Genomic DNA, 42,761 nt, shown 5'->3' with positions numbered 1-42,761 from the left:
AATCAGTGCTTGACGGCAGATTCAGGRTGTCTATAATTCGCCCCACTTCCGGCGCAGTCGAAACGGAAAACTCCTTGGTAAACAAAGAGTTACGCAGTTTTCGGCAGTGAGTGGCTTCAGTTCATCGAAGTCCGAAAGGAGTTGAAAAAGAGGTGTTGACAGCAGCGTGTAACGCTGTAGAATTCGCCTCCCGCTACCGAGTGATCGGAAGCGCAAGTGGTTGAAGTTGTTAAAGATTTCCAAGCGAAACTTTGAAAACTTCTGAAAATAACCACTTGACAGCAACAGAGGCTGCTGTAGAATGCGCGCCTCGGTTGAGACGAAAGATCTTAACCAACCGCTCTTTAACAACTGAATCAAGCAATTCGTGTGGGTGCTTGTGGAGTCAGACTGATAGTCAACAAGATTATCAGCATCACAAGTTACTCCGCGAGAAATCAAAGATGTAACCAACGATTGCTGAGCCAAGTTTAGGGTTTCTTAAAAACCCAAAGATGTTTGAACTGAAGAGTTTGATCATGGCTCAGATTGAACGCTGGCGGCAGGCCTAACACATGCAAGTCGAGCGGTAGAGAGAAGCTTGCTTCTCTTGAGAGCGGCGGACGGGTGAGTAATKCCTAGGAATCTGCCTGGTAGTGGGGGATAACGTTCGGAAACGGACGCTAATACCGCATACGTCCTACGGGAGAAAGCAGGGGACCTTCGGGCCTTGCGCTATCAGATGAGCCTAGGTCGGATTAGCTAGTTGGTGAGGTAATGGCTCACCAAGGCGACGATCCGTAACTGGTCTGAGAGGATGATCAGTCACACTGGAACTGAGACACGGTCCAGACTCCTACGGGAGGCAGCAGTGGGGAATATTGGACAATGGGCGAAAGCCTGATCCAGCCATGCCGCGTGTGTGAAGAAGGTCTTCGGATTGTAAAGCACTTTAAGTTGGGAGGAAGGGTTGTAACCTAATACGTTGCAATTTTGACGTTACCGACAGAATAAGCACCGGCTAACTCTGTGCCAGCAGCCGCGGTAATACAGAGGGTGCAAGCGTTAATCGGAATTACTGGGCGTAAAGCGCGCGTAGGTGGTTCGTTAAGTTGGATGTGAAATCCCCGGGCTCAACCTGGGAACTGCATTCAAAACTGTCGAGCTAGAGTATGGTAGAGGGTGGTGGAATTTCCTGTGTAGCGGTGAAATGCGTAGATATAGGAAGGAACACCAGTGGCGAAGGCGACCACCTGGACTGATACTGACACTGAGGTGCGAAAGCGTGGGGAGCAAACAGGATTAGATACCCTGGTAGTCCACGCCGTAAACGATGTCAACTAGCCGTTGGGAGCCTTGAGCTCTTAGTGGCGCAGCTAACGCATTAAGTTGACCGCCTGGGGAGTACGGCCGCAAGGTTAAAACTCAAATGAATTGACGGGGGCCCGCACAAGCGGTGGAGCATGTGGTTTAATTCGAAGCAACGCGAAGAACCTTACCAGGCCTTGACATCCAATGAACTTTCCAGAGATGGATCGGTGCCTTCGGGAACATTGAGACAGGTGCTGCATGGCTGTCGTCAGCTCGTGTCGTGAGATGTTGGGTTAAGTCCCGTAACGAGCGCAACCCTTGTCCTTAGTTACCAGCACGTWATGGTGGGCACTCTAAGGAGACTGCCGGTGACAAACCGGAGGAAGGTGGGGATGACGTCAAGTCATCATGGCCCTTACGGCCTGGGCTACACACGTGCTACAATGGTCGGTACAGAGGGTTGCCAAGCCGCGAGGTGGAGCTAATCCCATAAAACCGATCGTAGTCCGGATCGCAGTCTGCAACTCGACTGCGTGAAGTCGGAATCGCTAGTAATCGCGAATCAGAATGTCGCGGTGAATACGTTCCCGGGCCTTGTACACACCGCCCGTCACACCATGGGAGTGGGTTGCACCAGAAGTAGCTAGTCTAACCTTCGGGAGGACGGTTACCACGGTGTGATTCATGACTGGGGTGAAGTCGTAACAAGGTAGCCGTAGGGGAACCTGCGGCTGGATCACCTCCTTAATCGACGACATCAGCTGCTCCATAAGTTCCCACACGAATTGCTTGATTCATTGAAGAAGACGAAAGAAGCAGCCCGAAATTGGGTCTGTAGCTCAGTTGGTTAGAGCGCACCCCTGATAAGGGTGAGGTCGGCAGTTCGAATCTGCCCAGACCCACCAATTTTGTGTGGGAAACGCCTGTAGAAATACGGGGCCATAGCTCAGCTGGGAGAGCGCCTGCCTTGCACGCAGGAGGTCAACGGTTCGATCCCGTTTGGCTCCACCACTACTGCTTCTGAAGTTTGAAAGCTTAGAAATGAGCATTCCATCGAGAGATGGTGAATGTTGATTTCTAGTCTTTGACTAGTTCGTTCTTTAAAAATTTGGGTATGTGATAGAAAGATAGACTGARCGTTACTTTCACTGGTAACGGATCAGGCTAAGGTAAAATTTGTGAGTTGCTCTTAATTGAGTATTATCGAATTTTCGGCGAATGTCGTCTTCACAGTATAACCAGATTGCTTGGGGTTATATGGTCAAGTGAAGAAGCGCATACGGTGGATGCCTTGGCAGTCAGAGGCGATGAAAGACGTGGTAGCCTGCGAAAAGCTTCGGGGAGTCGGCAAACAGACTTTGATCCGGAGATGTCTGAATGGGGGAACCCAGCCATCATAAGATGGTTATCTTGTACTGAATACATAGGTGCAAGAGGCGAACCAGGGGAACTGAAACATCTAAGTACCCTGAGGAAAAGAAATCAACCGAGATTCCCTTAGTAGTGGCGAGCGAACGGGGACTAGCCCTTAAGTGGCTTTGAGATTAGCGGAACGCTCTGGAAAGTGCGGCCATAGTGGGTGATAGCCCTGTACGCGAAAATCTCTTGGTCATGAAATCGAGTAGGACGGAGCACGAGAAACTTTGTCTGAATATGGGGGGACCATCCTCCAAGGCTAAATACTACTGACTGACCGATAGTGAACTAGTACCGTGAGGGAAAGGCGAAAAGAACCCCGGAGAGGGGAGTGAAATAGATCCTGAAACCGTATGCGTACAAGCAGTGGGAGCCCACTTTGTTGGGTGACTGCGTACCTTTTGTATAATGGGTCAGCGACTTATTTTCAGTGGCGAGCTTAACCGAATAGGGGAGGCGTAGCGAAAGCGAGTCTTAATAGGGCGTCTAGTCGCTGGGAATAGACCCGAAACCGGGCGATCTATCCATGGGCAGGTTGAAGGTTGGGTAACACTAACTGGAGGACCGAACCGACTACCGTTGAAAAGTTAGCGGATGACCTGTGGATCGGAGTGAAAGGCTAATCAAGCTCGGAGATAGCTGGTTCTCCTCGAAAGCTATTTAGGTAGCGCCTCATGTATCACTGTAGGGGGTAGAGCACTGTTTCGGCTAGGGGGTCATCCCGACTTACCAAACCGATGCAAACTCCGAATACCTACAAGTGCCGAGCATGGGAGACACACGGCGGGTGCTAACGTCCGTCGTGAAAAGGGAAACAACCCAGACCGTCAGCTAAGGTCCCAAAGTTATGGTTAAGTGGGAAACGATGTGGGAAGGCTTAGACAGCTAGGAGGTTGGCTTAGAAGCAGCCACCCTTTAAAGAAAGCGTAATAGCTCACTAGTCGAGTCGGCCTGCGCGGAAGATGTAACGGGGCTCAAACCATACACCGAAGCTACGGGTATCACTTAGGTGATGCGGTAGAGGAGCGTTCTGTAAGCCTGTGAAGGTGAGTTGAGAAGCTTGCTGGAGGTATCAGAAGTGCGAATGCTGACATGAGTAACGACAATGGGTGTGAAAAACACCCACGCCGAAAGACCAAGGTTTCCTGCGCAACGTTAATCGACGCAGGGTTAGTCGGTCCCTAAGGCGAGGCTGAAAAGCGTAGTCGATGGAAAACAGGTTAATATTCCTGTACTTCTGGTTATTGCGATGGAGGGACGGAGAAGGCTAGGCCAGCTTGGCGTTGGTTGTCCAAGTTTAAGGTGGTAGGCTGGAATCTTAGGTAAATCCGGGATTCTAAGGCCGAGAGCTGATGACGAGTGTACTTTTAGTACACGAAGTGGTTGATGCCATGCTTCCAAGAAAAGCTTCTAAGCTTCAGGTAACCAGGAACCGTACCCCAAACCGACACAGGTGGTTGGGTAGAGAATACCAAGGCGCTTGAGAGAACTCGGGTGAAGGAACTAGGCAAAATGGCACCGTAACTTCGGGAGAAGGTGCGCCGGTGAGGGTGAAGCATTTACTGCGTAAGCCCATGCCGGTCGAAGATACCAGGCCGCTGCGACTGTTTATTAAAAACACAGCACTCTGCAAACACGAAAGTGGACGTATAGGGTGTGACGCCTGCCCGGTGCCGGAAGGTTAATTGATGGGGTTAGCTAACGCGAAGCTCTTGATCGAAGCCCCGGTAAACGGCGGCCGTAACTATAACGGTCCTAAGGTAGCGAAATTCCTTGTCGGGTAAGTTCCGACCTGCACGAATGGCGTAACGATGGCGGCGCTGTCTCCACCCGAGACTCAGTGAAATTGAAATCGCTGTGAAGATGCAGTGTATCCGCGGCTAGACGGAAAGACCCCGTGAACCTTTACTATAGCTTTGCACTGGACTTTGAATTTGCTTGTGTAGGATAGGTGGGAGGCTTTGAAGCGTGGACGCCAGTTCGCGTGGAGCCAACCTTGAAATACCACCCTGGCAACTTTGAGGTTCTAACTCAGGTCCGTTATCCGGATCGAGGACAGTGTATGGTGGGTAGTTTGACTGGGGCGGTCTCCTCCTAAAGAGTAACGGAGGAGTACGAAGGTGCGCTCAGACCGGTCGGAAATCGGTCGTAGAGTATAAAGGCAAAAGCGCGCTTGACTGCGAGACAGACACGTCGAGCAGGTACGAAAGTAGGTCTTAGTGATCCGGTGGTTCTGTATGGAAGGGCCATCGCTCAACGGATAAAAGGTACTCCGGGGATAACAGGCTGATACCGCCCAAGAGTTCATATCGACGGCGGTGTTTGGCACCTCGATGTCGGCTCATCACATCCTGGGGCTGAAGCCGGTCCCAAGGGTATGGCTGTTCGCCATTTAAAGTGGTACGCGAGCTGGGTTTAGAACGTCGTGAGACAGTTCGGTCCCTATCTGCCGTGGACGTTTGAGATTTGAGAGGGGCTGCTCCTAGTACGAGAGGACCGGAGTGGACGAACCTCTGGTGTTCCGGTTGTCACGCCAGTGGCATTGCCGGGTAGCTATGTTCGGAATAGATAACCGCTGAAAGCATCTAAGCGGGAAACTAGCCTCAAGATGAGATCTCACTGGGACCTTGAGTCCCCTGAAGGGCCGTCGAAGACTACGACGTTGATAGGTTGGGTGTGTAAGCGCTGTGAGGCGTTGAGCTAACCAATACTAATTGCCCGTGAGGCTTGACCATATAACACCCAAGCAATTTGACTACTCGAGAGAGAAACAGATTGCGGTGTTTTAATACCAAACCAACCGAAAGTTCGATATACTCAAAAAACACCCAACTATCGCATACCCAATTGGCTGAAGCGCGGCCAGCTGGCCACGACTCGGTACCCGAATTTCTTGACGACCATAGAGCATTGGAACCACCTGATCCCATCCCGAACTCAGCAGTGAAACGATGCATCGCCGATGGTAGTGTGGGGTTTCCCCATGTGAGAGTAGGTCATCGTCAAGATTAAATTCCGAAACCCCAATTGCGAAAGCAGTTGGGGTTTTGTTTTGCCCGCAGGAAAGTTCGTACAGCATTACCGGACAGCTCCCGGCTGTCACCGTCTCCCGACAATGCTAAGGTTCGGTCCTAGCGTTTGTATTTTCCCAAGGAAGCCTTTATGCCGGACGCCACGTCCCTCAATGCTGCTTTTATGGTGGTTCAAAGCAACAGCCTGAATGAACTGCGCAGCCTGGTGATCAGCGTCATGCGGCGATATCCGCTGGCTCCCTTGGAAAATGAAATTGCCCTGGTGCAGAGCAATGGCATTGCGCAATGGCTTAAGTTGGCACTGGCCGAAGACCCGGTAGAGGATGACCTGGGCGGCTGTGGTATTGCAGCCGCCATCGACGTGCAGTTACCCGGCAGCTTCATGTGGCAACTCTATCGCATGGTCCTCGGACGGGATGAAATCCCGGTCAAATCGTTGCTCGATAAAGCCCCACTGACCTGGCGTCTGATGCGGCTACTTCCGCAACTGATCAACCAACCGCACTTCGAGCCGCTGCAGCGCTTCCTGACCCACGACACTGATCTGCGCAAGCGCTACCAGTTGTCTGAACGACTGGCGGATCTGTTTGACCAATACCAGGTCTATCGAGCCGACTGGCTCGAAGACTGGGCAGAAGGCCGTCACCAACTACGCAACGGCAGAGGCGAAGCCAAACCCCTGGCCCCGGCGAACTGCTGGCAAGCGGAATTATGGCGTGCGCTATTGCTGGATGTGGGTGAGGAAGGCATGGCGCAAAGCCGAGCCGGTGTTCATCAGCGGTTTATCGAACGCATCAACAGCCTGGACGTCGCACCCAGCGGATTGCCTTCGCGGGTGATCGTTTTCGGGATTTCCTCTCTACCGGCTCAAGCCCTCGAAGCGCTCGCCGGGCTGGCCCGTTTCAGTCAGGTTCTGCTGTGCGTACATAACCCATGTCGTCACCATTGGGCCGACATCGTCGCCGATAAAGACCTGCTGCGGCATCAATACAAACGCCAGGCCCGCAAGAGCGGAATGCCGGTTGTGCTCGACCCGCAAACGCTCCACCAGCATGCCCATCCGCTGTTGGCTGCCTGGGGTAAACAGGGGCGCGACTACATCAATCTTCTCGACAGTTACGACGACCCCAATAGCTATAGTTCGGCATTTCGTGATGGGCGCATCGACCTGTTCAGCGACAATCAGCCACAGAACATGCTCAACCAATTGCAGGACGATATTCTCGAACTACGTCCCCTGAACGAAACGCGCGCGTGTTGGCCAGCCGTCGATCTGGAGCAGGACGAATCAATCCGTTTTCACATCGCACACAGTGCTCAACGTGAAGTAGAAATTCTCCATGATCAGTTGCTGGCACGCTTCAGCGCTGACCCTGACTTAAGGCCCCGCGACATCATCGTGATGGTCCCGGACATCGACAGTTACGCACCGCATATTCGAGCAGTGTTCGGTCAACTTGACCGACAGGATCCACGCTTCATTCCGTTCACGCTCGCGGACCAAGGCCAGCGTGGCCGCGATCCGCTGCTGATTGCTGTCGAACACCTGCTCAAGCTCCCCGATAGCCGTTTCCCTGTCAGCGAGATCCTCGACTTGCTGGACGTTCCAGCGCTACGTGCCCGCTTTGGCGTCGTGGAGCGTGACCTGCCAACGCTGCATCGCTGGATCGAAGGGGCTGGCATCCGCTGGGGAATGAATGCCGAACAGCGTGCGGGTTTGGGATTGCCTGAAGCGCTGGAGCAAAACAGTTGGCGATTCGGCCTGCGCCGGATGCTGCTGGGTTATGCCGTGGGCAACGCCAATGCATGCGAAGGCATCGAGCCTTATGACGAAATTGGCGGCCTGGATGCCGCACTCATTGGGCCGTTGGTGGCGCTGCTGGATGCGCTGGAAATCGCCCACCAGGAACTGGCTCAACCTGCACCGCCCAAAGAGTGGGGCGTGCGCTTGCAAGCACTGGTGCAGCTGTTCTTCCAGGCAAGCAATGAGCACGACGACTACTTGCTGGCCCAGCTCGAAGAACTGCGTGAAACCTGGCTCGACACCTGCGATTCCGTAGGTTTACACGACGAATTGCCGTTAACCGTCGTTCGCGAAGCCTGGCTGGCGGGACTGGATCAGGGCCGTCTGTCTCAGCGTTTTCTGGCGGGTGCCGTCAACTTCTGTACCTTGATGCCCATGCGTGCGATCCCGTTCAAACGGGTTTGTCTGCTTGGCATGAATGACGGGGACTATCCCCGCGCGCAACCGCCGCTGGATTTCGATCTCATGGGCAGTGATTACCGCCCTGGCGATCGATCCCGCCGCGAAGATGACCGCTATCTTCTGCTGGAGGCGCTGCTGTCGGCGCGCGATCAGCTCTACATCAGCTGGGTTGGCCGCAGCATTCGCGACAACAGTGAGCGCCCGGCCTCAGTCCTGATTGGCCAGTTACGTGACCATCTCGCCAGCGGCTGGCGACTGCGCAATGAAGGCGAGAACCTGCTGAAGGCCATGACTCAGGAGCACCCTTTGCAACCCTTCAGCGCTCGCTACTTTCATGAAGGTGACGCGCTGTTCAGCTACGCCAATGAGTGGCAAGTTCTTCATCAGGTCACTGACCAAACGGCCGGTGCCGAAGTGTTGGTGGCCTACGCGCAGGAGGAGCCACTCAGCCTTGGTCAATTGCAGGATTTCCTGCGCAATCCCGTGCGACATTTTTTCAGCCAGCGGCTCAAGGTGTTCTTCGAGGCGGCTGAAGTGCCCTTGGCCGATGAAGAACCCTTCGTTCTCGATGCGCTGCAACGCTATAGCCTCAGCGACAGCTTGCTGGCTGCTGCTTTGGGGAAAATTGATCAAGCCGATCAGGCACTTGAAGATCAGGCAAAACGCTTGCAAAACAGCGGACTACTGCCCATGGCTGGTTTCGGCGAATGTCTGCAGCGTGAATTGATCGAACCGCTGCCGAATCTGCTGCAACGCTATCAACAGCTCCTGGCGCTATGGCCGACACCGCTTGCCAGTGCTCTGCCGGTGGCGCTTGAGTTGGAAGGACTGCGTCTGGAAGGTTGGCTCAGTGGTCTGCATCAACGAGCAGACGGCGGATTGCTCTCGGTCACGACCATCCCCAACAGCATTGGCTCAGTCAAGAACCGTAAATGGCACCGCTTGACGCGGCCTTGGGTCAATCATCTGGTGGCCTGCGCCAGCGGCATACCGATATCTACCGCACTGGTCGCCAGCGACGACAGCCTGCTGCTGGAACCGCTGGAGAAGGGCGCAGCACTTCAAACGCTGGGACACCTCCTGCAAGCCTGGCGTGCGGGTATGCGTCAGCCACTGCCAATTGCAGTCAAAACAGCTTTCGCCTGGCTTGGCCAGACCGATCCGCTGAAAGCCGACGCCGCTGCACGTAAAGCCTATGAAGGCGATGGCCAGACCACTGACGGTGAACGCCGTGAAACCCCTGCACTCACCCGGCAGTTTGCTGACTTCGATGCGCTGATTGCTGACGAAACGTTCCCCGACTGGTGCAACGCCTTGTACAAACCGATGCTTGAAGCCCCCTGGCGTTCATTGACCAGCGAGGAGGCTCGTTGATGACCACAAAAACACCACTGGCGCTGGCATTCCCACTGCGCGGCAGCCAACTGATCGAAGCCAGCGCCGGGACCGGCAAGACCTTCACCATTTCCGCGCTTTATCTGCGCCTCGTCCTTGGCCACGGTGGTGAGGCGAGCGGTTTCGGGCGTGAATTGTTACCGCCGCAAATCCTTGTTGTGACATTCACTGATGCCGCCACCAAAGAGTTGCGTGAACGTATCCGCACTCGCCTGGCCGAGGCCGCGCGGTTTTTCCGCGATGAGACGAAGGCGCCGGATAGCCTCATTTCTGATTTGCGTGAGCAGTACCTGCCCGAACAATGGTCCGGCTGCGCAAACCGTCTGGACATCGCCGCGCAATGGATGGATGAGGCTGCCGTCTCGACCATTCACAGCTGGTGTCAGCGCATGCTGCGCGAACATGCGTTCGACAGCGGCAGCCTGTTTACCCAGACCCTGGAAACCGATCACAGCGATTTGCTGGGCGAAGTCCTGCGCGATTACTGGCGCTTGTTTTGTTACCCGATGCAAGGCGATGCGTTGAGTTGGGTGCGTAGCAATTGGGGCGGTCCGGCGGCGTTGCTGCCGCGGGTGCGAGGGTTGTTTGCCAGTGAGCGTGACCGAGTTGAAGATAAAGAGCCTGCCGAGCTGATCAGCGAATGCTTGCAGGAGCGGCGAGTCGCCTTGCTCGAACTCAAGAAGCCTTGGTGCCAATGGGCGGACGAGCTGCTTGTCATTTGTCACCAGGGCGTGGCGAGCAAGAGCGTCGACGGTCGAAAGATGCAGGCGCGCTATTTCGAACCCTGGTTCGAAAAAATCAAAGCCTGGGCCGAAGATGAATCCCTTGAGCAACTGGATATCAGCACCGGCTTCACTCGCCTGACACCTGATGGCATGGACGAAGCCTGGAAGGGCGAAGCGCCTCGCCATCCAGGATTGGACGCGATGGCCGGCCTCAAGGCCAGCCTTGACGAACTGCCAACCCCCGATGCTGCCGTTTTGCAGCATGCCGCTCACTGGGTCGGAGCACGTTTCGAGGAAGAAAAGCGTCGCCGCGCAGAGATGGGTTTCGATGACATGCTGCTGCGCCTGGATGCGGCCTTGCAGTCCGAGGGCGGCGAGCGCCTGGCAACCTTGATTCGCGAGCAGTTCCCTGTCGCATTGATCGACGAGTTTCAGGACACCGACCCGGTGCAATACCGGATCTTCGAAAGCATCTATCGCATCGAAGACAACAATCCAGAGAGTGGTCTGTTCCTGATCGGCGATCCGAAGCAGGCGATCTATGCGTTCCGTGGCGCCGACATCTACACCTACCTGCGCGCCCGTCAGGCCACCACCGGTCGACTGCATACACTGGGCACCAACTTCCGCTCCAGCCATGGCATGGTCAGCGCGGTGAACCATGTGTTCGAGCGTGCCGAGTCTCGTGAACTGGGGCGCGGCGCGTTTCTGTTTCGGGAAAAAAACGGCGAAAATCCTGTGCCGTTCCAGCCCGTTCAATCCCAGGGGCGCGACGAGGTTCTGCACGTGGAAGGCCAGGTGGTCCCGGCCCTGAACATCTGGCATCTATCCGCAGATCAGCCACTGTCGGGTGCTGTGTACCGGCAGAAACTGGCCGCTGCGTGCGCCAGTGAAATCACTGCATTGCTCAACGCAGGACAACAAGGGCGAGCGGGTTTCACCGAGGATGGCAAGGACTTCAGAGGCCTGCTGCCAGCGGACATCGCAATCCTCGTGCGCGATGGCAAGGAAGCTCAAGCGGTGCGCGGCGAACTGTCGGCGCGCGGTGTGCGCAGCGTCTATCTGTCGGACAAGGACTCGGTATTCGCCGCACAAGAAGCTCACGATGTGCTGACCTGGCTCAAGGCCTGTGCGGAGCCCGATGCCGAGCGGCCACTGCGAGCCGCGCTGGCCTGCATCACGCTGGATCTGTCGCTGGCCGAACTGGAGCGATTGAATCAGGACGAACTGGCCTGGGAAGCCCGGGTCATGCAGTTTCGTGGGTATCGCGAACTCTGGCGCAAGCAAGGTGTGCTGCCGATGCTGCGACGCCTGCTGCATGACTTCCAGTTACCCCAGGCATTGATCGCGCGCAGCGACGGGGAGCGAGTACTGACCAACCTGCTGCACCTGTTCGAATTGCTGCAGCAGGCAGCGGCCGAGCTCGATGGCGAGCAAGCGCTGATTCGTCATTTGTCCGAGCATCTGGCGTTGTCCGGCCAGGCCGGTGAAGAGCAAATCCTGCGACTGGAGAGCGACGAGCAATTGGTCAAGGTCGTGACCATCCACAAGTCCAAGGGCCTTGAGTATCCCTTGGTGTTTCTGCCCTTCATTTGTTCGGCGAAACCGGTGGATGGCAGCCGTTTGCCGCTGCATTACCACGACGCAGACGGCAAGGCTCAAGTGACGTTGAAGCCGACAGCCGAATTGATTGCCCTGGCCGATGACGAGCGTCTGGCCGAGGACCTGCGATTGCTTTATGTCGCCCTGACCCGCGCGCAACACGCGTGCTGGCTCGGCGTGGCGGATCTCAAACGCGGCAACAACAACAGCTCGGTGCTGCACTTGTCAGCGTTGGGTTACTTGTTGGGAGGTGGGTTGCCTTTAGCCGAGTCGGCAGGCTTGAAGCGCTGGCTGGAAGACGTGCAACAGGATTGCCCGGCGCTGATTTACGCTGAAATGCCCGACGCCACAGATGGGCTCTTCGATCCGCCGCAGAACCAGGCGACGTTGCTCGCACTGCGCATCCCCAAACGCAAGGCCAGTGAAAACTGGTGGATTGCCTCCTACAGTGCCTTGCGCATTGGCGACAGTTTGAGTGTGGGCAGTGACGAAGCCCCGGAGAGCCCGCAGGCGCAAAAGCTCTTCGACGACGAACGCCTCGATCCGCAAGCACCACGAGAAGTGATGGCCGGTGGCGGTGATATCCACCGATTCCCCCGTGGCCCGAATCCCGGCACCTTTCTCCATGGCTTGCTGGAATGGGCCGGTGACGAAGGTTTTGCCGCTGCCCCGCAAGCCGTCGAAGACGCCATTGCCCGCCGTTGCAACCGCCGTGGCTGGGAAGGCTGGATCACCACGCTGAGCGATTGGCTGCAACATTTGCTCAAGTCCCCGCTGCACCTCGGCGACGGGCAGGCACCGGTCATTTTCGAGCAATTGACCCAGTACCGCGTCGAGATGGAGTTCTGGTTCGCCAGCCATAAAGTCGACGTGCTCAAACTGGATGAATTGGTGCGTCAGCACACCCACAACGGCGTCGCCCGAGTGGCTGCCGAACCGGTCACGCTCAACGGCATGTTCAAGGGCTTTATCGACCTCACCTTCGAGCACGAGGGGCGCTACTACGTCGCCGACTACAAATCCAACTGGCTGGGCGTTGATGACGCGGCCTATACCGAACAGGCCATGGAGCAGTCGATTCTCGATAACCGCTATGACCTGCAATACGTGTTGTACCTGTTGGCCTTGCACCGGCAACTCAAGGCACGTCTTGTCGACTATGACTACGATCGGCATGTTGGCGGGGCGCTCTATCTGTTCTTGCGTGGCACGCGTGCCGCCAGCCAAGGCGTGTATTTCGCTCGTCCACCCAAAGCACTGATCGAGCAACTGGACCGAATGTTCCAGGGCAAGCCAGAACCCAAGGCCGCCGAACCCGCCTGGGAACAGGGAGTACTGCTATGACCCGTACCTTCGCCGATTTGCTGCCCACACCCTTGGCGGCCGAAAGCCTGGCGGACCTGGCACCGTTGAGTCGTGCCGATGACCTGTTGCTGTTGCTGACGCGCTGGGTTGAACGGGGCTGGTTGCGAGCGTTGGACAAGGCCTTCGTCGCCTTCCTTCATGAACTCGCTCCCGACGATGATCCATTGGTGCTGCTCGCTGCCGCCCTGACCAGTCACCAACTGGGCCACGGTCATGTGTGCCTGGATGTGTTCGAAACATTGAAAGAACCGGATTTCGCCCTGTCGCTGCCCCCTGAAGGTGATCTACACGGTGGCGCGATGGTGTTGCCGTCGCAATTGCTTGAAGCGCTGGACGGTGCCCATTGGTGCAAGGTTCTGGCCTCCAGCCCGCTGGTGGCCCTGGCGGCTGACAGTCGTGAAGCGGCGCAATCGCGGCCCTTGGTTTTATCGGGCAAGCGTCTGTACCTGCGCCGCTACTGGACTTACGAACGACGCATCGACGATGCCCTGCGCCTGCGCCTGGCTGAACAGGAAACAACGCCGAATGATTTGCCCCTGCACCTGACCGGTTTGTTCGGCTCAGCCAAAACCGGTGACGTGATCGACTGGCAGAAACTCGCTTGCGCCCTGGCGACGCGCAGTGCGTTCAGTATCGTCACCGGCGGCCCGGGAACCGGCAAGACCACCACCGTGGTGCGTTTGCTGGCGTTGCTCCAGGCGCCCGCCGTGGAGGCTGGCAAACCGCTGCGCATCCGCCTGGCGGCACCCACCGGCAAAGCGGCGGCCCGACTGACGGAGTCCATCAGCCAACAGGTTCGTACCCTGGAAGTCGTCGAATCGGTTCGCGGCCAGATCCCGTCTGAGGTCACCACGGTGCACCGTTTGCTGGGCAGTCGACCCGGCACGCGACACTTCCGCCACCATGCCGGTAATCGCTTGCCTCTGGATGTGCTGGTGGTGGACGAAGCGTCGATGATCGACCTGGAAATGATGGCCAACCTGCTGGATGCGATGCCGGCTCACGCGCGGCTGGTGTTGTTGGGGGACAAGGATCAACTGGCATCGGTGGAGGCCGGTGCGGTGCTGGGCGATTTGTGCCGGGATGCCGAGGCCGGTTGGTACAGCCCGCAGACACGCCAATGGCTGGAAGCGGTCAGTGGCGAAAACCTGGACACCAGTGGTTTGCAGGCCGACACCCAAGGCACTCATCCATTGGCCCAGCAAGTCGTGATGCTGCGCCACTCGCGCCGGTTCGGCGAGGGCAGCGGCATTGGGCAACTGGCGCGCTGGGTCAATCAGCAACAACCCGAACAAGCCCGCACATTACTGGCGGCTCGAAGCCACGACGACGTGTTTTCCCTCTCGCTCAAAGGAGAGCACGATCGGGCGTTGGAGCGTTTGTTGCTCGAAGGACATGGCGACGGACCACAAGGTTATCGCCACTACTTGAGCCTTCTTCTCAATCAGCGGCCAGCGCTCGACAGCACGCTCGACGATCCGCGCTGGACCGAGTGGGCGCGTGAGGTGTTGCAAGCCTTCGATGCATTCCAGTTGCTGTGTGCCGTGCGCAAAGGCCCATGGGGCGTGGAAGGTTTGAATCAGCGAGTGACCGCCGCGTTGCTCAAGGCCGGGCTGATCGACAGTGATCAGCAGTGGTACGAAGGGCGACCGGTGTTGATGACCCGTAATGACTATGGCTTGGGGTTGATGAACGGTGACATCGGCATCGCCCTCAAACTGCCGGAGCGTGACGGGCCTGAGGCGGGGAAACAGGTTCTGCGTGTAGCGTTTCCGCGAAATGATGGTCAGGGCGGCGTGCGGTTTGTTCTGCCGAGCCGGCTCAATGATGTCGAAACTGTCTACGCCATGACCGTGCACAAATCCCAGGGCTCGGAATTTGCCCACACCGCGCTGATTCTGCCGGACGCCCTGAACCCGGTGCTCACCAAGGAGCTGATCTACACCGGGATTACCCGGGCCAAGCACTGGTTCACCTTGATCGAGCCTCGCGCCGGCGTATTTGAAGAGGCTGTTCGACGCAAGGTCAAGCGCTTGAGCGGGCTGATGTTGGAGCTGGAAGAGGGGGGTACACCGAGCGATTGAGGCGCGAGTTCCCGGCGCCAAAAAACCGTCCAAAGCACCGTAGTACGCGGCCTCGCGGGCGTTTCATCGCTATGCTATCGTGCGCCATCATTTTGCAACGATCGAAGAGAATCCCCGCATGAAGGTGGCTGCCTGGACGACAGGACGCGTCATTGGCTGCAAGCAAGTGCTGCTCGCGGGCTTTCTCTGCTGGCTGTCCGGCGCCGTTTTCGCGCAGTCGCAAACGCCCGTGAGCATGGCTGAYCAGCGTGCCCAATCGGTCACTCAAGTGGTGCTCGGCATTCTCAGTTACGCCCGCTGGCCCGTCGAACCTGCGCAACTGCGTTTGTGCGTGGTCGGCCCCACTGAATACACCGACGATCTGGTCAAAGGCACGACCCAGGCCACTGGCCGATCCGTCACCGTGCAACGCCTGCTGGCCGACAATCCGTCGATTGTCGGGGAGTGCGATGCGGTGTACATCGGCAAACTGATCGCTGATGAGCGCACTCGGCTGTTCGCCTCGTTGATCGGGCATCCGGTGCTGAGCATCAGCGAAAGTGACGATCAATGCACCGTCGGCAGTCTGTTTTGCCTGCGGGTCAGCGATGATCAAGTGTCCTTCGAGGTCAATCTCGACTCCGTCGCCCGCAGTGGCGTGCGCATTCACCCCAGTGTGTTGCAGCTGTCGCGCCGCAAGTCGGTAGCACCATGAGCCTGTTCAAACCCGGTACTCGCCCAACCTTGCGTTCGGTCATCGGTCGCGGGCATCTGGTCGTAGCGCTGGTCGGCGTGGCAATGGCCAGTGTGTCGCTGACCCTGCTGGGCGTCTTGGCGTTGCGGGTCTATGCCGACCACAACCTGCACCTCATTGCGCGTTCGATCAATTACACCGTTGAAGCCGCCGTGGTGTTCAACGACAAAGCCGCCGCGACGGAAGCGCTGGCGATGATCGCATCCACCGAGGAAGTCGCCGATGCCCAGGTACTTGACGCAAAAGGGCAGTTGCTGGCGCGCTGGCAGCGTTCGGAAAGCGGATTGCTCTCCGACCTCGAATCACAGATTGGCAAGATCATTCTGGAAAAGCCCATCGGTATGCCGATTGTTCATCAAGGCCGCGAAATCGGCAGCATCCAGCTCATAGGGCATGGCTACAGTCTGATGCGCTTTCTGCTCAGTGGTCTGGTGGGCATTGTCCTGTGTACGGCGATCAGTGCCTGGGTGGCACTGTATCTGGCGCGGCGGCAACTTCGCGGGATTACCGGTCCGCTGCGAAGCCTCGCCGCCGTTGCTCACGCCGCCCGTAGCGAGCGTGGATTCGACCGTCGTGTACCGCCCGCCGCCATCGCCGAACTGGACAATCTGGGCAACGACTTCAATGCCTTGCTCGACGAGTTGGAATCCTGGCAGACCCACCTGCAAAACGAGAACGAAACCCTGGCGCACCAGGCCAACCATGACAGCCTCACCGGATTGCCCAATCGGGCCTTTTTCGAAGGCCGCCTGATTCGTGCGTTGCGCAACGCCAACAAACTCAACGAGCGGGTGGCGGTGCTGTTTCTCGACAGCGACCGGTTCAAGCAGATCAACGACAACTTCGGTCATGCGGCCGGTGATGCGGTATTGACGGCGGTAGCGACCCGCGTGCGTGCACAACTTCGCGAAGATGACCTGGTGGCGCGGCTGGGTGGCGATGAGTTTGCCGTGCTGCTGTCGCCGCTGCACAAGACCGAAGACGCCGAACGGATTGCCGACAAGATTCTCGCCAGCATGGAACTGCCGATCCCGTTGCCGGGCAACACCCAAGTGCTGACCTCGCTCAGTATCGGCATCGCCGTTTACCCGGATCATGGCCTCACACCGGGCACTCTGCTCCACGCCGCCGACGCGGCCATGTACCAAGCCAAGCGCGTCTCTCGTGGCGCGCAACACACGGCAGGGTCGGAGCATCCTGTCGCCGATGATCAAACCAGGAGCTGACTTCTTGTTCTCGATGACCCCGCGTTCCCTGCGATTTTTCGCGATGACTGTGTTCATGGCCTTGCTGGCATTGACCGGCTGCCAGACGGCCCCGCAAAAGGGCCTGACGCCGGCGCAAATTGCCGTGCTGAAACAGCAAGGTTTTGAACTGACCGAGGAAGGCTGGGCATTTGGTCTGTCCGGCAAAGTCCTGTTCGGCAGTGACGACGACAGCCTGAACCCTGCCAGTACCGAAATCGTCGAACGCATTGGCAAGGCGTTGCTGGGTGTTGGCATCGAGCGCGTGCGGGTCGATGGCCACACCGATGCGTCAGGCAAAGAGGCCTATAACGAAAAGCTTTCCCTGCGCCGGGCGAAAAGTGTCGGCAAGGTGCTGACCACCGTCGGCATGCAAGAACAGAACATCCAGTTGCGCGGTTTCGGCAGCAGCGAACCGGTGGCGTCTAACGACAGCACAACAGGCCGCACCGAGAACCGCCGAGTGTCGATCGTGGTGAGCGCCGACTAGTCGGCGAACAACATTTCCCGACTTTCCCCCATCAACAGCCGCTGATTCTGCTCAGTGACCGAACGGATGTAATCCCACAACAGGGTAATCCGCTTCAACTTGCGCCATGGGAATAGTATCGTCCGGGGAAATAATATTAAAAATCGGAGGCGCCTCCACTTTACGCAGGTAGTGTCGTTTTTGGTCTGAAAAAATTGGACGAGTTATCTGTCTTATAGGAGTTGGCGCTACTTTCAGTAGTGCCCTCTGCCCAAGCAGCCATTAGATAGCTCATTCATCGTCATCGTCATCCGATGAGATAGTCCCACTGCCACCTTGAACGAACGACTGACATCCTTCGTTGAATGATTGAGACGGTGTGCTACAGGAATCCTCATCAACAATCCCCTTTTCTTCGGCCCAGTCATACCCCGCTTGATGCCCTGAGCAGTCATCCGTGCATTCGTAGTCGTCAAACGTATCTGCAGATGCAATTGTGCTATTTAGCATCGATACAAGCAGCGCCATTGCATACAACGTTTTCATCGTCAACCTCGCTGTGAATTGTCAAACCAGTAAAGCAACTCCATAACTACCTGCTATCACGAGGTTTAGTGCCGTATTTTCCGGTGTACGGATTCATATTCCCTCTAGTGCTGTAGTTGTTGTTTCTAGTGGAGTCTGGATTTGTAGCATGGGAGGGTTGGACATACGTTCCATTACTTCGCGTATATCCACTGACGGTATGATCAGAGCGACTTCCATAGGAGTAACTAGATTTGTACGAAGATTGCCCGCCATAACTACTGCCACGAGCATATACATTTCCGGAAAGTGCTACTGCTGTAGCCACAATTACCAAAAACAACGTCTTTCTCATACAGTCTTCCTTTTTATGGGGGGTGGCTCAACGGCATCACTCCGAAGAGTTTGCGTGAGAAAAACTCGCTGGAGTACATTCAAGTAACGCACAACGTAGGCATGTCCTGTGGGCAGGGGTCTATATCTCACTTGCACGAAAAGCGTGAAGAAGATCGCCACTCCCCTCTCAAGCCCGATGTCTCTTACGAGTCAGCTGCGGCAGACTTCGCCGGGCCAGCTCCGAACTAACGGCTCGAAAGCGTTTTAGTCGTTGAGGAGGATAAATTTTCGTCGAGATTATCGATGGATTGGAGCAAGCGTTTACTGATAACTATCATTCGCTCTTGATTCTCAATGATCTTGGACAAGGCCATCCAGAACCCGCACGTAAAGCAGGCGCCAATGAAAATACCTACACCAATCAGAACACCATAAGGTCCCTGTCCAGAAAACGCGGAAAACGCACCCACAATTAGGGCCAGGACGACCAACAGACTCGAAAGGAAATCGAGCGTTCTGATAACCATGTCTTTCATGATTTTCTCCTTGGACGCACTTTTAATATGGCTTAAAGATAGGAGTTCATCTCACAGCCATGCTCCAGCCTCATAAAGCACGATTATGGAGCGAGCCGGTAAATAGCTGGGCTTGCCGCGTAGAACGTATGAGGAGTTTATAGGCGAGGGGAGTTCCAGCCTTTCATTTGGCGACAGCGCTTTAGCACTTCATGACAATCCATGACCTTTCATCTGGATTTGCGTATAGCGTTTCTTGAGTCAGATTTTGCGTGGTAGCCATGCCTCTCTCCGGACGTACCGATCTGTCGTCAGCGGTGTTACAAGTTGCGTATCAACCGCTGTTACAAAGCATTGGCAAAGGACTGTTGGCCTCGTGACGATTTCGATACCTGATTCCTTGAAAATCCTCAGTCGGCGAACAACATTTCCCGACTTTCCCCCATCAACAACCCTTGGTTCTGCTCGGTTACAGCGCGGATGTAATCCCACAACAGGGTAATTCGCTTGAGCTTCCTCAAGTCCTCCCGGCAGTACATCCAGAACTGCCGCGTAATGTTGATCTCCTGAGGCAACACCGGCAGTAATCGTGAGTCCTGCGCCGCCAGGAAGCACGGCAAAATCGCCAGCGAGCGTCCCTGCTGCGCCGCCACGAATTGTGCGATCACGCTGGTGCTGCGCAAATTGGCGCTGGCACCGGGCAATACGTTCGCCAGGTACAACAGCTCCGAGCTGAACGCCAAATCGTCGACATAACTGATGAATGAGTGCTTGCCCAAGTCTGCCGGGCGGCGGATCGGTGGGTGTTTGTCCAGATAGTCCTGGGTCGCGTATAGCTGCAATCGGTAGTCACAGAGTTTGCAGCAGACATACGGCCCGTGTTCCGGACGCTCCAGGGCGATGACGATGTCCGCTTCGCGCTTGGACAGGCTGATGAAGTGTGGCAGCGGTAGGATGTCGACGGAGATGGCCGGGTAGGCGTCGACGAAATGGCTCAGTTGCGGGGTGATGAAAAAGCTGCCGAACCCTTCCGTGCAGCCCATGCGCACGTGACCAGACAGCGCCACTCCCGATCCTGAAACCTGCTCGCAGGCCATGTGCAGCGTGCTTTCGATCGACTCGGCGTAACCCAGCAATCGCTGACCTTCTGCGGTCAGGACAAAACCGCTGGTCCGGGATTTCTCGAACAGCAACGTCCCCAATGAAGCTTCCAGCGAACTGATTCGTCGCGACACGGTGGTGTAGTCCACCGCCAGGCGCTTGGCCGCGGTGCTGGCCTTGCGGGTGCGGGCGACTTCGAGGAAAAACTTCAGGTCGTCCCAGTTCAGCGAGCCTAGCGAGGTGATGTTTTTTTGCATGATGGACCGGCTTTTATGTGCGTTCTTATTAGAAGTTTGCACATCTATACTCCAAAAACAGCTCCACAACCAATTCGCGGCACACGCCTCATCTCAAGGCGACTTACTCGCCTTGGCTCCCAAGATAAAAACAAGCATCCGGAGACCCACATGAACGCATCGCTCACGCCTAACGAAACCACCGTGCAGAAGGTCAAGCTGTTGATCGACGGCCAGTGGGTCGAATCGAAGTCCACCGAGTGGCACGACATCGTCAACCCTGCGACCCAGCAAGTGCTGGCCAAGGTTCCGTTTGCAACCACCGAAGAAGTCGATGCCGCCATCAGCGCCGCCCATCGTGCTTTCCAGACCTGGAAACTGACCCCGATCGGCGCGCGGATGCGCATCATGCTCAAGCTCCAGGCGTTGATTCGCGAACACTCCAAGCGTATCGCCGTGGTCCTCAGTGCCGAGCAGGGCAAAACCATCGCCGACGCTGAAGGCGACATTTTCCGCGGCCTGGAAGTGGTCGAGCACGCCTGCTCCATCGGCAGCCTGCAAATGGGCGAATTTGCCGAGAACGTGGCTGGCGGTGTCGACACCTACACCCTGCGTCAGCCCATCGGTGTCTGCGCCGGCATCACCCCGTTCAACTTCCCGGCGATGATTCCGTTGTGGATGTTCCCGATGGCCATCGCCTGCGGCAACACCTTCGTGCTCAAACCGTCCGAACAGGACCCGATGTCGACCATGCTCCTGGTGGAACTGGCTATCGAGGCTGGCGTTCCGGCGGGCGTGCTTAACGTCGTGCATGGCGGCAAGGACGTGGTGGACGCGCTCTGCACGCACAAAGACATCAAGGCTGTGTCCTTCGTCGGTTCGACCGCCGTCGGTACGCACGTCTACGACCTGGCCGGCAAACACGGCAAACGCGTGCAATCGATGATGGGCGCGAAGAACCACGCCGTGGTGCTGCCGGACGCCAATCGCGAGCAAGCGCTGAATGCACTGGTCGGCGCCGGTTTCGGTGCCGCCGGTCAACGTTGCATGGCCACCTCCGTGGTGGTGTTGGTGGGCGCGGCCAAGCAATGGCTGCCGGATCTGAAAGCGCTGGCGCAGAAGCTGACTGTGAATGCGGGCAGCGAGCCGGGCACCGACGTGGGGCCGGTTATTTCGAAAAAAGCCAAGGCGCGGATTCTCGATCTGATCGAAAGCGGCATCAAGGAAGGCGCCAAGCTGGAGCTGGACGGTCGCGAGATCACGGTTCCGGGTTACGAGAAGGGCAACTTTGTCGGCCCGACCCTGTTCTCCGGCGTGACCACCGACATGCAGATCTACACCCAGGAAATCTTCGGCCCGGTGCTGGTCGTACTGGAAGTGAATACGCTCGACGAAGCCATTGCGCTGGTCAACGCCAACCCGTTCGGCAACGGCACGGGCCTGTTCACCCAGAGCGGTGCGGCGGCGCGTAAATTCCAGAACGAAATCGACGTCGGCCAGGTCGGCATCAACATCCCGATTCCAGTGCCGGTCCCGTTCTTCAGCTTTACCGGTTCGCGCGGCTCCAAACTCGGCGACCTCGGCCCGTATGGCAAGCAAGTGGTGCAGTTCTACACTCAGACCAAGACTGTCACCAGCCGCTGGTTCGATGACGACAGCGTCAACGACGGTGTGAACACCACCATCAACTTGCGTTAAGGAACCGGACATGAAAATCGCTTTTATCGGTCTCGGCAACATGGGCGCCCCGATGGCGCGCAACCTGATCAAGGCCGGCCACGCGCTGCGCCTGGTCGACCTGAACAAAACCGTGCTGGCAGAACTTGAGCAGTTGGGCGGCAGCATCAGCGCTTCGGCCCGTGAAGCGGCACAAGGTGCAGAACTGGTGATTACCATGCTGCCCGCCGCTGTGCATGTTCGCAGTGTGTGGCTGGGTGAAGACGGCGTTCTCGCCGGTATCGGCCAAGGCGTACCGGCCGTGGATTGCAGCACCATTGATCCACAGACCGCGCGTGATGTGGCCGCCGCCGCAGCCAAGCAAGGCGTGGCCATGGCCGATGCGCCCGTCTCTGGCGGCACCGGCGGTGCGGCGGCCGGCACGCTGACGTTTATGGTCGGCGCCACCCCGGAACTGTTCGCCACCCTGCAACCGGTGTTGGCGCAGATGGGCCGCAACATCGTCCATTGCGGTGAAGTCGGCACCGGGCAAATCGCCAAGATCTGCAACAACCTGCTGCTGGCGATTTCCATGGTCGGCGTCAGCGAAGCCATGGCGCTGGGTGATGCACTGGGGATCGACACGACCGTCCTGGCCGGGATCATCAACAGCTCGACCGGGCGTTGCTGGAGCTCGGAAATGTACAACCCGTGGCCGGGCATCGTTGAAACAGCGCCGGCCTCGCGCGGTTATACCGGCGGCTTCGGTGCCGAACTGATGCTCAAGGATTTGGGACTGGCCACGGAAGCGGCCCGTCAGGCGCATCAACCGGTGGTGCTCGGCGCAGTGGCCCAGCAGTTGTATCAGGCGATGAGTCAGCGCGGGGAAGGTGGTAAAGACTTCTCGGCGATCATCAACAGCTATCGCAAACCGCAGTAAAAGAGCGATTGCGATGAGTGGGGCTTGAGGTCGAAGACCTGTGGGAGCGAGCAAGCTCGCTCCCACAGTGATTGCATTTACATAGAGATATTTACCGGGAGATCACGTCGGGTGATCCCCCGGTTTTTTTGCATCAGGCAAACACGAAATACTTGCGCACGGTTTCAACCACTTCCCACGTGCCTTTCATCCCCGGCTCGATGACGAAAATATCGCCGGCGCGCAGATGGATCGGCTCTTTGCCTTCCGGGGTGATGATGCAGTAGCCCTCGCGGAAATCGCAGTATTCCCACTTCACATATTCCACATACCACTTGCCCGGCGTGCAGATCCAGGTGCCCATGATCTTGCTGCCGTCTTCGCTGGTGTAGGCGTTGAGGTTGACGGTGTGCGGGTCACCTTCGAGTTTTTCCCATTTGCAGGCGTCTAGTACCGGCAGTGGATGAGTATCGCGAAGGACGGTAATCGGTGCGGTCATGATGACTCCGGGCAGTGGGCTCAAGAACTGAAGTCGCACCCTATAGCCCCCATGCACCGGTCAGTTGTCTGAACTCGACATCCAGGTGTCCAGAAACGCGCAACACCTCAAAGACTTTCCAATGGGCAATCGGCCCTGGATTGTTCGAGGCTGGCGTCGAACGCGATCAATTGTGCGTGCTGGTGCGACAGCACGGTTATTCGCTCACTGATCTCGCGCTTTTTGGCATCGATGGCCTGACGCGCCAGTTCCCACGGCATTGACTGACCCTGATGGCCGGCGAAGCTCGCCTGCAATTCCTTGAGCCTGAAACCCAGTTGTTGGGCGCACTTGATAAAAATCAGCAGGTCGACACTTTGCTGGTCATAGACGCGGTATTTCCCTAAGCGCCGGGCCTCAGGCAGCAAGCCGATCGACTCGTAATGGCGGATGCTCTTGATCGTGGTGCCGGAGCGTTGCGCGGCTTGGCCGATGTACATGAAAAATCCTTTTTTGCCGTGGTACAGCCCCGCGCATTATCGGCAGACTCAGCGGCTGGCGATAGCCTGGGCTTGCAGCAGCCAGGCTTCACGCTGGACTGCGCTGGCGCCGAGAATCGGGCCGAAGGTGAGTGTGCGCCTGGGTTCGATACCGCAGAAGGCGAGGGTGGTTTTGCGGATCTGATGCAGCCCGGGCATGCGATACACCCAACGGTAATACCAGGGTGGCGTGTCCATGGTCACCAACAAATGCGCGCTGCGACCCCGCAACAATTTGTCGGGAAAGGCTTTGCCTTCACGGTACTTGAAAGCGAAACCGGGCAGGAACACTCGATCAAAAAAGCCCTTGAGCAAGGCCGGAATCCCGCCCCACCAGATTGGATAAACCAGCGTCAGATGCTGCGCCCACAGGATGTCGGCCTGCGCCTGACGCAAGTCGGCTTCCAGAGGTTGAACCTGTTGATAGCCATCACGTAGCACCGGGTCAAAGTCCATTGTGCCGAGAAACAACTGGCGGACTTCATGCCCGGCGCGCAACGCCGATTGAGCATATCGCTCGGCGAGTGCAGCGCAAAAGCTGTTGCTGGAAGGATGACCGAGAATCACCAGAATTCGTTTGCCCATCGTCTCTGTCCTTGAAGATGAAACCTCAAGGGTAAAGTCTGCCCCTCAGGGGAGAGTCAAGGTATGCAGAAGGGCTCTGGCATAACCGGGCAGCGTGGCAAAGTCCCGGGCACAGAGCAGGAGTTTGCGTTGGGCCCAGGGTTCTTGCAGTGCGATGCTCTGGAAAGGCTGTTCGCCGGACCAGCGCTCGACGGCTGCGAGGGGCACGATCGCCAGCCCCGCGCCCCGGGCGACCATGCGCATGACGCCATCAAAACCGTCGGCACGGATGCGGATTTTCAGGCGTACGCCAGCGTGCAGCGCTTGTGCTTCGAGGTACACGGCCAAGGCACTGCTGGCGTTCAGTCCTACGAAATCATGGTGCAGGGTGTCGCCGAAACTCAGGGATTCGCGGTCCGCCAACGGATGATCGCGGGGCAGCAGCAATACCAGCGGATCGTCGCGAAACGCACGGGTTTGCAGGTCATCGGTTTCCACGGCGTCGGAGACGATACCCAAGTCAGCCGCACCTTGACGCAAGGCGTGAGTGATGCGCGCACTGGGGAGTTCTTGAAGGTCGATGTCGAGATTCGGATGCTCGTGCAGGAAGTCCGCGAGCAACTCCGGCAGGTACTCGGTGATCGCCGTGGTGTTGCACAGCAACCGCACCTGGCCTTTGACCCCTTTGGCGTACTCGGCCAGATCCTGTTGCATGAGTTCGGCCTGTTGCAGCAGGGCTCGGGCGTGTTTGACCAAGGCTTTACCCGCCGACGTGGGCGTGACGCCGCGCCGGCCACGCTGCAGGAATTCGATACCGAGCGAAGCCTCCATGGCGCGGATTCTTGCACTCGCGGCTGCCAGCGACAGATGACTGCGCGCGGCGCCGGCGGTGATGTTGCCGCTGTCGAGGATGTTCAGGTAGAGGCGCAGGTCGGTCAGGTCGAAGTGCATGTTTTATCCCAAGATCGTTCCCACGCTCTGCGTGGGAATGCCTCACTGGACGCTTTGCGTCCGCTTCGGCAGGTGACGCGGAGCGTCACGGGCTGCATTCCCACGCAGAGCGTGGGAACGATCACTGCCTCTTGCTTGGCAAGAGGCTGACTCAGTATATGGCAGATTTTCAACTGACTCGCCCGGGCTCAGGATAGCCCCATGAATACACTCGCCGCGTTCTACCAAAACCTCGGGCTTGCCCTTTCTTTACTGGTCATCGCCACCTTCCTGCTGGCCGGCATGATCAAGGGCGTCATCGGCCTCGGCTTGCCCACCATCGCCATGGGCCTTCTCGGCCTGGCTATGGCGCCGTCGCAGGCTGCCGCACTGCTGATCATTCCCGCCACGCTCACCAATGTCTGGCAACTGGCGTTCGGTGGGCATTTGCGCGGGCTGATCAAACGGCTATGGCCGCTGTTGCTGTCGATCTTCATCGGCACGGGGGTGGGCACGCTGTGGATCGGCATGGCTGGAGGGCATTGGGTGGCGCGGGGCTTGGGCGCCGCGTTGTTGCTGTACGCGCTGAGCGGCTTGTTCCTGCCAACCTTGCACGTGGGCAGTCGCAGCGAACGCTGGCTCGGTCCGCTGTGCGGCGTGCTGACAGGCCTCATCACCTCGGCCACCGGTGTCTTCGTGATTCCTGCCGTGCCTTATCTGCAGGCCCTCGGCTTGAACAAGGACGAACTGGTGCAGGCACTGGGTTTGTCGTTCACCGTTTCGACCCTCGCGCTGGCCGCGGGCTTGCTGTGGCGCGGTGCTTTGGGCGGTGGTGAATTGAGTGCCTCGTTGCTGGCGCTGATCCCGGCAGTGCTCGGTATGTGGCTGGGCCAATGGCTGCGTCAGCGGATCAGCGCTTTGTTATTCAAGCGTGTGTTTTTCATCGGCCTCGGTGTGCTCGGCGGCCATTTGTTGATCAGTGGTTAGYCGACGACGGGCTGAGCATGTCGATGGCGCGGATATCGAAATCCCGTTCCAGGTACTCATCGCGCTGGTCGAGGAACTGCTTCATGTGCGGCAGATTCGAGTGCACATCAAGGTGGGCCTGGGACTGCCAGATCTCGTAGAAGATAAACAGCGTCGGGTCCTGTTTGTCGCGCAGCATGTGGTACTCGATGCAACCGGGCTCGGCGCGGCTCGCTTCCACATAGCCACGGAAAAACGCTTCGAAGGCGTCGGATTTTTCCGGGTGGGTCTTGGCGTGCAGGATGAAGCCTTGCATTTCACTCATCAGAAATCTCCTCAAGTTAAGAACCGTCGCAAGTTTATGGCAACAATCGCCTGTTGATTCGTGCGTATGAGTCAAATGAATTTTGCGAATTCAGCGCTTATTCCGCGCGGGGTCAGCCGTTAACCTGCCGCCATCAAATTTCTGAACCTTTCGAGATTTCTCATGAAAAAAGTCCTGTTGCTCAATGGCGGTAAAAAATTCGCCCACTCCGATGGCCGCTACAACACCACCCTGCATGAAGCTGCACTGAGCGTGCTGGATCGCGGCGGCATGGATATCAAAACCACCTTCATCGACGAGGGTTACGACATCGCCGATGAAGTCGCCAAATTCCTCTGGGCCGACGTGATCATTTATCAAATGCCCGGCTGGTGGATGGGCGCGCCGTGGACCGTGAAAAAGTACCTCGACGAAGTCTTCACCGAAGGCCATGGCAGCCTCTACGCCAGCGACGGCCGCACCCGTTCCGACGCGTCGCAAAAGTACGGCAGCGGCGGCCTGATTCAAGGCAAGCAATACATGCTGTCGCTGACTTGGAACGCACCTCAACAAGCGTTCGATGACCCGAGCGATTTCTTCGAAGGCAAAGGGGTGGACGCGGTGTACTTCCCGTTCCACAAGGCCAACGAGTTTCTCGGCATGACTGGCCTGCCGACTTTCCTGAGCGTCGACGTGATGAAACGCCCGAACATCGAAGCCGATGTGGCGCGCTATGAGCAGCATTTGACCGAGGTGTTCGGCCTGCCGGCGTAAGGTTCCTTTTGCCCCGCATCCAGCTACTATCAAGCCAGTTTTGAATGAGGGGCATCCGTGAAAGCCAGATCCGATGAGTTGCAGATTTTTGTCTGCGTGATTGAGTGCGGGTCTATCTCCGCTGCGGCTGAACAGGTCGGGCAAACGCCCTCGGCGGTCAGTCGCACGTTGTCACGGCTGGAGGCCAAGCTCGATACCACGTTGATCAATCGCACCACGCGGCGCATGGACCTGACCGAGGAGGGCAAGTACTTCTTCGAGCACGCCAAGCGGATTCTCGATCAGATGGACGAGCTTGAAGAACGCCTCAACTCACGCCAGCAAACCCCGTCCGGGCGGCTGCGGATCAATGCCGCCTCACCGTTCATGCTGCACGCCATCGTGCCGTACATCGACGAATTCCGCCGGCTCTACCCGGACATTCAGCTGGAACTCAACAGCAATGACCTGATCATCGATCTGCTGGAACAAAGCACCGACATCGCCATCCGCATCGGCACCCTGACCGACTCCACGTTGCATGCCCGTTCCCTGGGGTGCAGCCCGTTGCATATCGTCGCCAGCCCGGCGTACCTGGAGCAGCACGGTACGCCGCAGGCAGTTGCGGATTTGAGTGAGCACACGCTACTGGGGTTTACCCAGAATGAAGGCCTCAATCAGTGGCCGCTGCGTTATGTGCATGGCGATCGCTGGCCGATACAGGCGTCGATCAGCGCTTCCAGCGGCGAGACCATTCGCCACCTGGCGCTGGAAGGCCAGGGCATCGCCAGCCTGTCGCACTACATGACCATCGAAGACATTCGTGCCGGGCGTTTGAAAGTGCTGCTGGCCGAATTCAACAGCGGCTATCGCCAGCCGATCAACGCGGTGTACTACCGCAACTCGCAACTGGCCTTGCGGATTCAGTGTTTCCTGGACTTTATCCAAAGCAAATTGGCGGAGTACGCGAACTCGGATTTCAAGGGCTGATTCGTGATTCCTACGCAAGAGTGAATTGGGTCAGAGGGGATTATTCGTCAGTGATCCCTGCTGGATACTCGTTGCATCACTTATCCACGCAGGGAGTTTCTCCATGAACGTATTCGTTACCGGTGCTGCCGGTTTTATCGGCGGTTCCATCGCCACCGGTCTGATCCGTGCCGGCCACACCGTCACCGGCCTGGTGCGCAGCGCTGAACAAGCCAATGAACTGAGCGCCTTGGGCATCACCCCAGTGATCGGCACGCTCGACGACAACGCCCTGCTCGCCGAACAGGCTCGCACTGCCGACGCCGTTATCAACGCCGCCAGCAGCGACCATCGTGGCGCCGTCGAGGCGTTGCTCAACGCCCTGCGTGGCTCCAACAAAGTGTTCCTGCACACCAGCGGTTCGAGCATCGTCGGCGATGCGTCGGGCGGCAAATCAAGTGACGTCATCTACTTCGAAGACAACTTGCCGGAACCGACTGCCGACAAGGCTGCCCGCGTGGCCATCGACAACCTGATCCTCGCCGCGGCGAACGACGGCGTGAACTCGGCCGTGATCTGCAACACCCTGATCTACGGCCACAGCCTGGGTGTCAGTCGCGACAGCGTGCAACTGCCGCGCTTGCTCAAACAGGCGCGCAAAAGTGGCGTGGTCCGGCATGTCGGCCCGGGGCAGAACATCTGGTCCAACGTGCACATCGAAGACGTGGTGTCCCTGTATCTGTTGGCGTTGACCAAGAACGTACCGGGCACGTTCTACTTCGTTGAAAGCGGTGAAGCGTCGTTCATCGACATGACCACCGCGATGGCCGGGGCGCTGAAGTTGGGGGCGGCGCAAGACTGGCCGCTCAAAGATGCCGAAGCCGAGTGGGGGTATGAGATGGCCAACTACGGTTTGGGTTCCAACAGCCGGGTGCGTGGTCAAAAGGCGCGTGAACTGCTGGGCTGGGTGCCGCAGCGGACGTCGGTGATTGACTGGATTCGTGACGAGATGGTGTGAGTTCGCCTTAAACCGCGTCATCGTTCATCGCGGGCAAGCCATGCTCCTACAGGGTACTGAGCCGTTCACGTCATTGGCGAACGACACCAGACCTGTAGGAGCATGGCTTGCCCGCGATGACATTTTCAGCAATGCGACAACTGGCCGGGCCGGCCTCGATTCCGTAACATCCGCACACTAATTTTTGTCATTCCCAAGTGCGGTCCCCTCCGATGAAACCCAAACGTCTACGCGCCGATGTCCTGGCCGGGCTCACCACGTCTTTTGCCTTGCTCCCCGAGTGCATCGCCTTCGCGCTGGTCGCGCATCTCAACCCGCTGATGGGGCTTTACGGGGCGTTCATCATTTGCACCCTGACCGCGCTGTTCGGCGGGCGGCCGGGGATGGTCTCGGGGGCTGCCGGATCGATGGCCGTGGTGATCGTGGCACTGGTGGTGCAACACGGCGTGCAGTATTTGCTGGCCACGGTGCTGCTGGGTGGGTTGATCATGTTGGCGTTCGGGCTGCTGAAGTTGGGCAAACTGGTGCGCATGGTCCCGCACCCGGTGATGCTCGGTTTCGTCAACGGCCTGGCGATCATCATTGCCCTGGCGCAGCTGGAGCATTTCAAAAGCGGAGAGACCTGGCTCAGCGGCACGCCGCTGTCCTTGATGACGGGGCTGGTGGCCGTGACGATGGCCATTGTTTATCTGCTGCCGCGCCTCACGCGTGCCGTGCCGCCGGCACTGGTGGCGATTCTGAGCGTGGGCCTGGCGGTGTATCTGCTGGGCTTGCCGACCCGCACGCTGGGTGACATGGCGCACATCGCCGGTGGCCTGCCGACCTTTGCGCTGCCAGACATTCCCTGGAGCCTGGAAACCCTGCGCATCATCGCCCCCTACGCGATATTGATGGCGCTGGTCGGCCTGCTGGAAACCCTGCTGACCCTGAACCTGACCGACGAAATCACCGAGAGCCGTGGCTTCCCGGATCGCGAGTGCGTGGCGCTGGGCGCGGCCAACATGGTCTCGGGCGTGTTCGGTGGCATGGGTGGCTGCGCGATGATCGGCCAGACCGTGATCAACCTCAGCTCCGGTGGGCGCGGCCGGCTGTCGGGCGTGGTGGCCGGGGTTCTGATTCTGCTGTTCATCCTGTTTCTTTCGCCGCTGATCGAGCGTATCCCGCTGGCGGCGCTGGTCGGGGTGATGTTTGTGGTGTCCCAGCAGACGTTCGCCTGGGCCTCGCTGCGGGTGGTGAACAAAGTGCCGTTGAACGACGTGCTGGTGATCATCGCGGTGACGGTCATCACCGTGTTCACCGATCTGGCCACCGCCGTGATGTGCGGGATCATCATCGCGGCGCTCAACTTTGCCTGGCAGCAGGCTCGGCAGCTGTACGCCGACAGTCATCTGGAGAACGACGGCAGCAAACTCTACCGGGTGCATGGCACGCTGTTCTTTGCCTCGACGACCCCTTTCCTCAATCAATTCGATCCGGCCAATGATCCTGCCCAGGTCACGCTCGATTGCCGTCATTTGAGCTTCGTTGATTACTCGGCCATCTCCGCGCTGGATACGCTGCGCGAACGCTACACCAAGGCCGGCAAGCACCTGCGCGTGCTGCACGTGTCGGAGCGTTGCAAAAAACTGCTGAAACGCGCCCGCGTGAGTCACGACTGACGTCCAGCCACGGCAGTCGAGATCGTTCCCACGCTCTGCGTGGGAATGCCTCACCGGACGCTCCGCGTCCACTTTGGGACGCAGAGCGTCCCTGGCTGCATTCCCACGCGGAGCGTAGGAACGATCAGCGTGAAGGGATGAAAATCCGCCTGCCCGATTTTCATAATCCTCGACCGCGCATATCTCTCAACGACAACCCTTACCCCTTCGCGAAAATTACTTTCACCTCGTTTGAAAATCACCTCTCGAAATGTTTTAAGAGTTTCACAATCCATTCGACGTGACCCTTTCGAGGAGTACCGCATGACCCTGTCCTTCGGCTATTGGCTGCTGGTGTATGCCGCCATCGCCATCATTGCACTGATCGTTCTGATCGCCCGTTACCGGCTCAATCCCTTTATCGTCATCACCCTGGTGTCCATCGGCCTGGCCTTGCTGGCCGGGATGCCGGCGTCCGGCGTGGTGGGCGCGTACGAGGCCGGGGTCGGCAAAACCCTGGGGCACATTGCGCTGGTGGTGGCGCTGGGGACGATGCTCGGCAAGATGATGGCCGAGTCCGGCGGCGCCGAGCAGGTGGCGCGGACCTTGATCGACCGCTTCGGCGAGAAGAACGCGCACTGGGCGATGGTCTGCATTGCATTCCTGGTCGGGCTGCCGCTGTTCTTCGAGGTCGGTTTTGTGTTGCTGGTGCCGATCGCTTTTACCGTGGCGCGGCGTGTGGGCGTGTCGATTCTGATGGTCGGTTTGCCGATGGTCGCCGGGCTCTCGGTGGTGCATGCGCTGGTGCCACCGCACCCGGCGGCGATGCTCGCGGTGCAGGTGTATGGGGCGTCGGTCGGGCAGACGTTGATGTACGCGATTCTGATCGGCATTCCGACGGCGATCATCGCCGGTCCGCTGTACGCCAAGTTCATCGTGCCGCGCATTCAGTTGCCGGCGGAAAACCCGCTGGAACGCCAGTTCCTCGAGCGCGAACCGCGCGACAGCCTGCCGGGCTTCGGCATCACCATGGCGACCATTCTGTTGCCGGTGGTGCTGATGCTGATTGGTGGCTGGGCCAACCTGATCTCCACGCCAGGCAGCGGCCTCAACCAGTTTTTGTTGTTCATCGGCAACTCGGTGATCGCCTTGCTGCTGGCCACGCTGCTGAGCTTCTGGACCCTCGGCATCGCCCAGGGATTTAGCCGCGAATCGATCCTTAAATTCACCAACGAATGCCTGGCCCCGACCGCCAGCATCACCTTGCTGGTGGGCGCCGGTGGCGGCCTCAACCGGATTCTGGTGGACGCCGGCGTCACCGACCAGATCGTCAGCCTGGCCCACGAATTTCACCTGTCGCCGCTGATCATGGGCTGGTTGTTCGCCGCGTTGATGCGCATCGCCACCGGTTCTGCGACGGTGGCGATGACCACCGCTTCGGGGATTGTCGCGCCGGTGGCCATTGGGCTCGGCTATCCGCATCCAGAATTGCTGGTGCTGGCGACCGGCGCCGGGTCGGTGATCTTTTCCCACGTCAACGACGGTGGCTTCTGGTTGATCAAGGAATACTTCAACATGAGCGTCGCCCAGACCTTCAAGACCTGGACCGTGCTGGAGACTATTATTTCGGTGGTCGCGTTCGGTCTGACCGTGGGCCTTTCCTACCTGATTTAACCGGAGCCGCCTGCCATGGACATCCTCTACCAGATCCGCGCCCGCCAGGATTCCTTCAGTGCCGGTGAAGGACGCATCGCTCGTCTGATGCTCGACGACGTAGGCTTTGCCTCGTCCGCCAGCCTTGATGAGCTGGCGCTGAGAGCGGAAGTCAGCACGGCCACCCTGTCGCGTTTCGCCCGTACGGTAGGGTGCCGGGATTTGCGCGATTTGCGCCTGCAACTGGCCCAGGCCAGTGGCGTCGGCAGCCGTTTTCTCGACCCGGCCGGCACGCCGGACCAGTCGGCGTTTTACCGGCAGATCGTCGGTGATATCGAGTCGACCTTGCACCAGCATCTGTCGGCGTTCGACGAGACTCGCTTCACCGATGCGGTGAAGCTGCTGGGCAAGGCGCGCATGATTCATGCATTCGGCATGGGCGGCTGCTCGACCTTGTGCAGTGATGAGCTGCAAGTGCGGCTGGTGCGGCTCGGTTATCCGATTGCCGTGTGCCACGACCCGGTGATGATGCGCGTCACCGCCGCCAGCCTTGGCGCCGAGCACGCGGTCATCGTCTGCTCGCTGACCGGCATTACCCCCGAGCTGCTTCAAGCCGTTGAACTGGCGCGCAGCTACGGCGCGCGAATTCTGGCGATCACCCGGGCCGACTCGGCGCTGGCGCAACTGGCCGATGTGCTGCTGCCGCTGCAAAGCGCCGAGACGTCCTTTATCTACAAACCGACCGCGGCACGCTACGGCATGCTGCTGGCGATCGACGTGCTGGCCACCGAGCTGGCGCTGGCTAACCCTGAAGACAATCAAGAGCGTCTGCGGCGAATCAAACTCGCCCTGGACGATTACCGCGGCGGCGACGATCACTTGCCGCTGGGAGACTGACATGATGTACGACACGCTGATTCGCAACGCCCTGGTCATCGACGGCAGCAATCGTCCTGGCTACCCCGCCGATGTGGCGATCCTGGACGGGCGCATCGAGCGCATCGGCGATTTGCACGATGCCACGGCCACCGAAGAAATCGACGCCGCCGGCCGCGTGCTGGCGCCGGGTTTTATCGATGTGCACACCCATGACGACACCGTGGTCATTCGCCAACCGCAGATGCTGCCCAAGCTCAGCCAGGGTGTGACCACGGTGATCGTCGGCAACTGCGGGATCAGCGCTTCGCCAGTAAGTTTGAAGGGCAATCCGCCGGACCCGATGAACCTGCTCGGCACCGCCGCAGCCTTTGTTTATCCGACGTTCAGCGACTACCGCGCGGCAGTCGAAGCGGCGAACACCACGTTGAACGTTGCAGCGCTGGTCGGGCACACCGCGTTGCGCAGCAACCACCTCGACGACTTGTTCCGCACGGCCACGGCGGATGAAATCAGCGCAATGCGCGAGCAACTGCGCGAGAGCCTTGAGGCCGGCGCGTTGGGGTTATCCACAGGCCTGGCGTACGCCAGCGCGTTCTCGGCGTCCACCGATGAAGTGAAGCAACTGACCGAAGAGCTGACGGCGTTCGGTGCGGTGTACACCACCCATTTGCGCAGCGAATTCGAACCGGTGCTGGAGGCCATGGACGAGGCTTTCCAGATTGGTCGTCATTCGAAATCCCCGGTGATCATTTCCCACCTCAAATGCGCGGGCGCCGGTAACTGGGGGCGCAGCCCGCAATTGCTGGCGTCCCTTGAACACGCGGCGAAAACCCACCCGGTGGGCTGCGACTGCTATCCCTACGCGGCCAGTTCTTCGACGCTGGATTTGAAGCAAGTCACCGATGCGCACCGCATCACCATCACCTGGTCGACACCGCACCCGGAAATGGGCGGCCGCGACCTGATGGACATCGCCGCCGAGTGGAACCTGTCGTTACTCGACGCCGCCCGCCAACTGCAACCGGCGGGTGCGGTGTACTACGGAATGGACGAAGCGGATGTCCGCAGAATCCTCGCGCACCCGCTGTCGATGGTCGGCTCCGACGGGCTGCCCGAAGACCCGTTCCCGCATCCGCGATTGTGGGGTGCATTTCCACGGGTACTCGGGCATTTCAGTCGCGATGTCGGGTTGTTTCCGTTGCACACGGCGGTACACAAAATGACCGGGCTGTCGGCGGCGCGGTTTGGCTTGAAAGAGCGTGGCGAGATTCGTGAAGGCAACTGGGCGGATCTGGTGTTGTTCAACCCTGTGACCATTCGCGACGTGGCGGATTTCAATGACCCGCAACGGGCGGCGGAAGGCATCGATGGCGTGTGGGTCAACGGTGTATTGAGTTACAGCGAAGGGCAGGCGAACGGCAAAAGGGAAGGGCGGTTCCTGGCGCGGCAAGGGGATTTGCGTGATGGGTTTGTGTGAGCATTTTTAGTGGTCTGTCACACTGGTGGCACATTGCAACTAAAGAAAGCCGCTACCAAGCCGAAGCGCTGACAATCGGCCTAGCTACACTGGGCGTCATTTCAGTCAGGGAGTAACTGCATGAGCTTCGGTAAAACCACCCCGATCCTGCGGATTTTCGATGAAGCGAAGGCGTTGGAGTTTTACGTCGACTTCCTGGGTTTCAAAGTCGACTGGCAGCACCGTTTCGAAGCGAACTTCCCGTTGTACTTGCAGGTGTCTCGTGGCGAATGCGTGCTGCACTTGTCCGAACACCATGGCGACGCCACGCCGGGTTCGGCGCTGCGCATCGAGACCAGTGAACTGGAAGCCTTCCAGCAGCAATTGATTGCCAAGGAATACGCGTTTTCGCATCCACAGATTCAGGCCATGCCGTGGGGCAGCCAGGACATGACCATCGCCGATCCGTTCGGCAATCGGTTGGTGTTCACCAACGCGATCAGCCTCTGAGCTGACAGTTGTAAGCCGCACAAAGAAGCCCGCTGCCCAACCATTGCGGTTTGGCAGCGGGCTTTTTCGTTCAGGGATCAGAGGCCTATGTGGCAAGCGTCCTCGCCACCGCACTGATCACTCCGTGGGCACTAATGTATCCAGCACTTGATTGACCGCCATTTCCGCCACCATGACCACTTGGGCGATACCTTGCACGGTTTTGCGGTGCGAGCCCTGGAGCAGGGCGGCGAAGTCGTTGAGCATGACGGTGGCTGAGCCCAGGGTTTCGCTGGCGTCGGCCAGCAAGGGTTCGGTGCCGGACGCCGGGTTGGCCATGTAGAGGCGGTTGGGTTGGTAGGGCGTTGCCATGATCTGGGCGGCCGGAGGAGGACCGAGATAGTGGTTGAGGGCGCGCTCGGCGGCTTCGTGGAATTTCTTTGATTCAGGGGTTTCGTAGGGAGATGCCGGATCGGTGTCCGGTGGGTTTGGCGTAACTTTGAACATGGGAGCGTACCTTGTAAGGCCGCATCCATTTCGCTGCTAAACGAATGGGTGGCGGCTATGCGCAAGTTAGCAGACCGGTAGCTCCCAACCCGGCGCACCCGAAGGTGCCATGCGCACAGCCACCATCAAGCGTAGGCAAATGCCTGACTGGATGATACTTGTGCAACCAGGAGCGAACATCGCCGGGCTGCTAAACCCGATCACTGGGAATCAGTGACGCGATCCAAGTTACCGAGCAGCCCGCAAGCGCACAAGCCGGCGGATTCTGGCGCAGTCGTAGGCAGCGGCGCAAGGATCTGTGGGCGTTGTCACGTAACGCTGAGTGTCTTTAAACACCCGCACTGAAAGGTGTTTATTGCGTTGTTGCGACTGACGCCTTCGCGAGCAAGCTCGCTCCCACAGGGATTTTGTGTGGTTCACAAAATTGGTGGTCAATGAAGATCCACTGTGGAGCGAGCTTGCTCGCGAAGAGGCCAGCGCAGTCACCCCCGATGAGTCTGGCGAAACTCACCGGGCGGCATCCCGCGCCGGCTTTTGAACGTGCGGTGAAACGAGCGCGGTTCGGTGAAGCCCAGGTACTGGGCGATGTCCTGGATCGGCAAGGTGCTGTTAAGCAGGTAATGCTCGGCCAACTCCTGGCGCAGGTCATCGAGGATCTGCTGGTACGACGTGCCGGCCTGATGCAGTTGGCGCTGCAGCGTGCGCACGGATACGGCGAGATGTTCGGCCACCTGTTCCTTGCGTGGCAGGCCCTCCTTGAGCAACTGGCGCAGGATGCTTTTGACCCGCTGTTCCAGCGACGCGTCCTCCAGCGTGGCCATCAATCCCATCGCGTGTTCTTCCAGGGTGCGCAGCAATTGCGCATCGGCCTGACGCAAGGGCAACTGCAAATACGGCAACGGCACAATCAGCGCCGAATAAGGCTGGTCGAACAGGACCGGGCAGTCGAAAAACTGCTCGTACTGCGCCAGCGTCGTGTCGGCCGGGCGTGGATGTTCCAGCCAGACGGCGGCTGGCGACATCTGTGTATCAGCGATCCAGCGTGCGTATTGCAGCCAGGAACCGAGCACGTTTTCCACCAGGTGCCGGCGAATGCGCGGGCGTTGATGGCGGCAGGCCCAGATCAGGTGCACCTCGCTGCCTTGCACCTCGGCGCGGCTGACGCCCATGTCGCCCACCAGCTTCTCGAAGGGCATGATGCGGCTCATGGCATCGCCCAGGGTCGCGCAGTTCATGGTGATGTAACCCAGCACACTCCAGGAGTTGGGCAATACAAAACGCGCGGCATTGAGACCGAACAACGGATCGCCCGAGTGTTCGCAGAAATAATCGAGTAACCGTTCATGGGCTTCACCCGGCAGCCGCAGGCTGTTATCGCTCAACTGCTGCGCCTGCAACCCGGCCGCCGCCAACGCAGGCTCGATGGCCACGCCCAGTTGTTCGGCATGACGCAGGTATTTGAGCAGCGGCGGAACTGAAGTGAAGCCCAGGGATTGCATGATCGTCTTCCTTTGATCAAGGCCCGCATGCGCGGATGAATGCCCGTGAAAGGTAATTTGAAACCACGGCTAAAGTAAATGGCTGACACCTGCGCGACGTTTGACTCAATTGGCTACTCGAACTGGCCGGATGCGACCGTGACACTTTCGGGCCGCTGATTAGTATGGGGGCCTGAAATTTCACTGATCAGAACCGCAAAAGGACACACGCATGCGACGCTGGAACGGCTGGGGAGATGCAACCACGGTGGTCGAACTGCCGGCCCAGGGCGCGAGTTTTCTCGCGCAACGGTTGGGTGACGGTCGAGCGCTGCCCGATGCCACGCTTGAGACGGCATTGGCCCGTGTGCCGGCATCGCGGCTGCAGGAACACGCCTTGTACAGCGTGGGTGTGCAGGATCGTTTGCTGCATGCCCGGGGTCAGAGCCTGCCTGACTGGCTGGCGTTGCGTGAAGGCGCGCTGGGGAATTATCCCGATGCCGTGGCCTTTCCCGAGACGGCCGAGCAGATTCGCCAATTGCTGGTGCTCGCTCATGAACAGGACTTGTGCCTGATTCCATATGGCGGCGGCACTTCGGTGGCCGGGCACATCAACCCGCCAAGTTCCGCGCGGCCAGTGGTGACGGTGTCCCTGGCCCGCATGAATCGCCTGCTGGACCTCGACGAACAGAGCCTGCTGGCCACCTTCGGCCCCGGCGCCAGCGGGCCACAGGTGGAAAGTCAGTTGCGCGCCCGGGGTTACACGCTGGGGCATTTTCCGCAGTCGTGGGAGCTGTCGACCCTGGGTGGTTGGGTCGCCAGTCGCTCCAGTGGCCAGCAGTCGCTGCGCTACGGGCGAATCGAGCAACTGTTCGCTGGCGGCACTCTGGAAACCTTCGCCGGACCTTTAGATATTCCAACGTTCCCGGCCTCGGCCGCCGGGCCCGATCTGCGCGAAGTGGTGTTGGGTTGCGAGGGCCGTTTCGGGATTATTTCCGAGGTCAAGGTTCGGGTCAGCGCCCTGCCGGCCGATGAGCGTTTCTACGGGGTCTTTCTGCCCGATTGGACCCAGGCGCTGCAAGCCATCCGCCAGTTGGCCCAGGCGCGCGTACCGCTGTCGATGCTGCGCCTGTCCAACGCGGTGGAAACCGAAACCCAACTGGCGCTGGCCGGTCACCCGCAGCAGATTGCCTGGCTGGAAAAGTACCTGAACCTGCGCGGCGCCGGTGCGGGCAAATGCCTGTTGACCTTCGGCGTGACCGGTAATCGCAAGCAAAATGCGCTGTCCCTGAGCCAGGCCCGTCAGCACCTAAAGGCTTTTGGCGGGGTGTTTACCGGCACCTTGCTCGGCAAGAAGTGGGCGCAGAACCGCTTCCGTTTTCCCTACCTGCGCGAGAACTTGTGGAACGCCGGTTACGTGGTCGACACCCTGGAAACCGCTACCGACTGGAGCAATGTCGACAACCTGCTCACCCTGATCGAAAACAGCCTGCGCGACGCCTTGGCGGCTGAGGGCGAGCGGGTGCACGTGTTCACTCACCTGTCGCATGTCTACGGCGAAGGGTCGAGCATCTACACCACCTATGTGTTTCGCCCGGCGGCGGACTATCCCGCCACCCTGGCGCGCTGGCAGGCGCTCAAGCACGCGGCCAGCCAGACCATCGTCGACAACCACGGCACCATCAGTCACCAGCATGGCGTGGGCAAGGACCACGCGCCGTACCTGCTGCGCGAGAAGGGCGCGCTGGCGATGGACACCTTGCAGGCGCTGAGCCGACATTTTGATCCGGCCGGGCGCCTCAACCCTGGCACGCTGTTGCAGGAGTGACGGCCATGAGCCTGGACTGGAACGCCGCGTGGCGACAGCACGTATTGCCGACGCTGGCGGATGAAACCTGGGACCTGATCGTGATCGGCGGCGGCATCAGCGGCGCCGGTATCCTGCGCGAGGCAGCGCGCCGTGGCTGGCGCTGCCTGCTGCTGGAACAGCGCGATTTCGCCTGGGGCACCTCCAGCCGATCCTCGAAAATGGTCCATGGCGGTTTGCGTTACATCGCCAAGGGCCAATGGCGCCTGACCCGCGATTCGGTGCGCGAACGCCAGCGCCTGCTCGACGAAGCGCCGGGGCTGGTGGAACCGATGAGTTTCATGATGCCGCATTACCGTGGCGGCTTTCCCGGCCCACGGGTGCTGGGTGGTTTGTTGTCCATCTATGACGCGTTGGCCGGGCGGCGCAGCCATCGCTTCCATGACGCGCAACAACTGCATTATCTGGCGCCGGGCGTGAAGGAAAATGACTTGCTGGGCGGCACCTGTTTTGTCGATGCGCTGACCGATGATGCGCGTCTGGTGATGCGCGTTTTAGGCGAGGCGCGAGGCGACGGCGCCGTGGTACTCAACGGCGTGCGCGTGGAGCAATTGCTGCGTGAAGAGGGGCGCGTTTGCGGGGTCCGGGTCAAGGACTGCGAGGGTGACGGATTGCTGACCTTACGTTGTGGTGTGCTGGCCGTGGCCACTGGCGCCTGGGCCGAGCGCTTGCGCCTGCCCGATGCCCCTCGTCAGTTGCGCCCGTTGCGGGGCAGTCACTTGTTGCTACCGGGCTGGCGTCTGCCCGTGGCGCAGGCTTTCACCTTCTTGCACGAGCGCGACCGTCGACCGGTGTTCGTTTTTCCTTGGGAGGGCGCCACGGTGGTCGGCACCACGGACCTCGATCATCACGAAGACCTGGACCAGAGCGCGAGCATCAGCCGCGAGGAACTCGACTATTTGCTGGCGGCCTGTACTCAACAATTTCCCCACGCAGAGGTAGTCGCTGACGACGTGCTGTCGACCTGGTCCGGGGTGCGCCCGGTGGTGGGCGGTGCGGCGGGTGAACATCAAGGCAAACCGTCGAATGAAACCCGCGAGCATGTGCTGTGGCAGGAGCCTGGCTGCGTGACCCTGGCTGGCGGCAAGTTGACCACCTTTCGCCCGCAGGCCATCGAAGTGCTCAAGGCCTGCGCGAACATGCTCGAACGTCCCTTCGATGATGACGCCGGGCCGGTGTTTGCCGCCGTACCGCCGCTGGCGATCCCGGGGCTCAGTGGCAGCCAGTGGCGGCGTCTGGCGGGGCGGCATGGCCGTGATCTGCCGAGGCTGGCGGAGCTGCTCGCAGAATTAGGTCATGACACGGTCGGCGCCACGGATACGTTGTGGGCGGAACTGGCCTTTGCCTGCGAGTCGGAAATGGTCCTGCACCTGGATGACCTGCTGCTGCGCCGAACCCGTCTGGGCCTGTTGCTGACGCGCGGTGGCGAGGATTATTTCACTGCTATTCGCCAACTCTGCCAACCACGACTGGGCTGGGACGACGAGCGTTGGCAGCAGGAGCAGCAGCGCTACCAGGCGTTGTGGCAACGTCATCACGGTTTGCCCTGCGACCCTGCAGCCCTGTAGCAGCTGTCGAGCGCAGCGAGGCAGCGTTCGGCGGCGAAGCCGTCGTAAAACCCTCACCCCGATGTTTCAGATAAACCACCGGGGCAGGGATTGCGAGAACGCTGTCCTCGGACGCAGCCTCGCTTCGCTCGACAGCTGCTACAGGGCTACGGGTGCTTCGGATTATGAGAAATTCAGGAATGTGCGCGACCCATGCCCATTGAAGAGAGCTCCATGGATAACCACCCGAACAAGCGTTACCTGCTGGCCATCGACAATGGCACCCAAAGCGTGCGCGCGCTGCTCTTCGACCTGCAGGGCAATTTGCTGGGCAAAGGCAAGGTCGAGTTGCAGGCCTATTACTCGACCCAACCCGGTTGGGCCGAGCAGGACCCGGAGTATTACTGGGCGAAACTGGGGGAGGCCTGCCAGCAGGTGTGGCAGCAAACCGGTATCGATCGGTCGCAGATTGCCGGCGTTTCCCTGACCACCCAGCGCGGTACTTTGATCAACGTCGATGCCCACGGCAAGCCGCTGCGCCCGGCGATCCTGTGGCTCGATCAGCGCCAGGCTGAAGTCGAAGGCGGCATCAAGGGACCGTGGGGCTGGCTGTTCAAACTGGTCGGCGCGCAAGCCACCGTGGATTATTTTCGAGCCCAGGCGGAGGCTAACTGGATCGCGAAGCACCAGCCTGAAGTGTGGGCGGCGACCGACAAGTTTTTGCTGCTCTCGGGGTTTCTCACCCATCGCCTGTGCGGGCGCTTTGTCGATTCCGTGGGCTGTTGCGTCGGCTACTTGCCGTTCGATTTCAAACGTCTGAAATGGGCCGCGCCCAGCGACTGGAAATGGCAGGCATTGGCGGTGCGCCCCGAGCAATTGCCGAGCCTGCACAAGCCCGGCGAAACCCTGGGTTTCATCACCGCTGAAGCCAGCCGCCACACCGGTATTCCCGAAGGGTTGCCGCTGATCGCCGCGGGTGCCGACAAGGCCTGTGAAGTGGTGGGTTCCGGCGTCGTCGACGCGAGTACGGTGTGCCTGTCCTACGGCACCACGGCGACGATCACCAGCACCCGGTCGCGCTACCTGGAAATCGTCCCGTTGATTCCGCCTTACCCGTCTGCGCTGCCGGATCAATACAACTGCGAAGTGATGATCTATCGCGGCTACTGGATGGTCAGCTGGTTCAAGAACGAGTTCGGCCTGCGGGAAATGCAGCAGGCCAAGGCGCAGGGCATCGAGCCCGAGCAACTCTTCGATGCGCTGGTCAATGCGGTGCCGCCGGGCTCCATGGGGCTGATGTTGCAACCCTACTGGTCGCCCGGCATCCGCGAACCGGGTGTGGAGGCCAAGGGCGCGATGATCGGCTTCGGTGATGTGCATACCCGCGCGCATATCTATCGGGCGATCCTCGAAGGCCTGGCGTATGCCTTGCGTCAGGGCCTGGAGAAAATCGAGAAGCGCTCGAAAGTCTCCGTCACGCGTTTGCGTGTCGCCGGTGGTGGCTCCCAGAGTGATGCGGCGATGCAGCTCACGGCCGACATTTTCGGCCTGCCGGCCGAGCGTCCGCATGTCTATGAAGCGTCCGGTCTGGGCGCGGCGATTTGCTGCGCGGTGGGGCTGGGTCTGTACGCGGACTTTCCCACGGCGATGGCGGCCATGACGCGGGTCGGTGCGGTGTTCATGCCGCAACCCGAGGCGCAGCAGATTTATGAGCGACTGTACAAAGAGGTTTATCTACGCATGTATCGGCAGCTCAAGCCGTTGTACCAAAGCATCCGCAAAATCACCGGTTACCCCGCCTAGCAGACACCTCAAATCCCTGTAGGAGCCGAGCTTGCTCGCGATAGCGGTATGTCAGCCAGCATGACTGTTGACTGG

30 protein-coding genes, 2 tRNA genes, 3 rRNA genes and 1 pseudogene are annotated in these 42,761 nt (G+C 59.1%); 25 read left to right on the top strand and 11 right to left on the bottom strand.

What is annotated here, in order from left to right; all coding sequences use genetic code 11:
• Nucleotides 1-500 precede the first annotated feature (500 nt).
• The 11 genes from AC1D2P_RS16015 (at nt 501) to yfiB (ending at nt 17,582) form a co-directional block, all read left to right on the top strand.
• Nucleotides 501-2,037 (top strand): 16S ribosomal RNA (locus AC1D2P_RS16015).
• Between the two features lie 81 nt (nt 2,038-2,118).
• Nucleotides 2,119-2,195: transfer RNA gene (locus AC1D2P_RS16010), tRNA-Ile, on the top strand.
• 30 nt (nt 2,196-2,225) lie between these two features.
• Nucleotides 2,226-2,301, top strand: a tRNA-Ala gene (locus tag AC1D2P_RS16005).
• 248 nt (nt 2,302-2,549) lie between these two features.
• Nucleotides 2,550-5,441, top strand: a 23S ribosomal RNA gene (locus tag AC1D2P_RS16000).
• A 157-nt stretch (nt 5,442-5,598) separates the two neighbouring features.
• Nucleotides 5,599-5,714 (top strand): 5S ribosomal RNA (rrf, locus tag AC1D2P_RS15995).
• Together the 16S, 23S and 5S rRNA genes with 2 tRNA genes alongside form the textbook arrangement of a ribosomal RNA operon.
• 154 nt (nt 5,715-5,868) lie before the next feature.
• A complete protein-coding gene (gene recC / locus AC1D2P_RS15990) occupies nt 5,869-9,318 on the top strand; it encodes an exodeoxyribonuclease V subunit gamma (RefSeq protein WP_477758485.1) in 3,450 nt (1,149 codons plus the stop codon).
• Complete coding sequence (recB, locus tag AC1D2P_RS15985) at nt 9,318-13,010, top strand: exodeoxyribonuclease V subunit beta (protein ID WP_477758486.1); 3,693 nt, start codon at nt 9,318-9,320, stop codon at nt 13,008-13,010. Before recC ends, recB begins: the two co-directional genes overlap by 1 nt.
• Complete coding sequence (recD, locus tag AC1D2P_RS15980; protein WP_109787507.1) at nt 13,007-15,115, top strand: exodeoxyribonuclease V subunit alpha; 2,109 nt, start codon at nt 13,007-13,009, stop codon at nt 15,113-15,115. The genes recB and recD overlap by 4 nt, the downstream gene beginning before the upstream one ends.
• 118 nt (nt 15,116-15,233) lie before the next feature.
• On the top strand, nt 15,234-15,809 hold the full coding sequence (yfiR, locus tag AC1D2P_RS15975; RefSeq protein ID WP_477758487.1) for a regulatory sequestration protein YfiR: 576 nt from the start codon (nt 15,234-15,236) through the stop codon (nt 15,807-15,809).
• Nucleotides 15,806-17,074, top strand: a complete 1,269-nt coding sequence (gene dgcN, locus AC1D2P_RS15970; RefSeq protein ID WP_477811501.1) for a diguanylate cyclase DgcN/YfiN — start codon at nt 15,806-15,808, stop codon at nt 17,072-17,074. The genes yfiR and dgcN overlap by 4 nt, the downstream gene beginning before the upstream one ends.
• Before the next feature lie 4 nt (nt 17,075-17,078).
• Nucleotides 17,079-17,582 (top strand): outer membrane lipoprotein YfiB, encoded by a 504-nt coding sequence (gene yfiB, locus AC1D2P_RS15965; protein WP_077430932.1) that lies wholly within the window; start codon nt 17,079-17,081, stop codon nt 17,580-17,582.
• Here yfiB and AC1D2P_RS15960 read toward each other — a convergent pair.
• The 4 genes and pseudogenes from AC1D2P_RS15960 to AC1D2P_RS15945 all read right to left on the bottom strand — a co-directional run.
• Nucleotides 17,579-17,686: pseudogene (locus AC1D2P_RS15960) on the bottom strand (LysR family transcriptional regulator); the annotation flags it as partial. The gene yfiB and the pseudogene AC1D2P_RS15960 sit on opposite strands and share 4 nt — an antisense overlap.
• Nucleotides 17,687-17,852: 166 nt before the next feature.
• Nucleotides 17,853-18,107 carry a hypothetical protein gene (locus AC1D2P_RS15955; RefSeq protein ID WP_077430930.1) on the bottom strand — a complete coding sequence of 85 codons (255 nt, stop codon included), beginning with the start codon at nt 18,105-18,107 and terminating at the stop codon, nt 17,853-17,855.
• Nucleotides 18,108-18,667: 560 nt separating this feature from the next.
• Nucleotides 18,668-18,958 carry a hypothetical protein gene (locus AC1D2P_RS15950; protein ID WP_046031844.1) on the bottom strand — a complete coding sequence of 97 codons (291 nt, stop codon included), beginning with the start codon at nt 18,956-18,958 and terminating at the stop codon, nt 18,668-18,670.
• A 389-nt stretch (nt 18,959-19,347) separates the two neighbouring features.
• Nucleotides 19,348-20,295, bottom strand: a complete 948-nt coding sequence (locus AC1D2P_RS15945; protein ID WP_477758488.1) for a LysR family transcriptional regulator — start codon at nt 20,293-20,295, stop codon at nt 19,348-19,350.
• A 150-nt stretch (nt 20,296-20,445) separates the two neighbouring features.
• Here AC1D2P_RS15945 and AC1D2P_RS15940 point away from each other — a divergent pair, with 150 nt between their 5' ends.
• Nucleotides 20,446-21,972, top strand: coding sequence for a CoA-acylating methylmalonate-semialdehyde dehydrogenase (locus tag AC1D2P_RS15940; RefSeq protein ID WP_046031846.1), 1,527 nt, complete (start codon nt 20,446-20,448; stop codon nt 21,970-21,972).
• Nucleotides 21,973-21,982: 10 nt separating this feature from the next.
• Complete coding sequence (gene mmsB / locus AC1D2P_RS15935) at nt 21,983-22,870, top strand: 3-hydroxyisobutyrate dehydrogenase (RefSeq protein ID WP_046031847.1); 888 nt, start codon at nt 21,983-21,985, stop codon at nt 22,868-22,870.
• Nucleotides 22,871-23,003: 133 nt separating this feature from the next.
• Here the strand turns inward: mmsB and AC1D2P_RS15930 are convergent, their stop codons facing one another.
• The 4 genes from AC1D2P_RS15930 to AC1D2P_RS15915 form a co-directional block, all read right to left on the bottom strand.
• Entirely contained in the window at nt 23,004-23,348 is a 345-nt protein-coding gene (locus AC1D2P_RS15930; protein WP_007946320.1) for a cupin domain-containing protein, read from the bottom strand.
• A gap of 107 nt (nt 23,349-23,455) precedes the next feature.
• Complete coding sequence (locus tag AC1D2P_RS15925) at nt 23,456-23,827, bottom strand: MerR family transcriptional regulator (protein WP_223522672.1); 372 nt, start codon at nt 23,825-23,827, stop codon at nt 23,456-23,458.
• A 48-nt stretch (nt 23,828-23,875) separates the two neighbouring features.
• Nucleotides 23,876-24,451 (bottom strand): NAD(P)H-dependent oxidoreductase, encoded by a 576-nt coding sequence (locus AC1D2P_RS15920; RefSeq protein ID WP_109787501.1) that lies wholly within the window; start codon nt 24,449-24,451, stop codon nt 23,876-23,878.
• Nucleotides 24,452-24,496: 45 nt separating this feature from the next.
• Nucleotides 24,497-25,381: a LysR substrate-binding domain-containing protein gene (locus tag AC1D2P_RS15915; protein ID WP_109787500.1), complete on the bottom strand. Its 885-nt coding sequence runs from the start codon at nt 25,379-25,381 to the stop codon at nt 24,497-24,499.
• Between the two features lie 201 nt (nt 25,382-25,582).
• Here AC1D2P_RS15915 and AC1D2P_RS15910 point away from each other — a divergent pair, with 201 nt between their 5' ends.
• A complete protein-coding gene (locus AC1D2P_RS15910; protein ID WP_223522673.1) occupies nt 25,583-26,347 on the top strand; it encodes a sulfite exporter TauE/SafE family protein in 765 nt (254 codons plus the stop codon).
• On the opposite strand, the gene AC1D2P_RS15905 is transcribed toward AC1D2P_RS15910, so the two are convergent.
• Entirely contained in the window at nt 26,337-26,651 is a 315-nt protein-coding gene (locus AC1D2P_RS15905) for a putative quinol monooxygenase (protein ID WP_477811500.1), read from the bottom strand. The two genes, AC1D2P_RS15910 and AC1D2P_RS15905, sit on opposite strands and share 11 nt — an antisense overlap.
• A 162-nt stretch (nt 26,652-26,813) precedes the next feature.
• Here AC1D2P_RS15905 and mdaB point away from each other — a divergent pair, with 162 nt between their 5' ends.
• The 8 genes from mdaB to AC1D2P_RS15865 all read left to right on the top strand — a co-directional run bounded on the left by mdaB (nt 26,814) and on the right by AC1D2P_RS15865 (nt 35,505).
• The gene (gene mdaB, locus AC1D2P_RS15900; RefSeq protein ID WP_046031853.1) at nt 26,814-27,404 is read left to right on the top strand and encodes an NADPH:quinone oxidoreductase MdaB; all 591 of its coding nucleotides are present in this window, start codon (nt 26,814-26,816) and stop codon (nt 27,402-27,404) included.
• A gap of 57 nt (nt 27,405-27,461) precedes the next feature.
• Nucleotides 27,462-28,373 carry a LysR family transcriptional regulator gene (locus AC1D2P_RS15895; RefSeq protein WP_046031854.1) on the top strand — a complete coding sequence of 304 codons (912 nt, stop codon included), beginning with the start codon at nt 27,462-27,464 and terminating at the stop codon, nt 28,371-28,373.
• Nucleotides 28,374-28,476: 103 nt separating this feature from the next.
• The gene (locus AC1D2P_RS15890) at nt 28,477-29,370 is read left to right on the top strand and encodes an NAD-dependent epimerase/dehydratase family protein (protein WP_223522675.1); all 894 of its coding nucleotides are present in this window, start codon (nt 28,477-28,479) and stop codon (nt 29,368-29,370) included.
• A gap of 212 nt (nt 29,371-29,582) precedes the next feature.
• Nucleotides 29,583-31,028, top strand: coding sequence for a SulP family inorganic anion transporter (locus tag AC1D2P_RS15885; protein ID WP_046031856.1), 1,446 nt, complete (start codon nt 29,583-29,585; stop codon nt 31,026-31,028).
• A gap of 303 nt (nt 31,029-31,331) precedes the next feature.
• Nucleotides 31,332-32,681: a GntT/GntP/DsdX family permease gene (locus AC1D2P_RS15880; RefSeq protein WP_046031857.1), complete on the top strand. Its 1,350-nt coding sequence runs from the start codon at nt 31,332-31,334 to the stop codon at nt 32,679-32,681.
• Between the two features lie 15 nt (nt 32,682-32,696).
• Nucleotides 32,697-33,557 carry a MurR/RpiR family transcriptional regulator gene (locus AC1D2P_RS15875; protein WP_046031858.1) on the top strand — a complete coding sequence of 287 codons (861 nt, stop codon included), beginning with the start codon at nt 32,697-32,699 and terminating at the stop codon, nt 33,555-33,557.
• Between the two features lies 1 nt (nt 33,558).
• Nucleotides 33,559-35,016 carry an N-acyl-D-amino-acid deacylase family protein gene (locus AC1D2P_RS15870; protein ID WP_109787496.1) on the top strand — a complete coding sequence of 486 codons (1,458 nt, stop codon included), beginning with the start codon at nt 33,559-33,561 and terminating at the stop codon, nt 35,014-35,016.
• Between the two features lie 120 nt (nt 35,017-35,136).
• Complete coding sequence (locus AC1D2P_RS15865) at nt 35,137-35,505, top strand: glyoxalase superfamily protein (protein ID WP_477758489.1); 369 nt, start codon at nt 35,137-35,139, stop codon at nt 35,503-35,505.
• 117 nt (nt 35,506-35,622) lie between these two features.
• Here the strand turns inward: AC1D2P_RS15865 and AC1D2P_RS15860 are convergent, their stop codons facing one another.
• Nucleotides 35,623-35,991 carry a DUF6124 family protein gene (locus AC1D2P_RS15860; RefSeq protein WP_477758490.1) on the bottom strand — a complete coding sequence of 123 codons (369 nt, stop codon included), beginning with the start codon at nt 35,989-35,991 and terminating at the stop codon, nt 35,623-35,625.
• Between the two features lie 482 nt (nt 35,992-36,473).
• On the bottom strand, nt 36,474-37,490 hold the full coding sequence (gene gliR, locus AC1D2P_RS15855; RefSeq protein ID WP_477758491.1) for an AraC family transcriptional regulator GliR: 1,017 nt from the start codon (nt 37,488-37,490) through the stop codon (nt 36,474-36,476).
• 211 nt (nt 37,491-37,701) lie between these two features.
• On the opposite strand from gliR, the gene AC1D2P_RS15850 reads away from it, so the two are divergent.
• From AC1D2P_RS15850 to AC1D2P_RS15840, 3 genes are all read left to right on the top strand, one after another.
• Entirely contained in the window at nt 37,702-39,297 is a 1,596-nt protein-coding gene (locus AC1D2P_RS15850; protein ID WP_477758492.1) for an FAD-binding oxidoreductase, read from the top strand.
• A 5-nt stretch (nt 39,298-39,302) separates the two neighbouring features.
• Nucleotides 39,303-40,904 carry a glycerol-3-phosphate dehydrogenase/oxidase gene (locus AC1D2P_RS15845; RefSeq protein WP_477758493.1) on the top strand — a complete coding sequence of 534 codons (1,602 nt, stop codon included), beginning with the start codon at nt 39,303-39,305 and terminating at the stop codon, nt 40,902-40,904.
• Nucleotides 40,905-41,117: 213 nt separating this feature from the next.
• The gene (locus AC1D2P_RS15840) at nt 41,118-42,686 is read left to right on the top strand and encodes an FGGY-family carbohydrate kinase (RefSeq protein WP_477758498.1); all 1,569 of its coding nucleotides are present in this window, start codon (nt 41,118-41,120) and stop codon (nt 42,684-42,686) included.
• Nucleotides 42,687-42,761: the final 75 nt, after the last annotated feature.

The organism is Pseudomonas sp. P1_F1_2 (genome assembly GCF_056405815.1).
The sequence above is the reverse complement of the archived record's forward strand: the minus strand, read 5'-3'. Positions and strand labels throughout refer to the sequence as shown.

Excerpts from the sequence above, each read along its gene's own strand:
- recC (WP_477758485.1), top strand. The coding sequence starts at position 5,869 with ATGCCGGACGCCACGTCCCTCAATGCTGCTTTTATGGTGGTTCAAAGC.
- recB (WP_477758486.1), top strand. The coding sequence starts at position 9,318 with ATGACCACAAAAACACCACTGGCGCTGGCATTCCCACTGCGCGGCAGC.
- recD (WP_109787507.1), top strand. The coding sequence starts at position 13,007 with ATGACCCGTACCTTCGCCGATTTGCTGCCCACACCCTTGGCGGCCGAA.
- dgcN (WP_477811501.1), top strand. The coding sequence starts at position 15,806 with ATGAGCCTGTTCAAACCCGGTACTCGCCCAACCTTGCGTTCGGTCATC.
- AC1D2P_RS15955 (WP_077430930.1), bottom strand. The coding sequence starts at position 18,107 with ATGAAAACGTTGTATGCAATGGCGCTGCTTGTATCGATGCTAAATAGC.
- AC1D2P_RS15950 (WP_046031844.1), bottom strand. The coding sequence starts at position 18,958 with ATGAAAGACATGGTTATCAGAACGCTCGATTTCCTTTCGAGTCTGTTG.
- AC1D2P_RS15945 (WP_477758488.1), bottom strand. The coding sequence starts at position 20,295 with ATGCAAAAAAACATCACCTCGCTAGGCTCGCTGAACTGGGACGACCTG.
- AC1D2P_RS15940 (WP_046031846.1), top strand. The coding sequence starts at position 20,446 with ATGAACGCATCGCTCACGCCTAACGAAACCACCGTGCAGAAGGTCAAG.
- mmsB (WP_046031847.1), top strand. The coding sequence starts at position 21,983 with ATGAAAATCGCTTTTATCGGTCTCGGCAACATGGGCGCCCCGATGGCG.
- AC1D2P_RS15930 (WP_007946320.1), bottom strand. The coding sequence starts at position 23,348 with ATGACCGCACCGATTACCGTCCTTCGCGATACTCATCCACTGCCGGTA.
- AC1D2P_RS15925 (WP_223522672.1), bottom strand. The coding sequence starts at position 23,827 with ATGTACATCGGCCAAGCCGCGCAACGCTCCGGCACCACGATCAAGAGC.
- AC1D2P_RS15920 (WP_109787501.1), bottom strand. The coding sequence starts at position 24,451 with ATGGGCAAACGAATTCTGGTGATTCTCGGTCATCCTTCCAGCAACAGC.
- AC1D2P_RS15915 (WP_109787500.1), bottom strand. The coding sequence starts at position 25,381 with ATGCACTTCGACCTGACCGACCTGCGCCTCTACCTGAACATCCTCGAC.
- AC1D2P_RS15910 (WP_223522673.1), top strand. The coding sequence starts at position 25,583 with ATGAATACACTCGCCGCGTTCTACCAAAACCTCGGGCTTGCCCTTTCT.
- mdaB (WP_046031853.1), top strand. The coding sequence starts at position 26,814 with ATGAAAAAAGTCCTGTTGCTCAATGGCGGTAAAAAATTCGCCCACTCC.
- AC1D2P_RS15890 (WP_223522675.1), top strand. The coding sequence starts at position 28,477 with ATGAACGTATTCGTTACCGGTGCTGCCGGTTTTATCGGCGGTTCCATC.
- AC1D2P_RS15885 (WP_046031856.1), top strand. The coding sequence starts at position 29,583 with ATGAAACCCAAACGTCTACGCGCCGATGTCCTGGCCGGGCTCACCACG.
- AC1D2P_RS15880 (WP_046031857.1), top strand. The coding sequence starts at position 31,332 with ATGACCCTGTCCTTCGGCTATTGGCTGCTGGTGTATGCCGCCATCGCC.
- AC1D2P_RS15875 (WP_046031858.1), top strand. The coding sequence starts at position 32,697 with ATGGACATCCTCTACCAGATCCGCGCCCGCCAGGATTCCTTCAGTGCC.
- AC1D2P_RS15870 (WP_109787496.1), top strand. The coding sequence starts at position 33,559 with ATGATGTACGACACGCTGATTCGCAACGCCCTGGTCATCGACGGCAGC.
- AC1D2P_RS15865 (WP_477758489.1), top strand. The coding sequence starts at position 35,137 with ATGAGCTTCGGTAAAACCACCCCGATCCTGCGGATTTTCGATGAAGCG.
- AC1D2P_RS15860 (WP_477758490.1), bottom strand. The coding sequence starts at position 35,991 with ATGTTCAAAGTTACGCCAAACCCACCGGACACCGATCCGGCATCTCCC.
- gliR (WP_477758491.1), bottom strand. The coding sequence starts at position 37,490 with ATGCAATCCCTGGGCTTCACTTCAGTTCCGCCGCTGCTCAAATACCTG.
- AC1D2P_RS15850 (WP_477758492.1), top strand. The coding sequence starts at position 37,702 with ATGCGACGCTGGAACGGCTGGGGAGATGCAACCACGGTGGTCGAACTG.
- AC1D2P_RS15845 (WP_477758493.1), top strand. The coding sequence starts at position 39,303 with ATGAGCCTGGACTGGAACGCCGCGTGGCGACAGCACGTATTGCCGACG.
- AC1D2P_RS15840 (WP_477758498.1), top strand. The coding sequence starts at position 41,118 with ATGGATAACCACCCGAACAAGCGTTACCTGCTGGCCATCGACAATGGC.